Source organism: Caulobacter ginsengisoli (assembly GCF_030814835.1).
In the GTDB taxonomy this organism is placed as follows: domain Bacteria; phylum Pseudomonadota; class Alphaproteobacteria; order Caulobacterales; family Caulobacteraceae; genus Caulobacter; species Caulobacter ginsengisoli.
This window is the reverse complement of sequence record NZ_JAUSVS010000002.1, coordinates 457,351-510,513: the sequence shown is the minus strand read 5'-3', so window position 1 is coordinate 510,513 and position 53,163 is coordinate 457,351. Positions and strand designations below refer to the sequence as shown.

Sequence of the window (53,163 nt, the reverse complement as noted above, 5' to 3'; positions counted from 1 at the left end):
CGGCTTGCCGCCGGCGAAGGTCAGCACCACCGCCATCTGCAGGATCAGGCGGAAGGTGTCGCGGATGTTGTCCGCCTTGAATTCCTTGAAGCTTTCGGCGCAGTCGCCGCCCTGCAGCAGGAAGGCCTTGCCCGCCGCCACGTCGCCCAGCAGTTCGGTCAGCCGCCGGGCCTCGCCGGCAAACACCAGAGGCGGCAGAGCCTTCAGCTCACCTTCCACCCGCGCCAGGTCGGCCGCGTCCGGATAGTCGGACGGGATGTGCTTGGCGGGCTTCTCTCTCCAGGTCGTCGGGGTCCAGCGGTCAGTCATGGTCGTCACTTCACAAACGGGAGCGGTTGCTTACAGGAACCGGGGCTTTTAGGCAAAAAGATGCGCGCGGGTCGCGAAAATCCGCCGCGGCGCGCACGGCTGTTGCAGCGGGATCAACCGCCGGCGCTAAACAGCGCCCTGACGACGCCGGCCAGCGCCCCGAGCAGCAGCAGGGTGGTCGCCCCGCCCTGGATCATGAAGCCCAGGGCCCGACCCTTGGGATCCTTCACATAGCCGAACATGTAGAGCACCCGCCCCAGCAGCCAGACCGCGCCCAGTCCGGCGGCCGCCCATTGGCTCCAGTACTGGGCGAACAGCCACAGCGACGGCAGGAAGAGCGCCAGGCTCTCCAGCGTGTTCATGTGGACGCGGAAATGCCGCTCGAATTCCGGATGACCCACCGTCGCCGGCGCCAGGATGCCGAACCTGGCCCGGGCCAGCGACACCCGGATCAGCGCCCACATGCAAAGCGCCAGGGCCAGAACCGTTATCAGCGCCACCAGGTTCTGATCGGCCATCGTGTCAGGCCTTGCGCCGGACGCTGATGATCGGCACCGGCGGCTTGAGAATCTGGCCCTTCATCCATGGGATCTTGGGGTCGTCCCCGGTCGGCATGGCCAGGATTGCCCGGGCCACGTCCATGCCCTGCGCCACCTGGCCGAAGGCGGCGAAGCCGGCGTTGTCGCCGGGCTGGTCGGGATGGGCGTCGAGATAGGGGGCGTCGCCCACGCAGATGAAGACGCTGGAGGTCCCGCTGCCGACCGCGAAGCGGGCCAGGGACAGGGTGCCGTCCAGGTGCTTGAGGCCGGTCTTCAGAGTGCTTTCGTGGGCGACAGGTGGAATCTGCGGATTGGGGATCGGCTTGGCGTTGAACTGCACCAGCCCCGTGGTCGGGGCGCCCTCGGTCCGCACGGCCCGGAACACCTTGGCGCCGTCATAGCGGTGAGCGTCGACATATTTCAGGAAGTTGGCGACGGTGAGCGGGGCCTTGTCCCTGAACAGGTCCAGGATCAGCACGCCTGCCCCGGTCGTCATGGTCAGCCGGACGACGCCGGGGGCCGGCGGCGCCAGCGGCGGCGGGGCGGCGGGCGGCGGGGCGGGTTCGGCCGTCGTCTGGGCAAGGGCCGAGCCGGAGGTCAGGGCCAGGGCTCCGGCGGCGGTGATGAAATCTCGGCGTTGCATGGCGCGCTCCTGATATCCCCGCCACAGAATACCGCGATGGCGGCCTCAGGCCACCGCCCCCAGCTCGGGCGGGCTGTATTTCTCGCGCATGGTCACGAACTCCTCCGCCGCCGTCGGATGGACGGCGCAGGTGGAGTCCCACTGGGCCTTGGTGACGCCCATCTTCACGGCGATGGCGGCCATCTGGATGATCTCCGGGGCGTCGGGGCCGCACATATGGACGCCCACCACCTTCTGGTCGTCGGGCTTGACCAGGAGCTTCATCAGGCAGCGCTCCTCGCCACCGGTGAAGGTGTATTTCATCGGCCGGAACACGGCGCGGTAGACGTCGATCTGGCCGAATTCCTTGCGGGCCTCGGCCTCGGTCATGCCGACCGAACCGATCGGCGGCTGGCTGAAGACGGCGCTGGCCACCATGTCGTGGTCAAAGGCCGTGGGATTGTCCTTGAAGGCCGTCTCGGCGAAGGCGACGGCCTCGCGGATGGCCACCGGGGTCAGGTTGATGCGGTCGGTGACATCGCCGACGGCCCAGATGTTGTCGGCCGTGGTCTTGGAATACTTGTCGACCTTGATCGCCCCCTTGTCGTTCAGCTCGACCCCGGCGGCTTCCAGGCCCAGGCCCACGACGTGCGGGTTGCGCCCCGTGGCGAACATCACCTGCTCGGTGGTCAGCTCGATGTCGTTGCTCAGGGTGCTGACCAGCCCACCGGCGGTCTTGACGATCTTCTCATGCTGGCAGCCCAGCACCACCCGAACGCCCTTGCGTTCCAGTTCGGTGGTCAGGTGGAGCCGCAGGTCATCGTCAAAGCCGCGCAGGATGTTGGGGCCGCGATAGAGCAGGGTCACCTTCGAGCCCAGCCCCGCGAAGATGCCGGCGAACTCCACGGCGATATAGCCGCCCCCGACGATCAGGATGCTCTCGGGCAGCTTGTCGAGATGGAAGGCCTCTTCCGAGGTGATGCCGAACTCGGCGCCGGGCAACCCCTCGGGCCGCACCGGACGGCCGCCGGTGGCGACCAGGATCTTGTCGGCGGTCACCGTCATGTCCTTGCCGACGATTTCGACGGTGTGGGCGTCCTTCAGCACCGCCCGGGCATGGACCAGCTCGGCCCCGGCCTTCTGCAGGTTGGTCACATAGATGCCCGACAGGCGGGCGATCTCGATGTCCTTGGCGGTGATGAATTCCTTCCAGTCGAAACTGGGTTTGCCCACCGTCCAGCCGAAGCCCTCGGCGGTCTTGAAATGGCTGGAGAATTCGCTGGCGTAGACCATGAACTTCTTGGGGACGCAGCCGCGGATGACGCAGGTCCCGCCGACCCTGTGCTCCTCGGCGACGGCGACCCGCGCCCCGGTCATCGCCGCCAGTCTCGCCGCCCGCACCCCGCCCGATCCGGCGCCAATGACAAACAGGTCGTAGTCGTACTTGGCCATCAGGCGCTCCGGTCGCGGTCAGTCTGTTTAAGCTATGTAGGGGTTCAGGGCGTCAGCCGCACCACGCCGGCGTCCGTGCCGACCAGGGCCTCGTCGGCGAGGTCCAGGAAGAGGCCGTGGTCGACCACCCCGGTCACCGATTTCAGGGCCTCGGCCAAGGCCGCCGGGCTCTCGATGCGGCCGGGCGACATGTCGTAGATCAGGTTGCCGCCGTCGGTGATGGTCAGCCCGCGCTCCGAGCGGCGCGGGCGCGGCGGCAGCAGGTCGAACTCGGCGGCGATGTCGGCCAGCCGCTGGCCGGTATGGACATGGCCAAACCGCACCACCTCGATCGGCAGCGGGAACTTCCCCAGCGCCTCGACCCGCTTGGCCGCGTCGGCGATAACCACGCAGCGCCGGGAGGCCTCCCAGACCAGCTTCTCGCGCAGCAGCGCCGCCCCACCCCCCTTGATCAGCGACAGGGCCGGCCCGATCTCGTCGGCGCCATCGACGGTGAGGTCGACCCGTTTGACGTCGTCCAGCGCGACCAGGGCGATGCCCAGTTCCCGCGCCAGCTCGGCGGTGGCGTCCGAGGTCGGGACGCCCTGGATGTCGAGCTTCCGCGCCGCCAGGGCCCTCACGAAATGAGCGGCGGTCGAGCCGGTGCCCAGGCCGACGATCATGCCGGACTGCACGAGCTCGGCGGCGGCCTCGCCAGCGGCCTTTTTCTGGTCGTCGGCGGTCATTTAGCAGCTTCGAAGTGAACAAGGATGTAGCTGATCTTTCTCGGCTTCGTGTAGACGAGCATCAGATAGTACCCTTGACCGGCGAGCGCGCTCAAAGTCCCGGCTTGGTCCTTGGGGTCCAAATAGCTTTGCTTGCCGGCCTTGCTGGTGAAGGAATATCCAACCAAGCCGTCGCCCATCTGCGAGCCTTCGAAACCAACCCAGTTTTGAATGTCCCTGGTTCGGTGGCCATCGTCCGGGCCGCCGGCATTGCATTGATAGACTGTCTCAGCCGGCGCTACGCGAGTTGCCTTAACCGGGGTCGTCGAAAAGTTGATGGAAAGCTCATCACCGCCATCGTTTTTGATAAGCGTGAAGCCCCTCTCGGATCGCTTCGATACATCCTCCTGGTAGCCAGCGCCCCGCGCGGCAGAAACCTGGGCGTCAATCTTGCCGAGGTTGGCGAGGCAAATGGCGCGGAAGTCCGTCTCCGGGCTAGCCTCCGCGGCGGTCGCGGCGCCCAAGGTCAAGCCAACAACGGCGCAAAAGGCCGCTATGCTAGTCCGCGCAAATCGATCGCACTGGTTCATTTCGCGCCCTTCCGCGCCAGCTTCATCGCCCGGAACCGCGCCGCCCAGCCCGGCTTCTCGGTCTGCACCCCGCGTTCCAGCGCCAGCGCGTCCGGCGCCACATCCTTGGTGATCACCGAGCCTGAGCCGGTATAGGCCCCCGCCCCGACGGTGACCGGGGCGACCAGCGAGGAATTGGAGCCCACGAAGGCGCCCTCCCCCACATGGGTCTCGAACTTGTCGAAACCGTCGTAGTTGCAGAAGATCGTGCCGGCCCCGATGTTGGCCTTGGCCCCGATGCTGCCGTCGCCCAGATAGGCCAGGTGGTTGGCCTTGGCGCCCTTGCCGACCTTGACCTTCTTCACCTCCACGAAGTTGCCGATATGGGCCTCCTCGCCGATGTCGGCGCCAGGTCGCAGCCGGGCATAGGGGCCGACGATGGCGCCGGCGCGGACCACGCAGCCCTCCAGATGGGTGAAGGCGCGGATGGTGGCCCCGCCCTCGACCGTCACGCCGGGACCAAAGACGATGTTGGGCTCCAGCACAGCGCCGCCGGCGACCTGAGTGTCCCAGGACAGGAACACCGTCTGCGGCGCGACCATCGAGACGCCCTGCGCCATCAGCGCCGCGCGTCGATCTTGCTGGAAGACGGCCTCGGCGGCGGCGAGGTCCGTCTGGTTATCGGCGGGCATGACGGCGGTTTCGTCGGCGATGCGCACAGCGACGTTGGCGCCAGCCCGATTGGCCACGGCCACGACCTCGGTCAGGTAGTATTCGCCCTTGGAGTTGGCGTTGCCGACCTGGGCGAGCCAGGGGAACAGCTTGGTCGCCGGCGCGGCCATGATGCCGGCATAGCAGACCCGTTCGGCCTTCTCCTCGTCGGTGGCGTCACGCGCCTCGACGATGCGGTCCAGCCGTCCCGTCGAATCCCGGATCAATCGGCCGTAGAGGCCCGGTTCAGTCGCCTCGAAACCCAGAACCGTCAGGTCCGCGCCGGCCTCGAACAGCGAGACGATATCGTCCGGGCCCAGCAGCGGGCAATCAGCGTTGGAAACGAGCACATCGCCCTCGAAGTCCGCTAAGGCCTCCCGCGCCGCCAGCACCGCATGGGCGGTTCCGAGCGGCGGGTCCTGAATGGCCACGGCCGAATCCCCCAGGCGTTTGCGGACATGCTCGGCGACGGCGGGGCTATGCGTGCCGCAAACCACCACGACCCGTGAACAGCCGGCGGCCTGGGCCGCATCGATGGCGAGGTCCAGCATGGCCCGGCCGCCGACCCTGTGCAGCACCTTGGGCAGCGGCGACTTCATGCGCGTGCCCTGGCCGGCGGCCATGATCACGGCGGCGCGTTGCGTCATACGGGGCGACTCCATCGAAAGGCTCACCCGCGTTTAGACGAATATGGGCCGGGTTTCGACCGCTTGCGGCGTTGGGCTTTGCGGGTCTAGCCTGCCGACCTCTCTGGGGACTCCATCCATGCGCAAGCTCCTCCTCGGCCTGATGGCCGCCGCCGCCGTTCTGACCGTCGGCGCCACGACCACCGCCGCCCCGCCGCCGCTGGGCCAGGCCGAGTTGGAAAAGCGCTTCGACGCCCTGATCAACCCGGCCGACATGGACGGCTGGATGAAGCAGCTGGCCTATGAGCCCAACCATGTCGGCTCGCCGCACGACAAGGCCAACGCCGAGTTCACCCTGGGCCTGTTCAAGAAGTGGGGCTGGGACGCGCGCATCGACACCTATGAGGTGCTCTATCCCACCCCGATCAGCGAGACCCTGGAGATCGTCGGCGACAAGCCCTTCAAGGCCACCCTACAGGAGCCGCCCATACCCGGCGACAGCACCGAGCGGGGCCTGGACAAGGCCCTGCCGGCCTGGGTCGCCTTCGGGGCCGACGGCGATGTCACCGCCGACCTGGTCTACGTCAACTACGGCATGCCCGACGACTACAAGGCGCTGGAGCGCCTGAACATCGACGTCAAGGGCAAGATCGTCATCGCCCGCTACGGCGGCGGCTGGCGGGGGCTCAAGCCCCTGCTGGCCCAGATGCATGGCGCGGTCGGCTGCATCATCTATTCCGACCCCAAGGACGACGGCTATGGCCAGGACGACGCCTATCCCGACGGTCCCGCCCGGCCCGAGCGCAGCTTCCAGCGCGGCTCGGTCGCCGACATGCCGCTGTATCCGGGCGACCCGCTGACCCCCGGGATCGGCGCCACCAAGGACGCCAAGCGCATCGACCGCAAGGACGCGGCGACCATCCTGAAGATCCCCGTGCTGCCCATCTCCTGGGGCGACGCCCAGGTCTTCCTGGGCCGGCTGAAGGGCCCGCTGGCCCCCGCCAGCTTCCGGGGCGGCCTGGCGCTGACCTACCATGTCGGCGGGGAAGGCGCGAAGGTCCACCTGGCCACCAAGGCCGACTGGTCGCTGAAGACCGTCTACAACGTCATCGCCGTGATGAAGGGCGCCCAGTATCCCGACCAGTGGGTGCTGCGCGGCAACCATCGCGACGGCTGGGTCTTCGGGGCCAGCGATCCGCTGTCGGGCCATGTCGCCCTGATGGCCGAGGCCAAGGCCATCGGCGAGTTGGCCAAGTCCGGCTGGCGGCCCAAGCGCACCCTGGTCTATGCCAGCTGGGACGCCGAGGAGCCGATGCTGCTGGGCTCGACCGAGTGGGTCGAGGACCATGCCGCCGAGCTGAAGGCCAAGGGCGTCATCTATATCAACACCGACGGCAACGGCAGCGGCTTCCTCAATGTCGACGGCAGCCACGACTACCAGCATCTGGTCAACCAGGTGGCCGGCGACGTCAGCGATCCTGAGACCAACGTCAGCGTCGCCAAGCGGATGCGGGCCGGACTGATGGTCGACGCCACTGCGCCGGGGGCCAGCGACCGCGCCAAGGCCCTGGCCAAGGCCGCCGCCAGCGACGGCGACGTGCCGATCGACCCGATGGGGTCGGGCTCGGACTATTCGGCCTTCATCCAGCACCTGGGCCTGCCGGCCCTCAACCTGGGCTTCGGCGGCGAGGGCGGCGGCGGCGGGGTCTATCACTCGGCCTACGACACCTATGAGCATTACAGCCGCTGGGTCGATCCGGGCTTCCTCTACGCCAAGGCCCTGGCCCAGACCGCCGGCCGGCTGGTCCTGCGGGTCTCCGAGGCCGAGCTGCCGCCGCAGCGCTATAGCGACTTCGCCGTCACCGTGGCGGGCTATGTCGACGAGGTGAAGAAGCTGGCCGACAGCCGGCGCGAGGCGGCGACCGGCCTGGAGAAACTGTTGGCGGCCAATGCCTACAAGCTGGCCAGCGATCCCAGGAAGCCGCTGCTGCCGCCGGTCTATGAGGGCCCGGTGCCCTTTATCGGCTTCGCGCCGCTGGAGAACGCCTCCGACCGCCTCACCCGCAGCGCCAAGGCCTATGATGCGGCCCTGGCCGCCGCCGGCCCGCTGACCCCGGCCACGATCGCCAAGGTGATGCCGCTCCTGCGCGACATCGACCAGACCCTGACCACCGAGCCCGGCCTGCCGGGCGGGCGCGGCTGGTACCGCAACATGATCTATGCCCCCGGCCGCTTCACCGGCTACGGCGCCAAGACCCTGCCGGGGGTGCGCGAGGCCATCGAGGACCGCCGCTGGGCCGACGCCGACACCTATGTCGGGCTGACAGCCAAGGTGATCAACGCCTATGCCGACCGGCTGGACAAGGCCACCGCGATCCTGACGGCCAAATGAGGGCTCTCGAGGGTTGGACCATCGTCTTCGACCTGGACGGCACCCTGGTCGAGACCGCGTCGGACATCTGCGCGGTCCTGAACGACCTGCTTGAGGAGGAGGGAATTCCACCCCTCCCCTACGAGCAGGCGCGGCTGCTGGTCGGCCGGGGCGCGCGGGCGCTGGTGCAGCGGGGCTTCGTAGCCGCCGGCGCGACGGTGGCCGAGGCGCGGCTGGACGAGTTGGTCGACCGCTTCGTCGACCTGTATCGCCCCCGCCTCGCCGAGAAGAGCCGCCCCTTCCCGGGCTGCATCGAGGCGTTGACGGCCCTGCGCGAAGCCGGCGCCATCTTCTGCGTCTGCACCAACAAGCGCACCGAGCTTTCCGTCGCCCTGTTCGAGGCCCTGGGCATGAGCCACTGGTTCGCCGCCATCGTCGGCCCGGACGCGGTGGGCGCCCGCAAGCCCGACCCCAACCACCTGCTCGCCGCCATCGCCCAGGCCGGCGGCGACCCGGCCCGGGCCATCATGGTCGGCGACGGCGAGCCCGACGCCGGGGCGGCCAGGGCCGCGGGTGTGCCGCTGGTCATCGTCGACTTCGGCTACACCACCATCCCGGCGGCCGAGCTGGGCGGCGACATCCTGATCAGCCATTTCTCGGAACTGGCGGACGCCTGCCGGCGCCTGGCTACTTGCCCGGCCGTCCAAGCCTCGCTATAGACCCGGCCCTTCCCAGACGCGGAAGCGGATGCGTAGCTCAGCGGGAGAGCACCTCGTTCACACCGAGGGGGTCACAGGTTCAATCCCTGTCGCATCCACCATCCTTCGCCCTGCGGGCTTCGGATGGCGGGCCATCCAGTCTCAATCACTCAAAGTCAGAATCACCGGCCCGTTGCGGGTCGCCACCAGGGTGTGCTCGTACTGCACGGTCGGCTGGCCGCCGGGCGGGGTCAGGGTCCAGCCGTCGTCGCCCTCCTCCACCCAGTCGGCGCCCAGGGACAGGAAGGGCTCGATGGTGAAGACCAGGCCCTCATGGATGCGGCGGGTGTCGCGCGCTTCATACCAGGTCGGGATCTCGCGCGGCTCGTCATGCAGCGAGCGGCCGACCCCGTGGCTGGCCAGGTTGCGGACCAGCGAATAGCCGTTGCGGCCCGCGAAGGTCTCGATGGCCCGGCCGATCTCGTTCAGCCGTCCGCCCGGCTTGACCGCCCGGATGCCGCTCCACATCGCCCGCCGCCCGTCCCGGCAGAGGCGGGCGATCTTCGGCGCCGTCGGCGGCACGGCGAAGCTGGCCCCGGTGTCGCCGAAATAGCCGCCCAGCTCGGCCGAGACATCGATATTGATCAGGTCGCCGGCCGCCACTTGGCGATCGTCGGGTATGCCGTGCGCGCAGTCGGGCCCGACCGAGATGCAGGTCGCCCCCGGAAAGCCATAGGTGATCTCCGGCGCCGAACGGGCCCCTTCCCGCTCCAGCATGGCCCGGCCCAGCTGGTCCAGTTCGCGGGTGGTGATCCCCGGCTCCAGCGCCTTGCCCATGGCGGCCAGCGTGCGGGCCACCAGCCGGCCGGCGGCCTTCAGGCCCTGCAGGTCTTCGTCGTTTTCGATGGTCATGCCGCAGTTTAGCGCGGCGGCATCCGGATCGCACCATCCAGCCGCACCGTCTCGCCGTTGAAATAGCCGTTGCGCAGCATGGTCACCGCCAAGTCGGCGTACTCCTCCGGATGCCCCAACCGTCGAGGAAACGGCACCGACTTCGACAGGCTCTCAAAGATGGCCGGAGCCCGCGTCTTCACCCCGAGCATCGGCGGGGTGGCCATGATGCCCGGGAGGATGGTGTTGATGCGGATCCCCTCGTTCGACAGGTCCCGGGCGATGACCAGGGTCATGCCCTTGATGGCCGCCTTGGCCGCCGCGTAGGCGACCTGGCCGACCTGGCCGTCCTCGGCCGCCACCGAGCCGGTGTTGACGATGGCCCCGCGCGCGCCGTCCTCGTCGGGTTCCAGGGTCGCCATGCCCGCCGCGCTTTTGACGATGCAGCGGAAGGTGCCGACGGTGTTGAGGCCCAGCACCCATTCGAAGTCGGCGACATTGAACGGCTTGATCTCGCCGGTCTGCTTGTCCCGGGCGATGGTCTTGCCGCCGCGCCCGCCGCCGGCGCAGTTGACCAGGTAGCGCTCCTGGCCATGGGCGGCCCGGGCCTTGGCGAAGCCGGCGTCGACCGAGGCCTCGTCCATGACGTTGACATGGCAGAACAGGGCGCCGGTCTCGGCGGCCTTCTTCTCCCCGGTCTCGGCGTTCATGTCGAAGATGGCGACCTTGACGCCCAGGTCGCGCAGCGCCTTGACCGTCGCCGCGCCCAGGCCCGATGCGCCGCCGGTGACCACGGCCGCGGCGTTGCTGTCCATCTTCATCTGCGTTCCCTCCAAGGCTGTTTGCGGCACTTCAGCGCCGGCGCCCCAGGGTCATGCAATAGGCCTAGGTCGCCGGGCTCTGGATGCCCCGCACCATCTTCAGGATGGTGGCGCGCGGCATGAAGCGGGTCAGGAAGGCGGTGCGGGCGTTGCCCTTGCCGGTGATGACCACCGGGTTGTTCTTCTTGAAACCGTTATAGCCGGCCTCGGCCACCGGCATCGAGCCCATGACCTCGGCGGTCTGGCCCAGCCGCGTCGCGCCGGTGCCGGCCCGTTTGCGGAACTCGCTGGCCGTGGCGCCGGGGCAGAGGCAGCTGACATGCACCCCCGTTCCCCGCGCCTCCTCCCACAGCGCCTCGGAAAAGCGCAGCACGAAGGCCTTGGAGGCGTAGTAGATGGCCATCAGCGGGCCGGGCACGAAGGCGGCCATCGAGGCGACATTGAGGACGCCGCCCGAGCCCTTGGCCAGCATGCCGTGCCAGTAGATGTGGGTCAGCTCGACCAGGGCCCGGTCGTTGAGATCGATCATCCCCAGCTGGGTGTCGAGGTCCGAACCGTCGAACGCCCCGGCCTGGCCGTAGCCGGCGTTGTTGACCAGCACATCGACGGTGAGGCCGGCGGCGGCGATCGCCTCGGCCAGGCGCGAGCCGCCGCCATGGGCCATCAGGTCGACCGGGAAGACGGCGGCCTTGACCTTGTAGCTGTTCGACAGCCGGTCGGCGACGGCGCGCAAACCGGGCTCGCTGCGGGCCGCCAGGATCAGGTCGTAGCCGTCCCGGGCGAAGCACTCGGCCAGGTCGACGCCGATGCCGGTCGAGGCGCCGGTGACCAGCGCGGTGCGGCCTTCGCCGGGTTTCTTCTTGGCCATGGTTCACGCCCCGCGTTTGTGATCACTGTTCTTTTAGCAGCAGCGGCGGCGCTTGACCAACTCATAACCCCGGGGTTATTGCTTTGTCATGACCGTCTCTCCCGACGACCTGTTCCGGCTGCTGGGCGACCCGACCCGCCGGGCCCTCTTCGAGCGGCTGACCCGCGAGGGCGAGCTGACCGTCGGGGCCCTGACCAGCCAGGCCGGCGTCTCGCAGCCGGCGGTCTCCAAGCATCTGGCGGCCCTCAAGCAGGCCGGCCTGGTCCGCGACCGCCCGCAAGGCCGCCTGACCCACTACAGCGCCGCCCCCGAGGGCCTGGCGCCGCTGATGGACTGGATCGGTGACTACGGCTCCTTTTGGCGCGACCGGTTCGACGCCCTGGAAAACCTGCTGAACCGGATGGATCAGTAGGAATGCCTCAGGGGGCCTTGGCCGGAGGCGGAGCGGCCGGGGCGGCCGGAACGGGTTCGCCATCGACCCTGGGCAGCTTGAGATTGTGCGCCTGCAGGTTCACCGGCGCCTGCTGCTGGGCCAGCAGCGCCTTGGTCCACGGGTTCATGCCGACGCAATAGCCGGAGAGATTGCCGCATTGGCGCACCTCGCCGGTGTCGCTGTCGACCACGACAATGACCTGCTCGTCATCGGACAGCCGCGCGGCGTCCGCCGAGGCGTTGGCGGCCGGCGCGGCCGTGGTCATCCGCTGCCAGAGATCGCCCGGCTCATAGATGCCGATGCCGACATAGCGGCCATGATGGGCCGACGGACTTTCCACCGTCGGCCTGCCGCAGGCGGCCAGGCCCAGTCCGGCCAGGGCCAGGACACCCCACGTCACAGGCTTCATGCAGGCGCTCCTAAAATGTCCAGGGATTGAGCCGTCCGCCCTTATTGTCGAGCTGAGGCGGAGCGGGATCGACTTGGCAGTTGTCCTCGACCTCGACGCCGATGCGCCGGCCGTTGACGACCAGATCGCGCATCCGCGAGGGCGCCGTCGTCGCGCTGCCGCCGCGCAGGGTCTCCAGGTCCCCCGCGCACAGCATGGCCGTCGCCCCGCCCAGATGCAGCCACCCGGTTGCCTCGCGCCGATAGATTTCCATACGACCGACGATGCCCTTGGCGGTGACTATCTGCAGCAGGATTTCCTGCACCCCATCGCCGTCCAAGTCGATCATGAAGGCGTCGCAAGGCCCGCCATAGGCTGCCTCACAAGCTGGCGAGCCCAAGGCATTCGATCGCCATTTGGTCGCCAGGAAATCGGCCGGAAGCACCGCGCCTTTCGGATAGACGACATACTGCGGCGAGGCGAATTCGGGGGCGGGCGGCGCCTGGCTCGGCTTTTTCTGCAGCCTCGCCAGTTCGCCGATACGGTCCTTGCGCTGCGCCAAGCCCTTGAGCGCCGCCTGGCCATAGCGCTGGCCGCCCCTGGCCAGGAACTCGAAATCGAAGCGTTCCGGCGCGATCCGCTTGCCGTTCAGCCGCGCCATCTGGCTGTCGACCGACAGCCTTGCAGGGTCGGCCAGCGGCGAGAACAGGGCCAGGGCGACGGCTAGGGCCAGGACCAGGCCGGCCAGGTTGGCCGGCTCCAGCCGCTTCATCCAGGGCCCGGGCGACAGCGCGGCCACCGCATAGCCGAGCGCCACGAGACCGGCGACCAGGACGACGGCCACGGCGATGACCCGATCGGGGGTCAGGCCGTACTGGCCGATCCGCAGGGCCGTGGCGTAGGCGGCCAGGCCCACCAGGGGCACGGTCAGCAGGGCCGCCGCGCGGGCCGAAAACCGCAGGATCGAGGGCGGGGGCGGCTCGCGCCGGCCGTCCTGATAGGCGGCGTTGATCAGGGCGATCAGCATGATGGCCGCGGTCAGCAGGATCGGCGTCGCCGCCTTGGTCGCCCAGAGGGGCTGCAGGCCCACGAACGGCAGGCTGACCAGGAAGGCCAGAGTCAGGCCGGTCAGCAGCGGACCCAACCAGGACAGCAGGGCCAGGCCGAAGGTCTTCAGCCCCTCGATCAACTCCGCCCGCAGGTCGGAAAGCTGCACCGCCAGGGCGAAGACCAGGGTGGTGGCTGGGAAAGAGAACCAGGGCCTGGCGATGATCTCGCCGAAACCCTTGAGCCCGATCAGGCCGAACAGCGCCGCCCCCAGGTTCAGCACGCCCCAGAACAGCACGGTCAGCGCGACCGATAGGCCAAACTGCACCGCCTGGCGCGTGGCCTGGCCGAACAGCCTGTCGTAGGGCGGTATCCAGCGCCGCGCCTCGTCGGCCGCCGCCACCCACTGGTGCAGGGCGAAGAAGAACACCGCCGTCATCGGAATCAGCAGGCCCGACGGGAACGGTCGGCCGCCCCCGATGGCCTGCCGCGTCAGGTCGTGCAGCACCAGGCCGGCCGCCAACGGGGCGGCGACCACGGTCCAGATCTGCAGGGTGAGGCGGCGCATATGGCCCAGGCCCGCCAGCAGGACAAACGGCGCCGTCAGCAGCATCCACAGCAGGGTGAAATGGATCAGGCGCGGGCCCTGGTCGCCCGCCCGCTGCGGCGCGAAGGGGTCGAGTAGGGCCAGGGCGACGCCCCAGATCAGGCCCACCATCAGCCGCGCGATGGCGGGGTGCTCGAAATCCGGGCGTCCGTTCTTCATCCAGGCCATGAAACCGCTCTCCCCAAGCCTGGGCAGACTGCGCGCCCGTCCGGGGCGCCGCAACCCGGCACAACCCGCCGAAATCCGCCAAGCCAGGCACAGTTCCGCCGCCAGGCCTCGCCGAGCCTGGGAGGATCGGGCGGCGGGCATGGCCCCCTTTTCGGAGGCTTCGCTGTCGCCAGGAAGGCACAGACTGCGGCTGCCGGTTGCGGGCCCAGGTTCAGTGCTAGCTTTCGCGGGCGTTTGACCTAGACTCGATTCAGACTGGCCCGCAGCAACCGCTTCAATTCTCGCCCGTTCAGGGAATCCATGCCCCCCAACGCCGGTGACGCCTTTCCCTGGACCATCCAGCCGTGGCAGGCTCCCGCCGGATCCGAGGGGGGGTCACGCGGAATGACGCCGGCGCAGGCCGACTTCAAGCTGGAACAGACGACGTCTGGACCCACGGCCATGCTGGCCGGGGACTGGACAGCCGAGTCTCTCGACCGGGCGGGCGACCGGCTGGCCGAGCTGCTGATCCACACCAACGCCGTCACCCTGGACCTGACCAACATCGGCCGCTGCGACACCGCCGGGGCCCTGGCCATCGTCAGGGCAGCCGAAGGCTCCAAGGGCAGCGGCATGCTGCGGGCACGGCCGGACCTGGTCCGTCTGCTCGACCTGGTGCACGACGCCGTCCAGGCCGAGCCCGGCCCGCCCCTGCGTCGCCGGGGCATGATGGACCTGGTCGAGCGGATCGGGGCCGGGGTCATCCATCTGGGCGTCGACTTCTACGAGACTCTGATCTTCGTGGGCCACACCCTGACCGCCGCGGGCCGGGCCATCATCGATCCGCGCCGCATCCGCTGGGCCCCGCTGGTGGCCCTCTGTGAGCGGGCGGGTCTGGACGCCCTGCCCATCGTCGCCACGACGACCTTCTTCATCGGCTGCGTGCTGGGCTTCCTGGCAGTCAGCATCCTGGCCGAGTTCGGGGCCTCGGTGTTCGCCGTCGAGACCATCGCCTTTGGGGTGTTGCGCGAGTTTGGCGTGGTCATCACCGCCGTGCTGCTGGCCGGCCGCTCGGCCAGCGCCTTCGCCGCCGAGATCGGCTCGATGAAGATGAACCAGGAAATCGACGCCATGCAGGTTCTGGGGGTCGATCCATTCGAGGCCCTGGTGCTGCCCCGGTTCGCCGCCCTGCTGATCGTGCTGCCGCTGCTGGTCTTCGTCGCCGACCTGGCCGGCCTGGTCGGGGGTGCGGTGGTCAGCTGGAGCATGCTGGATCTGTCGCCGACCTTCTTCCTGCAGCGCCTGCTCGACAACGTCCACGCCACCCCGTTCTGGATCGGCCTCTCCAAGGCCCCGGTCATGGCCGCCGTCATCGCCGGGATCGGCTGCCGGCAGGGCATGGAGGTCGGCGGCGACGTCGAGAGCCTGGGCCAGCGCGTGACCGCCGCGGTGGTGCACGCCATCTTCTCGATCATTCTGATCGATGCGATTTTCGCGCTGATCTACAGGGAACTGAACCTGTGACGGACCGCGAAGACCCTCAGCCGCAAGGCTTCGTCGACCTGGACGGCGACGGCCTGGACGACAACGCCATTCCCATCGAGGTGAAGGGCCTGGTCTCGCGGTTCGGCGACAATGTGATTCACGAAAACCTCGACCTGACGGTCAAGCGGGGCGAGGTGCTGGGCGTGGTCGGCGGGTCGGGGGCCGGCAAGTCGGTGCTGCTCAACAGCATCATCGGCCTCAAGCAGCCCGAAGGCGGCTCGGTGAAGATTTTCGGCCAGGACATCAAATACGCCAAGCGGCGCATCTGGACCTCGATCGAGCGCAAATGGGGGGTGCTGTTCCAGCAGGGCGCCCTGTTCTCCTCGCTGACCGTGCGCGAGAACGTCGCCGCGCCGCTCTATGAGCATACCCGGCTGTCGCGCCGGGAGATCGAAAAGCTGGCGGACCTGAAGATCGCCATGTCGGGCCTGCCGACCCGGGCCGGAGCGCTCAAACCGGCCGAGCTGTCGGGCGGCATGCGCAAGCGGGCCGGCCTGGCCCGGGCCCTGGCCCTGGACCCCGAACTGCTGTTCCTGGACGAGCCGACCGCCGGCCTGGACCCCATCGGGGCGGCCGCCTTCGACGAGTTGATCAAGGACCTCTCCGACAGCCTGGATCTGACGGTGTTCATGATCACCCACGATCTGGACAGCCTCTATACGATCACCGACCGCGTGGCGGTGCTGGCCGACAAGCATGTCGTGGCCGTCGCGCCGGTGCGCGAGCTGGAACACTCCGATCATCCCTGGATCAAGGAATACTTCCTGGGTCCGCGTGGCCGCGCCGCCGTCAAGGCGCAGCGACACGTGAAGGCCTAGGGCGAGGACGAGAACACTATGGAAAGAAACGCCAACTACGCCCTGGTGGGCATGGTCACCCTGATCCTCTTCGTGGGGATGGTGATCTTCGCCTTCTGGCTGGCCCGCCTGCAGTTCAACCGCGACTACGACAACTACGACATCCTGTTCATCGGACCGGTGCGCGGGCTGTCCGAGGGCGGCGAGGTGCATTTCAACGGCATCAAGGTCGGCGAGGTGACCAAGATCTCGCTGGACAAGACCGACCCCAACCGGGTCATCGCCCGCATCCGGGTGACCAGCGACGTGCCGATCCGCACCGACAGCTACGCCACGCTGGAGCCGCAGGGGATCACCGGCATCAACTATGTGCAGATCACCGCCGGGGCCAACACCAAGCCGCTGCTCAAGGACGTCACCCCCGATGGCACCGTGCCGGTCATCAAGAGCCAGTCCAGCGCCCTGTCCGACCTGCTGGCGGGCGGCGGAACGGTGCTGACCCGAACGATCGAGGCCCTGGACCGGGTCAACAAGGTGCTCAGCGACGAGAACGTCAAGACCTTCAGCGCCGCCCTCAAGGACGTCCAGGCGGTCACCGCCGAGGCCCGCGAGCGCCGCCAGATCATCGCCGACGCCCAAAAGGCCCTGCAGGACATCGACAAGACCGCCAACGCCATCACCGCCCTGAGCCAGAGCACGCAGGGCCTGGTCGACAATGATGGCCGCAAGACCATGCAGCAGCTGGCCGACGCCGCCGCCGAACTGAAGGCGGCCTCCACCGACGCCCGCACCCTGATCAAGAAGCTGGACCAGCCGACCACCGACTTCTCGACCACCACCCTGCCCCAGCTCAACTCGGCCATCGACAGCCTGCAGACCACCGCCGAGTCCCTGCGCCGCCTGTCCGACGACGTCGAGCGCGACCCGCGCGGCATCATCAGCAAGCCGCCCGCCAAGACCGTGGATGTGAAGAAATGAGCGCTCAAAAGAACCTTGGCAAAGCCCTCGCCATCGCTGCGGCGGCGCTCAGCCTCACCGGCTGTGTGTCGCTGTTCCCCAAGGCCGATCCGGCCCAGCTCTACCGGTTCGAGGTCAGCTCTCCGGCCGCCGCGTCCAGCTCGGCCACGCGGTTCACCGTGCTCCGGGCGCCGATCACCTTCGCGCGGGCGGCGGCGGGCGATGGCATTCTGACCGTGACCAGCGGCGAGGCGGCCTATATCGGCGGGGCCCGCTGGGTCTCGCCGGCCAGCGTCCTCTTCGATGAGGCGGCGACGCGGGCCTTCCAGGACGCCGGCGGCCCGGCCCGGCTGATCGGCCGCGGCGAGATCGCCCGCTCCGACGCCTATCTGAAGCTGGACGTCCGCACCTTCGAGACCCGCTACGACCAGGGGGCCAAGGCCGCCCCCATCGTGGTCATCGAGGTCAACGCCACCCTGACCCGCAACAACCAGGCCCTGGTCGGGACCAAGACCTTCACCGCCAGCGCCCGCGCCGGCGACAACCGGGTCGGTCCCATCGTCCAGGCTTACGACAAGGCCGTCAGCGACGTGCTGGGCCAGTTGGTGGGGTGGGTGAACACCTCGGGGGTCACGCCCTGACGCCTGCCCTTCCCTTCCCTAAACGTCATGTAACTGGCCCCCTCGCCCGGCTGTGCTAAAGCCGGTTCGGGGACGAGCGTGACGTTTCACGCCGGTCGGTCGAGGGACGTGGCATGTCGCGGATGTGGTTGGGCCTGGTCGGGGCCGTTCTTCTGGCTGGGACCGCGGTGTCGGCGACGCCCGACTCGAGACCCTCGCTCTACGATCCCTCGCTGTCGCCCGACGGCTCGGAGATCGCTTTCGTTTCCGGCGGCGACATCTGGACCGTGCCCAGCCAGGGCGGCACGGCCCGTCTGCTGGTCACCGACCCGGCCACCGAGGCCCGGCCGCTCTATTCGCCCGACGGGACCCAGCTGGCCTTCCAGTCGACCCGCGAAGGGCCGTCCAGCATCTACATCCTGAGCCTGGCCACCGGCCAGATCCGCCGGCTGACCTATTCCGACGCCGGCGAGAGCCTCGATGGCTGGTCGCGCGACGGCAAGTGGATCTACTTCACCTCCGGCGCCAACGACGTGGCCCGCCAGAACGACATCTTCCGGGTTTCGGCCGCCGGCGGCACCCCGCTGGAGGTCAGCCGCGAGCGGTATCTCAACGAATTCGAATCCGCCCCCTCGCCCGACGGCCAGTCCATCGCGCTCGTCGCCAAGGGCATCAGCTCCACCCAGTGGTGGCGCAACGGCCATGCCCATATCGACGAGACCGAGCTGTGGCTGAAGCCCGTCGCCACCGGCGCGCCCTACCGCCGCCTGCTGGCCGCCGACGCCAAGCACGCCTGGCCGATGTGGTCGGCCGACGGTGGCGCGCTCTACTACATGAGCGACGAGAGCGGCGCCGAGAACGTCTGGAAACTGGCGACGGCCCCCGGCGCCTCACCGCAACAGGTCACCAAATTCACCGACGGCCGGCTACTCTGGCCCAGCATCGGTCTGAACGGCAGGTCCATCGTCTTCGAGCGCGGCTTCGCCATCTGGAAACTGGACACCGCCACCGGCCAGACCGCCCAGGTGCCCATCACCCTGCTCGGCGCCCCCGCCGCCGCCCGGCCCCAGCACCGGGTCGAGACCGACCTCGACAGCTTCGCCCTGGCCCCCGACGGCAAGAAGGTCACCTTCGCCGCGCGAGGCGAGATCTTCGCGGCGACCACCAAGGAGGGCGGCCCCGGCCAGCGGATCACCCGCACCGTTTCCGCCGAAGGTCAGGCCGCCTGGTCGCCGGACTCCAAGCGCGTCGTCTACGTCTCCGAGCAGGGCCTGGACGCCCGGCTGATGCTCTATAACTTCCAGACCAGCCAGGAGACGGTGCTGACCACCGCCACGGGGAACGACACCGCCCCGATCTGGTCGCCGGACGGCAAAAAGATCGCCTATGTCCACGCCAACCGGCAGCTGCGGGTCATCACCCTGGACGCCAAGGGCGTTCCGGCCAGCGATGTCGCCCTCTACGACAATCCCGCCCTGGTCAGCGACGAGGGCACGCCGCCCGTCTGGTCGCCCGACGGCCAGTGGCTGGCCTTCGTGGTCACCGACCGCAAGTCGTTCACCAACATCAATGTCGTGCCCGCCGCCGGTGGGACGCCGCGCCCGATCAGCTTCCTGGCCAACGGCCAGACCGGCGGGCTGATCGCCTGGTCGCCAGACGGCAAGTTCATCCTGTTCTCGACCAGCCAGCGCAGCGAGGAGTCCAGGATCGTCCGCATCGATCTGGTCCCGCACGTGCCGAAGTATCGCGAGGACAGCTTCCGCGACCTCTTCAAGCCGAGCGAGACCCCCGACAAGCCCGCCCCGGACACCAAGGATCCCAAGCGCCGCGGCCCGACCAAGCCCCCCGTCGACAAGGCCGGCGCGGACAAGCCCGCCGATGACGCCAAGGCCGAGGCCGACAAGCCCGCCGCCGCCGCCGACAAGCCCAAGAAGGTCGAGCCGGTGAAGATCGTCTTCGAGGGCCTGCGCGAGCGGGTCAGCGTGCTGCCGCTGGGTCTTTCCGCCGGCAATCCGGTGATCAGCCCCGACGGCAAGGTGGTGGTCTTCGTCGCCACCGTGGCCGGTCAGGACAACCTCTACAGCTACAGCCTCGACGAACTGGCCAAGGAGCCGGCCACCCCGGTCCAGATCACCTCCAACGCCAAGCCCAAGACTGCTTACGTCTTCACCGCCGACTCCAAGACGCTCTACTACCTGGAGGACGGCACGATCATGTCGACCGGGCTGGAGGGGCCCAAGCCCAAGGCCCTGGCGGTCAGCGCCGAGCTGGACGTCGATTTCGACGCCGAAAAGCAGGTGGTGTTCGACGAGGCCTGGGGAACCCTGAACCGCCGCTTCTACGACGCCAAGTTCCACGGCAAGGACTGGGCGGCGCTGCGGGCCAAATGGCAGCCCTACATCGCCGGGGCCCGGACCCCCGACGAGCTGCGCCGCGACATCAACCTGATGATCGGCGAACTGAACGCCTCGCACTCGGGCATCAACCGCGGCGGTCCCAACCTGCGCTCGCGGGTCGGGCTGCTGGGCCTGCGCTTTGACCGCGACGCCTTCGAGGCGGGCAAGGGGCTGGTGGTCCGCGAGGTCATCACCCTGGGTCCCGCCTTCATCGAGGGCAGCATCAAGCCTGGCGAGACGCTCGTTGCCGTCAACGGCCAGGCGGTCGGCCCCAACTCTAACCTCGACGCCCTGCTGCTCGACCAGATCGGCAAGCGCACTGTGCTGAAGGTCGCCGGGGCGGCCGGGACGCGTGAGGTGGTGGTCCGCCCGATCTCGCGCGGGGTCGAGGCCGGCCTCAACTACCGCCAGTGGGTCGGCGAGCGGCGGGCCTATGTCGAGAAGATCAGCGGCGGGCGCCTCGGCTATGTCCATATCGCCGACATGGGCGATGACAGCCTGGCCCAGCTCTACCTCGACCTCGACGCCCAGAACCAGGAAAAGCAGGGCGTCGTCATCGATATCCGCAACAACAACGGCGGCTACATCAACGGCTACGCCCTCGATGTCTTCACCCGCCGCAACTACCTGATGTTCACCCAGCGGGACCAGCCGTTCGCGGTGCCGACCCGCCAGGCGCTGGGCCAGCGGGCCCTGGGCGCGCCGACCGTGCTGCTGATCAACGAGTCCTCGCTCTCCGACGCCGAGGATTTCACCGAGGGTTATCGGGCGCTGGGCCTGGGCAAGGTGGTGGGCGTGCCGACCGCCGGCTGGATCATCTTCACCACGGGCCAGTCGCTGATCGACGGCTCGGTGGTGCGGGTGCCGATGTGGAAGGTCGAGGACCTGCGCGGCCAGAACATGGAGCTCAACCCCCGCCCGGTCGACGTCAAGGTCGAGCGGCCCCTGGGCGAGACCCTGACCGGCGACGACGCCCAGCTCAAGGCGGCGGTGGATACCCTGCTGGGTCAGATCGGGGCGAGATAGGAACTTAGTTCCCGATCAGGGTCAGCAGGAACCGGGTGTCGGACCATTTGGTCGCCGGGTCGCGCTCGCGCCCATCGATGAGGGGCCGGAAGCTGGCCTGCCGCACGATGGTCAGGCCCAGTGACGGAATGACATAGAGCCGCTGGTCGCCCGCCCCGGCCGCGACGATCAGATCCGGCGGCAGGCGGTCGGCATTGGCCCCCATGTCGGTCGAGGCGGTGACCACGTCGGCAACCTTGGCCGGACGCGGCAGCCACCAGCTGATCCCGTAGCCGGGATGGGCGCTGGAGCCGATGAACAGCTGACGGAAGGCCTGCGGGTCGACCAGCTGGCGGCCATTCCAGGCCCCGCCGGCCCGCACGAATTCGCCGAACTTCGCCCACTGGCGCGCGGTCAGCACCGCGCCCTGCGGCATCAGCGGATCGCCCGCCTGGGTGTGGCGCCAGTCGGTGGGAACCAGGCCGATAGGGTCAAGGATTCGGCGATGCAGATAGGCCAGCGGGTCGGAATCCTGGCCCGCCGCCGCCAGCTTGCGCTTCATCACCTCGCCGAACACCTGGAAGGGCGCGGGGCCGTACTGGAAGAGCGTCCCCGGCTCGGCGTTCAGCGCCATGGCCACCGCCTCGGCATAGCCCGGCGCCCGGCCGATGCGGCCGCCCGGCAGACCCGAGGTCAGGCTCAGAAGCTGGCGGAGGGTCACCCGCGCCTTCATCGGATCGGCCCGCCATTCGGCCAGGGTCTTCGACACCGGCTCGTCCAGGGTCAGCAGTCCATCCTGAACGGCCGCCGCCGCCATGATCCCGGTGAAGCTCTTGGTCCCCGACCAGATTTCCATGCCGTGGTCGGCCGCGCCCTCGCCGGCGTAGGACTCGCAGACCACCCGGCCCTGATAGAGCACCAGCACCGATGCCCCGCGCCGGGGCGTCGAATAGGCGACCGCCGCGTTGCAGGCCGCCTGGCTGGGCGGCGCGGCCAGGGCCGGCGAGGCGCCCAGCATCAGCAACAGTGCAATCAGACCCGCGCGAACCATCAGGGCGACCTTTCCAGTCTTCGTTCCCTACACGATCCGCGCGGCCCGATCCGTCGGCTAGCCGGCGGCGATGACGTCCTTCACCAGCCGCGACACCTCGTCGATCTCGTTCCAGCGGTCGAACGAGGGACCCATCCGCACGACCACCAGGTCGGCCGACGGCACGATCACTACGTGCTGGCCGAAGCTGCCCTTGGCCAAATAGGCGTCGGCGGGCATCCCCCAGCCGATCCGCCGGCTCGCCCCCTCACTGGCGCCGCGGTTGGTCCAGAAGCCGGCGCCGTAGCCGACCTGGCCACTACCCGGGGTCTGGCGCGTCGACCACTCCACCCAGCCCTCCGGCAGGATGCGCCGCCCGCCCACCATGCCGTCGTTCAGATAGAGCAGGCCCAGCCGCGCCCAGTCCCGGGCCGGGGCCCAGAAGTGGCTGCCGCCCAGCGGCGTGCCGGCCGCGTCGAACTCCAGGGTCACCCGGCTCATCCCTAGCGGCTCGAAGAGTTCGCGGCGGGCCATGGCCATCACTCCGGCCGCGTCGCCGCCGGACGCGTCCCGGACGATGCGCGAGACCAGGGCGTAGCTGATGTCGGTATAGGCGAACACCGACCCCGGCGGCGCCTTCAGCCGCCGGCGGGCGGCATAGGCGCCCATGTCGGGCTCGTCGAACAGCACCTGGGCGGCCGGGTCGAAGCCGTTGCCTAAGGACGCCCGCAACGACTGGCCGCCGTCCAGGCCGCTTTCCATGCGCAGCAGTTGCTCCAGGGTGATGGCGCCGCGCGGATCGCCCTTGCCAGCCCATTCGGAAATGGCCGCCGGCGCCGTCACCGACAGCCTTCCTTGCCGCACCAGCACCCCGACCATGGCGTTGGTCAGCGACTTGGACATCGACCAGCCGGTCAGCGGCGTTTCCGGCCCGATCCCATGCGCATAGCGCTCGGCGATGATCCGCCCATGCCTCACCACCACGACGGCCTGGGTGTTGTGGCGCGGCCCCCTGGCCGGTTCGGCGAAGGCGCGGTCCACCGCCGCCTGCAAGGCCGGGTTCTGCGGCTCAACCACCTCCGCTCCGGCGATCGCGGCCAGCAGCGGCGGGGTCATCGGTAGGGCTTCGGGCCGGGGCGTTCGCGCCGCCATGGCGCCCGCCCAGGCCGGGCCGTCGTCGGCCCGCACGCAGCCCAGCCCGCCGCGATAGACCGCCCGCTGCCGTCCCGCCCCCGCCAGACTGGCCTCGGCGGTCCCGGCCCGGCGGTCGATCCGCCAGCGCGTCAGGCCCGACATCGGCCCCAGTAGCGGCGCCAGGGCCTGGCTGTAGGCCGTCTCCGGATCGCGCCCGCCGATAAACACCTCCGAACAGAGCTGATGGCTGACCAGCCCCGTCCCCGTCGCCACGAACCGCGCCGGGCTCAGGGAGCCGCATCCCGCCAGCAGGATCGCCGCGCCGGTCATCAAAAGCTTCGTCCGCATGTCTCGCCTCCGTTGTTGCGTTGAAGCGGGGATGGCGGCGGTCCGGCCTCGCCGTCGCCGCGGATTTCGAAACCGGCGAGCCCTCTCGAAAATCGGCGAGGCTTTACAGCCAATGGCGAATTCTATCCTATGGGGGAGGATAGGATATCGATGATGCAGCACGCCTCCCACCCCGCCATCCTCAAGCGCCTCAAGCGCGTCGAGGGCCATGTCCGCTCGGTGATCGCCATGATGGACGCCGGCCGCCCCTGCCTGGACCTGGCCCAGCAGCTCCACGCCATCGAGGCCGCCGTGGCCAGCGCCAAGCGCGAACTGATCCACGACCATATCGAGCACTGCCTGGAGGGCGGCGAGGCGACCCGCCACGACCTGGCCGAGATCAAGCAACTCACCAAATACCTCTGAGGAGCTCAGAATGAGCGACCACCAGCATCCCCACCCTCCGCATCGCTCAGCCATGCACGGCGGCGCCCACGGCCATCTCTGGGTGGTTGGCGTGGTCGGCATAGCCGCCGGGGCGGCGATGATGATCTTCCTGCCGCAGCTGAAGATCGCCTCGACCTCACTCCTGCTGTTCGCCGGCTTTCATGTGGTCGGCGGCATCGTGCTGCTGGCCTCGGCCTGGGGGATCGGCCTGCGCGGCGTCGTGCGCCGCTGGCTGCGTCCCGGGCCGGCCGATCGCATCGAATTCGGCTGGGGTCCCGCCTGGATGAATGGCCTGGCCATCGCCGCCCTGGTCGCCCTGACCGTCGCGGTCGTGGTGCAGCTGCAGTTCCCGACCCACTGGCCGCTGGCCTTCCTGGCGGTGGCGCTGGCGGTGGTGCTGCTGGTCGGCAACCTGATCATGGGCGGCTTTCGGCGGCCGGATCAGGCCGTCCTGCCCATGGTCGAGCTGTTCCAGGGCGAGCGGCCGGTGATCCTGGACGCCGGCTGCGGGGCGGGCCGCACCACCCTGGCGGTGGGCAAGATCCTGCGCCAGGGCCACATCGTCGCCGTCGACCGCTTCGACGCCGGCTATATCGACGAGGGCGGCCGCGCCCAGTTGGAGCGCAATCTCAGGCTGGCCGGCCTGGAGGAGCGGGTTACCATCGAGGCCGCCGACCTTACCGCCCTGCCCTTCGCCGAGGGCGACTTCGACGCCGTGGTCAGCACCCATGTCTATGACCACCTGGGAACCGGCAAGCAGGCGGGGCTGGACGAAGCCTACCGCGTGCTCAAGCCCGGCGGCCGCTTCTTGATGGCGGTCTGGACGCCCGGCTGGTCGATGTTCGCGGTCGGCAACCTGCTCAGCTTCTTCCTGACCTCCAAGGCCGCCTGGCGGAGCATGGTCGAAAAGGCCGGCTTCAAGCGTCTGGACGAGGGCGCCTTCAACAACGCCTGGTACCTGCTGCTGGAGAAGCCCCAGCCGACCCCGGCCGCCTGAGCATGGTCGACATCGCCGCCCTCCTGCAGCAAGGGGCCACGAACCTGTGGCTGTTCGTGCCCAGCGCCCTGCTGCTGGGCGCCCTGCACGGCCTGGAGCCGGGTCACTCCAAGACCATGATGGCCGCCTTCATCGTCGCCATCCGCGGCACGGTGGGCCAGGCCATCCTGCTGGGCCTCGCCGCGACCGTCTCTCACACCGCCATCGTTTGGATCATCGCCCTGGCCGGCCTGTGGTTCGGCCGCAACCTGGACATGGCGACGGCCGAGCCCTGGTTCCAGCTGGCCTCGGCGGCGCTCATCCTCTGCGTGGCCGGCTGGATGGTCTGGCGCACCTGGCGCGAGCAGCGGGCGCACGCTCATCACCACGACCATCCCCACGACCACGATCACCACCACCACGGCCCCGACCTCGGCCTGACCGGCGCCGAGGGCGCCCACCAGCTGGCCCATGCCGAGGCCATCCGCCGCCGCTTCTCCGGCCGGTCGGTGACCACCGGCCAGATCGTCATCTTCGGCCTGACCGGCGGCCTGATCCCCTGCCCCGCCTCGATCACCGTTCTGCTGCTCTGCCTGCAGCTCAAGCAGGTGGCGCTCGGCGCCCTGCTGGTCCTCTGCTTCTCCGTGGGCCTGGCCGCCACCATGGTCGCCGTCGGCGTGGTGGCGGCGCTGGGCATGCGCCAGGCCGAGCGGCGCTGGTCGGGCGCCTTCGCGGCTATTGCCCAGCGCGCGCCCTACGCTTCGGCCGGCCTGATCTCCCTGGTCGCCCTGGTGTTGGCCTGGCAGGGCTGGCTCGGGCTCAGCCGTTGAGCCTGCTGACAGCAGGCTGTCAGCAGGAACCCTCTAACGTCCCGGCTCATTCCTGACGGAAAGGAGCCCGCCATGCTGAAGACCTACAAAGGCAGCTGCCACTGCGGAACGGTCACCTTCGAGGCCGACATCGACCTGGCGGCCGGGACCGGCCGCTGCAACTGTACGTTCTGCGCCAAGACCCGGTCCTGGGGCGTCAACGTCAAGCCCGACGCCTTCCGCCTGCTCAGCGGCGAGGACAATCTGGGCGACTACCTGTTCAATACCCGCCAGGGCCACCACAGCTTCTGCCGGACCTGCGGCGTGCGCGCCTTCGGTCATGGCCATGTCAAGGAGATCGGCGGCGACTATGTGTCGGTGCAGGTGATGAGCCTGGAGGCCACCCCCGAGGAGTTGGCCGCCGCGCCGATCCACTATGCCGACGGCCTGCACGACAACTGGTGGAACCCGCCGACCGACACGGAGAAACGCTACCTCTAGACGCGTCGCTAGGGCGCGTGGAGTCGCGCCGCAGCCAGCAGCATGTGACCGATCGAGCCGGCGGCGTCGGTGTTTTCAAAACAGGTGCTGCCCATCCAGACCGGGCCGGCCTCGCCAGGAACAGCGCCGATTTCGGCGTTGGCGTAGTCGGCGTCCAGGCAAACGGCCCCCACGACCGTCCCCTCATTCTCCGCGCCCGGCGCCGGAGGCTTTGATCTGGCCAGGGCCTGCTCCGCCTCGTCGGCCTTTTCCGCCTGGTAGAAGGCCAGGGCCCTGGCTTTCAAACGCCGATACTCCGGGAGGGAGATCGTGGCCGTCCGGTCATAGAGCCGGCGATCCCTTACGGCCCTCTGGGTCTGTATCTCGGTGCGTCCGCCCGGCAGCGCCCTCGCCTCGACGGTCCACCAGCCGCGGCTCAACTGCAGGACACGAAACCCGCCATAGGCCCGGACGACCTCGTCATTGGGCGCCAGCGGCTTCAGTCCGAAAACCTCGTACTCCGTCGGCCAGTTATCCGACTCGGATGGCGGGTCCTCCGACTGCGCCCTGGCCCGACCGAGAACCGCGAGGCTGAAACCCGCGACCAGCAAGGCCCGCCGCCCGATCATGCCGTATATGCCTTCGCCGCCAGCCGCATCCGGGCGCCGATGATCTCGGCCGCGCCGTCGAAGGTGATCGCCAGGGGCGGCTGGCCCGGTAGGCCGGCCACCTCAACCCCGTCGCCACACCAGTCGAGGCAGACATTCTCGCCCTGGAAGCCTGCCGGGGTCTTCAGCCAATCCTGCACCAGGGTGAAACAGGAATCGCGCAGAGCCTGGTAGTCGGCGACCTGCATCGGGACCGTGCGGTCAGTGAGGCGGAAGAACTCATAGTCGTTGTACGGTCCGCGCCCGATGGCGTGGGCCTGACGGAGTAAGGGCCCGCGGGCTCGATCGTAGCGCGCCTCGATCAGCCAGATCTCCCGCCCCCGCCCGCCATCCAGCCAGAACGCGCGGATCAGCTCCTCGCCGGCCTTAGGTTCGCGCAGCTTGAAGGCCCGGCGGGCCTCGCCCGTCGGCCAGGGGTTCTTTTCCGGCGTGATGGCCAGGGCCGGTCCGCCGGCGAACAGGGCCAGGCCCGAGACGATGGCGGCGCGGCGGGATGGCGTCATGGCCTTCAGAGCCCCAGCAGGCCTCGCATGTAAGGCGTCAGCATCCGCCCCCGCGGGTCCAGCTCGGCCCGCACTTTAAGGAAATCGTTCCAGTGCGGATAGAGGCCGGCCAGCTGCTCGCCGGCGAGGCTGTGCAGCTTGCCCCAGTGCGGGCGGCCGCCGTGGCTGATGAGGATCGGCTGGATCAGCTCGAACAGGAAGGCGTAGTCGTCCTTGTAATAGGCGTGGATGGCCACCGACCCGCGCGGCTCGCCCTGGAAGGGCGACAGCCAGGCGTCGTCGGGGGCGATGCGGCGGACCTCGATGGGGAAGAAGACGTCGGGGCGGTGCTTCTCGATCGCCTTCACCACCGCCGTCAGGGCCGCCAGCTGATTCTGGTGCGGGATGTGGAATTCCATCTCGTTGAACCGCACCGGCCGCTCGGTCGACAGCAGCTTCCAGCCCTCGTCGACCGCCGTCTCCGGCTTGGTCCCGCCCAGCAGCGCCTTGGCCGCCGCCTTGCGCAAGGATGTGGAGAAACCCAGCAGGTTGCGCAGGGTCTTCAGGGCGTCGAGGAAGGCGGTGTCGCTGTCGGGGCCCCGCGCCTCGGCCGGATCGTCGGTCTCGTCATGGGTGATGTTGGCGACCAGGCCCGTGAAGGGCACGGCGTAGAATTCGAAGTTGCGGTGCGCGTTCCAGCGCTGCTCGGCCTTGCTGAGCGCCTCCTCGTAGGGTTCCAGCCACACCCGCCGGCGCAGGCGCCGGTTGGCCGTGGTCTTCAGCTGGGCCTGGGTGACGATCCCCAGCGCCCCGACCGAGACCCGGGCGGCGTTGAACACCTCGGGCCGCTTGTCGGCGCTGCAGTCGATCAGCTTGCCGTCGGGGGTCAGCAGGGTGAGGGCGGTGACGTCGCCATGGATGGCCTTCAGCGTCTTGCCGGTGCCGTGGGTGCCGGTGCCCAGCGCCCCGCCCAGCGACTGCTTGTTGATGTCGGGCAGGTTGGCCATGGCCCGGCCCTTGGCGGCCAGGGCCGGTCCCAGCGCGCCCAGCCGCGTGCCGGCCCGCACGATGGCTTCGTCACCGTCCCAGCCGACGATCCCGCTCATCTGGTCCAGCGAGACCAGCGTGCCGTTGGTGGCGGCGAGCGCCGTGAAGCTGTGGCCGGCCCCCACCACGCGGATCGGGTCGGGGGCGGCCTTCAGCGCCGCCGCCAGCTCACCCTCGTCTTTGGGGGCCAGGCGCAGGGCCGGATAGGCGTGCTGGATGCCCGACCAGTTGCGCCACAAGAGGTGACCCTTGGCGTCGGTCGCCGGCGGCGATGGCGGTTCGGGCTTCTCATGCGTCGCGGCCAGGACCGCCCCGGTCCCCACCACCGCCACCCCGCCGGCCCCCGCCAGCAGCGCCGTCCGCCTGGAAATCATCGCCCCTACCCCGGTTTGGTCGCCGACTCTTCCTGGCCGGCCATGAAGACAATCAGGGCCTTGAAATCGTCCGGCGTGCAAGCGGCGCATTGGCCCCCGGCCGGCATGGCCCCCTTGCCCTGGATGGCGTGGTCGACCAGCACCGGCAGGCCCTGCTTCCAGCGCGGGTCCCAGGCGGCGCGGTCGCCGGCGAGCGGGGCCTTGGAATCGGCAATGGTGTGGCAGGCCTTGCAGCTATCGTCATAGAGGCCGGCCAGCCGGGCGTCGGCCGGTTCCAGCCTGGCCGACTGTTCGGGCGTCAGCGGCTTGGGTCCGCAGGCGGCGGCCAGCAGCGCGAGGCCGAGGATCAGGCTGAGGCGTTTCATTCGGCGATCCCGTTCAGGCGCAGGGCGGCGGTCAGGGTGTTCTGCAGCAGGCAGGCGACAGTCATCGGGCCTACGCCGCCCGGCACCGGGGTGATCCAGCCGGCGATTTCGGCGCACTCGGCGAAGGCGACATCGCCGACCACCCGGGTCTTACCCTGCGCGGCCTTGACCGGATCGCGGGACGGCAGGCGGTTCATGCCGACATCGATCACCGCCGCGCCGGGCCTGATCCAGTCGCCGCGCACCAGCTCGGGCACGCCGACGGCGGCGACCAGAATGTCGGCCTCGCGGCAGACGGCCGGCAGGTCGACGGTGCGGGAATGGGCGATGGTGACGGTGCAGTCGGCCTGCAGCAGCAGCTGGGCGATCGGCTTGCCGACCAGGTTGGAGCGGCCGACCACCACCGCCCGCTTGCCGCGCAGCTCGCCCAGAGCGTCGCGCAGCAGCAACATGCAGCCCACCGGCGTACAGGGCGACAGGGCCGGCAGGCCGCTGGCCAGACGCCCGGCGTTGGCCACGGTCAGGCCGTCGACGTCCTTGTCCGGCGACAGCACCTCCAGCACCGCCGACTGGCGGATGTGCGGCGGCACCGGGAACTGCACCAGGATGCCGTGGATGGCCGGATCGGCGTTCAGCGCCCGGACCAGGTCCAGCAGGTCGGCCTCGCTGGTCTCGGCCGGCAGGCGGTGGGTCACCGAATGCATGCCCGCTTCCAGCGTCTGCTCGCCCTTGCTGCGGACGTAGATCTGGCTGCCCGGATCGTCGCCGACCAGCACCACGGCCAGCCCCGGCTGCAGGCCGTGCTCGGCCTTGAGTTTGGCGACCCGTTCGGCGACCCGCGCCCGCAGGCCCGCCGCGAACGCCTTGCCGTCGATGACCTGCGCCTGACCCATCCGACTCTCCGCTGCCGCTTATGGCGTCCGCCTAGCGGCTAGGACGTCCCGGCGCAATCAGCTCATGGCTTTCGCCTGGGCCGCCCGGATGTAGCGCCGGCGGGCCTTGAGGAAGGCGACCGCGCCCAATGCCGCGAAGAACAGCCCCGAGACGCCGGCCAGCAGCACCAGCGCGACGGCCGCCGCGTCCGAGGCGGGTTCCCGGTGGGTGACCAGCTGCACGATGGTGGTGAGCAGGAAGCCGGCCCCGCCAGTCACCGTGGCGACGACCGCCAGGCCCAGGGCCGAGCGCCAGGGCAGGAAGATCCTGGCCAGGACGAACAGCAGCGCGGTGGCGAAAAAGGCCAGGCCCGGCAGGATAAGCAGCAGCAACATCAACCAATCCCCGCCCCCCGGGGCCGGCATCTTAGGCCGGTTTGGGAAATCGACAACTCAGGCGCCATAGAGCGGCGAGATAGGCTAAGACGGGCGCGTGACGGGGACCCCCACTTCCACAACGCGCGCCGATGTCGCCCTGGTCGGCGGCGGGCTGGCCAATGGGCTGATCACCCTGCGGCTCAGGGCGCTGCGGCCCGAGCTCAAGGTGGTGCTGGTCGAGCGCGACACCGTGATCGGCGGCCAGCACACCTGGTGCCATTTCGCCAGCGACGTCGAGCCGCAGATCGCCGCCACGCTGGAACCGCTGATCGTGCATCGCTGGGCCGGCTATGAGGTCCGCTTCCCGGCCCATCGCCGCGATCTGACCACGCCCTACCTCGCCATCACCTCCGAGCGCCTGCACGAGATGGTGTCGGCCGCGCTGGGCGATGACGCCTGGCTGGGCGTCAGCGTCGAGGCGGTGACGCCCAGCCAGGTCATCCTGGCCGACGGCCGGATCCTCGAAGCCCCCTGCGTGATCGACGGCCGCGGCGCCCGCTCCAGCCCTCGCCTGGCGCTGGGCTGGCAGAAGTTCCTGGGCCAGGAGGTCGAGCTGGCCGCCCCGCACGGCCTGACCCGCCCCATCGTCATGGACGCCACGGTCTCGCAGCTCGACGGCTACCGCTTCCTGTATGTCCTGCCCTTCTCGCCGACGCGCCTGCTGATCGAGGACACCCGCTACGCCGACGGCCCCGCGCTGGACCGCGAGGCCCTGCGCGCCGACATCGCCGCCTACGCCGCTGCGCAGGGCTGGACGATCGCCGAGGTCGCCCGCGAGGAGGACGGCATCCTTCCCATCGCGCTCGCCGGCGATATAGACGCCTTCTGGGCCGAGGCCCCCGCCGGCCTGCCCCAGGTCGGCCTGCGCGCCGCCCTCTTCCAGCCGACCACCGGCTACTCCCTGCCCGACGCCGCCCGCCTCGCCGCCGCCATCGCCGCCCTGCCGGAGCTGACCAGCGCCAGCGTCCTGGCCTGCGCCCGCCAGGCTTCGACCACCGCCTGGCGATCGCGAGGCTTCTATCGCCTCCTGAACCGCATGCTGTTCCGCGCCTGCGCACCGGAGCGCCGCTATCGGGTGCTGGAGCGGTTCTACCGCCTGCGCCGGCCGCTCATTCAGCGCTTCTATGCCGGCCGGGCAAGCTGGGCAGACCGCCTGCGCGTATTAAGCGGCAAACCGCCGGTTCCGGTCACCGCCGCCCTGGCGGTGCTGACGGAATCATCCGCCTTCAAGGACCTTGATGACTGAACCCTCCCCGACCCGCCCCACCGCCGCCGTCATCGGCTCCGGCTTCGGGGGTCTGGCCCTGGCCATCCGCCTGCAGTCGGCCGGTTTCCAGACCACCGTCTTCGAGGGCCGCGACAAGCCAGGCGGCCGGGCCTATGTCTGGCATGATCAGGGCTTCACCTTCGACGCCGGCCCGACCGTGGTCACCGACCCGGCCTGCCTGGAGGAGCTGTTCGCCCTCTCCGGCCGCAAGGTGTCCGACTATGTCGAGCTGATGAGCGTGGCGCCCTTCTACCGGCTCTGCTGGGAGGACGGCGACGTCTTCGACTACGTCAACGACCAGGCGCTGCTCGACGCCCAGATCGCCAGGAAAAACCCAGCCGATGTCGAGGGTTACAAGCGTTTCCTGAACTTCTCCGAACAGGTCTTCCAGGAGGGCTATGTCAAGCTGGGCCATGTGCCCTTCCTCGACTTCCGCTCGATGATCGCCGCCGCGCCGCAGCTGGTGAAACTGGAGGCCTGGCGCAGCGTCTACGCCAAGGTCAGCGGCTTCGTGCAGGACGAGCACCTGCGCCAAGCCCTCTCCTTCCACACCCTGCTGGTCGGCGGCAGCCCGTTCGCCGCCTCGTCCATCTACGCCCTGATCCATGCCCTGGAGCGGCGCGGCGGGGTGTGGTTCCCGCGCGGCGGCACCCATGCCCTGGTCCGGGCCATGGTGAGGCTGTTCGAGGACCTGGGCGGCCAGATCCGGCTCAACGCGCCCGTGCAAGCCATTGAAACGGAAGGCAAGACCGTGCGCGGCGTCGCCTCCGCCGCCGGCTTCGAGGCCTTCGACACGGTCGCCTCCAACGCCGACATCGTCCACACCTACGACAAGCTGCTGAAGGGTCACCGCCGGGGCCGCTCGGAAGGCGCCCGTCTCAAGCGCGCCCGCTTCAGCCCCTCGCTGTTCGTGGTGCATTTCGGGCTGAAGGCGCTGCACCCGGACATCCGCCACCACACCATCTGTTTCGGCGAGCGCTACAAGGGCCTGATCGACGAAATCTACGGAAAGCCCAGCTTGGCCAGGGACTTCTCGCTCTATCTTCACGCGCCGTGTGCGAGCGACCCGTCCATGGCCCCCGAAGGTTGCTCCAGCTACTACGCCCTCTCGCCGGTGCCGCACCTGGGCACGGCCCCGATCGACTGGGCGGTCGAGGGGCCGAAGTATCGCGACCGCATCCTGGGCTATCTGGAGGAGCGCTACATTCCCAACCTCAGGCGCGACCTGGTGACTAGCCGCATCTTCACCCCCGCTGACTTCCAGGGCGAGCTGAACGCCTGGCAGGGCTCGGCCTTCTCGCTGGAGCCGGTGCTGACCCAGTCGGCCTGGTTCCGCACCCACAATCGCGACGACGTCATCGGCAACCTCTATTTCGTCGGGGCGGGCACCCATCCGGGGGCCGGCATTCCCGGCGTCGTGGGATCGGCCAAGGCCACGGCCGGGCTGATGATCGAGGACTTCGCGGGAGCCCTGGCGTGACCGACCTTGCCGCCACCAGCCGCGAGACCATCCAGAAGGGCTCGCAGAGCTTCGCCGCCGCCGCCGCCCTGTTCGATCCGAAGACCCGGGCCGATGCGGAGATGCTCTACGCCTGGTGCCGCCACTGCGACGACGTCATCGACGGCCAGGAGCTGGGCCATGACCGGGTAACGCTGTCGCCCGCCGAGGTGCAGGCGCGGCTGGCCGAGCTTTACGCCAAGACCCGCTCGGCCCTGGCCGGGGAGCCGCAGACCGACCCGGCCTTCGCCGCCTTCCAGGCCGTGGCCCTGCGCCGACGCATTCCCGAGGCCTACGCCATCGACCTGATCGACGGCTTCGCCATGGACGTCGCCGGCCGCCGCTACGAGACGCTGGAGGATACCCTCGACTACTGCTGGCACGTGGCCGGCGTCGTCGGGGTGATGATGGCCATCGTCATGGGGGTCAGCCCCAACAGCCTCGGTGTCCTGCGCCGCGCCCAGGACCTGGGCCTGGCCTTCCAGCTGACCAATATCGCGCGCGACATCGTCGAGGACGCCCAGAACGGCCGGGTCTACCTGCCCGCCCAGTGGCTGGAGCGGGCCGGCATCCCGGAAGACAAGGTCGCCGACCCGAAATACCGCCCGGCGCTGGCGGGCCTGGCCTGGCGGCTGGTCGAGGCTGCCGAGCCCTACTACGCCTCGGCCCGCTGGGGGCTGGCGGCCCTGCCCTTCCGCTCGGCCTGGGCCGTGGCGGCGGCGCGGGGCGTCTATCGCCAGATCGGCATCGAGGTCGTCAAGCGTAGCGCGCAGGCCTGGGACCAGCGGGTGTCGACCAGCGGCCGCCAGAAGGCGCTGCTGGCGGCCCAGGGCGGGCTGCTGGCCCTGCGGGGCGCGGTGCTGGACCGCCGCCGCAACAAGCCGCCCCGGGGCGACATGTGGTCGAAGATCTAGCGCTCGTCCCGCCGGGGCAGCAGCAGCGGGGTCAGAAGCATCAGGGCGCCGGCCAGGCCGATGGCGATCCTTGGGCTGGTCGCCGCGGCCAGCAGACCCCAGAGCGCGGTCAGCGCCGCGATGGTCAGGTTGCTGGTGATGTTCCAGGCCGACAGCACGCGGGCCGCCTTGCCCTCGGGGGAATGGTTGAGCCGCCAGGCGGCGAACACCGGATTGAACACCCCCATGCAGCCGATCAGGCCGAACTCGACAAGGATCACCAGCGCCAGGCCGGCGGTTCCGGGGCCGACGAACACCAGGCCCACCGACCAGCAGGCCCGCAGGACGCCGAACACCTGTAGAACCCAGAACTCTCCAAAGCGCGCCGCCAGCGGCCGGGCCAGGCGCGAGCCGATCACCCCGCCCAGGCAGGGCAGCCCCAGCACCAGCCCATACTGCCAGGGCTTGAACCCCAGCGGTCCCAGCATCAGCACCGCCAGAAGCGGCGCGGTCGCCATGATCAGGCCGGCGACCAGAACGCTGTTGAAGAACAGCGGCGCCAGCGCGGGGCTGGCCAGGATGGCGCGCCAGCCCTCGGCCAGATCGGCGAGCCGGAAAGCCTCGGCCTTGACGGGTGGCGGCGCCTCCCGCCCGCCGATGGCGGCGATCCCGGCCGCCGAGAGCAGATAGCTGACCGCGTCGGCGATGGTCGTCACCACCGGCCCAAACAGGCCGATCGCCACCCCGCCCAGCGGTGGTCCGACCAGCAGGGACATCCATGTCACGGACTCCAGCCGGCCGTTGGCGACCACCAGCCCGGCCGGCGGCACGATAGCCTTCAGATAGGCGCCACTGGCCGCCCGGTAGACGATCCGTCCGGCCCCGACGATCACCGCCACCACCAGCAGCTGCACATAGCCCAGGCGGCCGAGCGCGAAGGCGGCTGGAATGCTGGCCACGGCGGCGAAGCGGATCAGGTCCATGGCGATCATGGCCGGTCGCTTGCGATGGAACTCGACCCAGGGCCCCATGGGAATCGCCACAAGCGCGCCGACCGCCAGGCCCACCGCCGCCAGGGCCGACACCGCCGCCGGTCCCGCATGCAGCGCCAGGATGGCGATCAGCGGCAGGGCGTCGAAGGCGATTGACGAGCCGAAGGTGCTGACCGCGAAGGCCGCCCATAGCCAGTTGAAGTCCCGCCCGAGCACGGGTTGATTCTCGCTCATGGTCCCAGCTTTCGTTGGAGACACGGATTTAGCCATCTTGCATTTCTGACCAATCCGTCCAATAATGACTGAATGGTCAGATCAGAATCCGCCGTGGACCGCCGCCGCGTCCGCACCCGCACCGCTCTGCTGCAGGCTGGGCAGAGCCTGTTCGCCGCCCGCTCGGTCGATGCGGTCAGCGTCGACGACATCGTCGGGACCGCCGAAGTCGCCAAGGGCAGCTTTTACAATCACTTCACCGACAAAGATGATCTGGCGCGCGAGATCGCCGCCGTCATCCGCGCCGAGGTCGAGGCCCTGGTCGACGCCACCAATCGCGACATCGCCGACCCGGCCATCCGCATGGCCCGGGCCTTCGCCGTCTATGTCCGCTACGCCCATGAGCAGCCACAGCGGGCCAAGGCCATGCTGCGCCTGCTGGCCGGCGCCACCCTGCCCGACCTGCCGCTGAACCGCGGCGTCCGCTCCGACCTGGAAGCCGGCCTGGCCGCCGGCCGCTTCTCCGGCCTGCCGCTGCAGTCGGCCCTGCTGCTGGTCATGGGCGTGGTCCAGGTCGGGCTGATCCACGTGCTGGAACACCCGACCGACGAGGCCTGGATCGCTATCGTGCCGCTGCTGGCCGGCCAGCTGCGCGGGCTGGGCGTGCCGTTCGACGAAGCCCAGGCCCTGGCCCGCGCCGCCATCCACGACGTTTGAGAAAGCCCCCCATGAGCATCATCAGAATCGAGGACGTCGCCCACGTCCGCTTCCGCGCCCCGGACCTGGCCGCGATGCGGACCTTCCTGACCGAGTTTGGCCTGACGCCCTTCGACGGCGAGGACGGCGTCCTCTACGCCGCCGGGAGCGGCCCGGCGCCCTTCGTCCACGCGACCGAAATCGGCGAGCCCGGTTTCGCGGCTCTGGGTCTGCGCGCCGAAAGCCTGGCCGACCTCGAGACCCTGGCCAGGGCCGAGGGCGCGGCGGTCGAGCCCTTCGCGGCGCCGGGCGGCGGCTTCGTCGTCCGCCTGAAGGACCCCGACGGCTTCAGCATCGAGGTGGTCGCCGGCCAGTCGCCCCGCGCGGCCGTCGCGCCGGCCGACCCCGCGCCCTGGAACCGCGCCAATGAAAAGGCCCGCCTGCGCGCCACACGGCGTGTCGAGGCCGGCCCGTCCCAGGTGGTCCGGCTGGGCCACGCGGTCCTGAACGTCTCCAACTTCCGCGCCTCCGAGGCCTGGTACAAGGACCGCTTCGGCTTCATCACCTCCGACGAGATCGCGCTCAGCCCCGACTTCTCGGTCGGCGCTTTCCTGCGCTGCGACCGGGGCGAGACCCCCACCGACCACCACACCCTGTTCCTGGTCCAGAGTCCCAAGGGCCCGGGCTTCAACCATGCCGCCTTCGAGGTGGCGGACCTCGACGACCTGATGCGCGGCCATGCCCGCCTCAAGGCCGCCGGGGCGCATCAGGAGTGGGGGGTGGGCCGCCATATCCTGGGCAGCCAGGTCTTCGACTACTGGCGCGACCCCTGGGGCCACACCCTGGAACACTGGACCGACGGCGACCTGTTCACCGCCGCCGACGGCTCGAACGTCACCGGGATGGCCGAGCTGCTCGGCGTGCAATGGGGCCCGATGGCCCCGCCCACCATGGCCTGATCGGACATCCCATGAAGCTCGCAACCTTCTCGACCGGCGGCGCGCCGCGCCTGGGCGCCGTCGTCGGCGACACGGTGGTCCCGCTCGATGGCCTGGCCGCCGACATGATGGACCTCATCAAGCGCTGGGATGACCTCAAGCCCAGGGCTGAGCAGATGGCCAGGGGCGAGGGCCTGCTGCTCGCCGAGGTCCGCCTGCACGCCCCCATCGCCAGGCCCGGCAAGATCCTGGCCATCGGCCTCAACTATGCCGACCACATCGCCGAAAGCGGCGTCGAGACTCCGGCCAACCAGGTCTGGTTCTGCAAGCACACGACGGCGGTCAACGGCCCTTTCGACCCCATCGAGGTCCCGACGGCCTTCTGCGACTACGAGGTCGAGCTGGTCGCCGTCATCGGCGCCGGTGGCCGGCATATCGGCAAGGACGACGCCCCCGCCGCCGTGTTCGGCTGGTGCGTCGGCAACGACATGACCGAGCGGATGTGGCAGCACCGCACCCCGCAGTGGATGCTGGGCAAGTCCTTCGACACCCACGCCCCCTTCGGCCCCTGGATCGTCACCGCCGACGAGGTGGCCGACCCGCACGCGCTGGAGCTGACCTGCGACGTCAACGGCGAGCGCCGGCAGGCCTCCAACACCCGCCATCTGGTCTTCAATGTGTGGGAGCAGATCGAGCATCTCTCCTTCGCCATGACCCTGGAGCCCGGGGACCTGATCTTCACCGGCACGCCCGGTGGGGTCGGGGCGGCGATGAACCCGCGCCAGTTCCTCAAGGCCGGCGATGTCGTCCGCTGCGAGATCGAGGGCCTGGGCGCCATCGAAGCAACCTGCCAGGCCTGATATGCGAACCGAAACCTGCGACGTCCTCATCGTCGGCGGCGGCCCTGTCGGCGTGACCCTGGCCAACCTGCTGGCCCGCGACGGTGTGAGCGTCATCGTCGTGGAGCGGGACATCGAGGTCTATCCCCTGCCCCGCGCCGCCCATTTCGACCACGAGATCATGCGGCTCTGGCAGGAACTGGGGCTGGCCGACGCCGCCCAGAAGGCCGCCCGGCCAGCCGGCGCCTACGAGTTTCGCAACGCCGCCGGCCAGGTGCTGCTGCGCTACGACATGCCGGCAAACGCCCCCGGCGGCTGGGCGGCCAGCTGGATGTTCAACCAGCCCGACCTGGAGCGGGCCCTGCGCGAGCGGCTGGCCCGCGAGCCGACGGCCCGGCTGCTGATCGGAACCAGCTTCGAAGGCTTTGAATCCGAGACCGTCGCCCTCTACTGTCAGGCTGACGAGCCCTTCCGCGTCGAGGCCCGCTGCATCGTCGGCTGCGACGGCGCCTCCAGCCCGGTGCGCAAGGCGCTGGGGATTGAACTGGAGGACTTCGGTTTCGACGAGCCCTGGCTGGTCATCGACGCCATCGAGCGCGACGCCTCGGGCCTGCCCGACATCAACCTGCAGATCTGCGACCCCGCCCGCCCCACCACCTGCGTGCTGATGGGCCCCGGCCGCCGCCGCTGGGAATTCATGATCCGCCCGGGCGAGGACCCCGCCGACTTCCTCACCGACAGCCGCATCGCCGAGCTGCTGAAGCCCTGGGTTCCCGAAGGCGCCGTCGAGATCGACCGCCGCGCCGTCTATCGCTTCCACGGCCTGTTGGCCTATCAGTGGCGCAAAGGTCGGGTGCTGCTGGCCGGCGACTCGGCTCACCAGATGCCGCCCTTCCTGGGCCAGGGCATGTGCTCAGGCCTGCACGACGCCGCCAACCTGGCCTGGAAGCTCAAGCTGGTGCTGGACGGCCAGGCCTCCGAGGCCCTGCTCGATACCTATCAGACCGAACGCGAACCCCACGTCCGCGCCATGATCCAGACTGCCATCGCCATGGGCCAGGTCGTCTGCGCCACCGACCCGGTCATGGTCGCCGCCCGCGACGCCGGCATGCTGGCCCAGCGCGCCGCCGGCAAGAACCCAGTGCCGCAGCCGACGCCTGCGCAGGGACCGGGCCTGTTCCGCCCGGACGACGCTATGGCCAGACGGATGTTCCCGCAGTTCGGCCGCTTCGACGACACGGCCGGGCCCGGTCCCTGGCTGATCCGCCGTGGCGATCACCCGAACCTGGACGCTCTGCTCTGCGGACATGAGGCGGTGCTGGTGCGGCCCGACCGCTATGTGTTCGGCGCCGGCGAAGCGGCCGGTCTAACCGCCGCCTATGAGGCCGCGCTCACATCGACACCCTTCGCCTGCAGCTTGGCCTTCAGCTCGCGCACCGGCGGCGCGTAGAGGAAGCCGAACGAGACACAGCCTTCCTTGGTCGCCACGGCGTGGTGGAAGCGGTGCGCCTGCACCAGCCGCTTCCAGTAGGCCGAGCGGGCCTTGGGGAAGGGATAGCGGCGGTGGACCAGGCCGTCGTGGAAGGTGAAGTAGACCGCGCCATAGGCTGTGATCCCCAGGCCGATGGGCAGCAGCCAGGGAATGCCATGCACCCCGAAATAGATGGCCACGATGGCCGGGGCGGCGAAGACCACGGCGAAGAGGTCGTTGAGCTCGAACAAGCCGGTGCGCGGCTCGTGGTGGCTTTTGTGCCAGACCCAGCCGAAGCCGTGCATCACATAGCGATGCGTGACCCAGGCAAAGCCTTCCATGAAGGCGAAGGCGGCCAGGAAGAGCGCCAGGTCGAGGAGCAGGGTCAGCATGAGCCCAGTCTAGCCCTCAGAGCGGGCCAGGTGAATTGATCGCGGACAAATCAGGCTCGCACCCGCCGGGCGACGAACAGCGCCGCCCCCAGTCCGGCCAGGCCGATGGCGGTGAGTACGATCCAGGGCCGGTAGAGCAACCCGATCCCGGCGTCGCGCCACAGGATCCCCTGATAGGCCTCGATGGCCCAGGCGTGCGGGGTGAACCAGCCGACGGTCTGCAGCCAGGGCGGCATCAGGAAGCGGGGCACCATAGAGCCGCCGATGGCCGCCAGGATCAGGATGATGAAGGTCGACAGCATCTGGGCTTGGTCGCGGGTCTTGCAGAACGACACCACCCCCAGCGCCAGGCCGCCGGCGCAGACAGCGGCGGCCAGGGTGGTGACCAGCCAGGGGAACAGGTGCTCGAGAACCGGCACGTCGTAGACCAACTGGGCGGTGGCGAAGATGGCGATGGCCTGGATCACCGTCTGGCCCATCAGGAACAGGAACTTGCCCCTGACCACCGGCCCCAGCCCGGCCGGTCCGGCCAGGATGCGGTCGGCGATGCCGCTGCGCCGTTCCTCGATCAGCGACAGGGCCCCGTTCATGGCCGAGAACAGTGCGAACAGGATGGTCACCGCCCCGGCATAGTAGGCGATGGTGCCGCCGCCCTTCTTGGCCCCGGCGATGTCCTCGCGATCGAACAGGCCCCTGCCCTTGAAGGCGTCCTTGTCGCCGGCCTGGGCCGCGACGGTGGAGAGCGCTTCTTCCGAATAGTCCTTTTGGCCCTTGGTCAGGCCGCCGATGGCTTCGGTGGTCTCGTCGATCTGGCGGCTGAGCAGCACTTCAGGCATGGCCCGGGCCATGGCCGCCTGCACCCGCGCCTGGGTCAGCGGGGCGGCCACCGCCCGGCTGGGATCGGCCACGACCAGCAGGGCCGGGCCGGCGGCCTTGGGATCGGCGGTGATGATCAGGCCGGAATCGGCGTGACCGGCCTTGACCCGCTTGCGGACCGCCTCGCCGGTGTCGGGCCGCGCGGGTTCGGCCCGCAGGTCCGGATCGGCCATCAGCGCCTTCACCAGGCGGATGGAGTCGGGGCTGTGGACCTGGTCGGCCACGGAGAGCTTGAGCTTGATGTCCTCGCCGGTGGTGCCGGCGAACACCGTGGAGAAGATCAGGAAGACCAGCGGCGGCAGCAGGAAGGTCATCACCAAGGCGCCGCGATCGCGCCAGAGCTCCAGCGCCATCACCCGGAACATGGCCAGGGTCATGCCGCCCGCCGCCAGTCGGCCACCAGGGTGAAGAGGTTGTGCAGCGAGGGTTCGCGGACCCGGATTTCGTTGGGGATCAGGCCGGCCTTACGCAGTTTTTTGTCGATCTGGCCGGCGGCCGTGTAGCCGCCCTTGTCCAGCTTGGCCCAGATGTGGCTGGAACCGCGCTCCTCCAGGCCTTCGCCGACCAGCAGGGTCCGCTGCTCGGGGCTGGCCTCGATCGGCAGGTGGACCAGGATTTCCATCTCCTCGCCGAAGGCCTGGCGGACCAGCTCGCGCGGCGCGCCTTCCAGGACCTTGCGGCCCTCCTTGAGGAAGCCGACGCGGTCGGCCAGGGCGCCGGCCTGCTCCAGGTCGTGGGTGACCAGCAGCACGGCCACGCCGCTGTCGCGCAGGTCGCGGATGACGCCGTCCAGCGCCTCGCGGGCGTCGACATCGACCCCCACGGTCGGCTCGTCGAGGATCAGCAGCCGGGGCTCGTGCAGGATGGCGGCGGCAATATTGACCCGCCGGCGATAGCCGCCCGACAGGTGCTTAACCGGCACATGCTCGCGTTCGACGGTGCGGGTCAGGTTCATGGCCCGGGTGACGGCGTCCTGGATCCGCTTGCCCGGCACCTGGCTGAGGCGGCCGAACACCTCCAGGTTCTCGCGGATGGTCAGGTGATCGTAGAGGGCGATCTCCTGCGGCGCCAGGCCCAGCGCCGCGCGGGCAGCGGGGGTGTTCCAGGGGTCGGCTCCTTCCAGCGCCACCTCGCCGGCGGTCAGCTTCAGCCGGCCGCAGATCACCCCGATCAGGGTCGACTTGCCCGCGCCGTTGGGCCCCAGCAGGCCGTAGATCTCGCCGCGCCTGATGACCAGGTCGACCCCGCGCAGCGCCTTGCGCGAGCGATAGGCGAACTCGGCGTTCCAGACATTGAGGACGGGGGTGCTCACGCCGCGGCGGCCCGGGCGAAGAACAGGCCGCGCACATACTGGCTCATCAGCCCGTCCAGGCAGCCGGCGTCGGCCAGGGCGGCGTCGGCGATGTCGAGATGCTCGCGCATGGCGGCCCGCGCGCCTTCCGGGCCCAGGGCCGAGACCAGGGTGGTCATGGCCGCGTCCTTGCCGGCGTCCTTGCCCGCCTCGCCGCCCTCGGCGTCCAGCAGGTCGTCGCGGATCTGGAAGGCCAGGCCGACCCGGCGGGCGAATTCGGCCACGCCCTTGAGGCGGCTGGCGGGGGCGCCGGCGATCAGGGCGCCGGACTGGGCGGCGGCCATGATCAGCACGCCCGTCTTCTGGTGGTTGAGCAGATCGATGGCGTCGACAGCGCGGACCTGTTCGCGGTGGGCGATGTCGCGGGCCTGGCCGGCGACCAAGCCTTCGAAGCCGACAGTGGCCGAGAGGCCCACCGCCAGGTCGGCCCGCACCGAGGCCGGCAGCCGCGACTCGGCGGCGATCACCCCGAAGGCGCGGTTGAGCAGCCCGACCGCTGCCAGGATGGCCACCGCCTCGCCATAGACCTTGTGGGTGGTCGGCCGGCCCCGTCGCAGCGAGGCGTCATCCATGGATGGCAGGTCGTCGAGAATCAGCGAGGCGGCATGGACCATCTCCAGCGCGCAGCCGACGTCCATGGCCGCCCCCTCGGGCGCCCCGAAGTCGCGGGCGGCCAGCAGGGTCAGCATGGGGCGGAAGCGCTTGCCCGGCGCCAGCAGGGCGTAGCGGGCGGCGGCGCTCAGGGCCTGAGGCTCGGCCCCGTCGGCGGGCGACAGCTCAGCCAGCCGCCGCTCCACGCCGAGGCGCAGAGGTTCGATGGTCTGCAAATGGACGCCTGTGTCGTCCATGCCCCTCTGTTTCGGATGCCCCCAGCGGGCGCATTCATTTGAAGCCCAGCCCAGCGGGCGTCAACCCGATCCGTTAACGGACGGGCCCGAAGAGTCAGGCCGGGCGCGCCTCGCCCCACTCGGCCCAGCCCATGATGCGGGGCGTGCCGGGCAAGTACATCCGGTCTGTCTCGCCCAGGGCAAAGCCGGCCTCGGCGATGCTGGCGATGACCGGCCGGGTCAGATGGCAGCCGCCGGCCAGGGCCTTCCAGACCGGATTGACCCGGTCCTGCCATTTGGCGACCCCCGCATCGGGCGAGCGGCCATGTTCGCTGAACAGGAACCGGCCCCCGGGCTTGAGCACCCGTTTGGCCTCGGCCAGGGCCTTCTGCGGCGAATGCACCGAGCAGAGGGTAAAGGTGCAGACGACAGAATCGAACTCCCCGTCCTCGAACGGCATGGCTTCGGCCACGCCTTCGCGAATCTCCACCTTCAGACCCTCGGGGCGCGGCGCGGCCATGGCCCGGTCGCGCAGTTCCAGCGAAGGATCGACGCCGATGACGCTGTCGACCCTGGCCGGGTCGTAGAAGGCCAGGTTCAGGCCGCCGCCGATGCCCAGTTCCAGCACCTTGCCGCTGGCCCTGGGCACGACCTTGGCTCGTTGCTTCATGACCGGCTTGCTGGCGCAGGCGCAGCCGATCAGCCGGGGCATGATGTGGCGGTCGTAGAAGCTGGTCATCGGCGGCTGGCCGCCAGGCGCTGCGACATCTTCTCGAGCAGCCGGGCCGGCGAGTCGGCCAACCCGCCCGGCAGGCCGGCGTCCGCGCCCAGTGCGCGGGAAATTCCGGAGAGGGCGGACCTGGGCCCGCGCCCGGGCCTGTAGTTCCAGACCAACATCTTCGGCCCGCGTGGGGGCTTGAAGAGTTTGAAGGCCTCCACATCATCCCAGGCGACGACCATCTGGCGATTGAAGACGCCGACATAGGTGAAGCCGCGCGCATCCAGCGTCAGCGAGGCGGGGTGGAACAGCTGGTAGACCGCAAGCGGCACGCCAAGCCCGAAGAACAGGATGATCACCCACTTCCACACCACTGTCTCGGTCTGGCCGTCGTAGGGCAGCCAGACGCCCAGGGCGACGAACGCCAGGCAGCCGATCAGCAGCAGGACCGATTTCCAGCGCGCACCCTTGATCGTCTCAGTCATCGCCTCTCCCCGTCCGACGCAGCCAGCTTGCCACCGCCCAGGCGTGGCTGTCATGCCGCAATCGCTTCACGGCTTCCGTGGGGTCGATCCAGACCAGTTGGTGATCCGCCTCGATCTTGAGCGCTGGGTCTTCGCCCGTCACCTCGACCGCATAGACGCCGCCCTGGTTGTTGACCGGCTCGTTGTCCGCCTTGCGGAAGTAGATGGCGACACGGACGAGCTCTTTCCCGGGCCGCACCACCAGCCCGGCCTCCTCGCCGAACTCTCGCACCAGAGCGTCCAGCTCGTCCTCGCCGGGATCGACGGCGCCGCCGGGCAGGTCCAGCCAGTCACCGCCGCCCTCGGGGCGAACCCGCACCACGGCGATCTTCCCCTCCCGCTCGGCGATGCCGAAGGCGGCCGGCCGGGCGGCATAGACGACCCCCGGTTCCGGCTCGCCGAACTGCAGCATCAGTCGTCGCCGATCATCGACAGCCAGGGATCGGCGGTCCCGGCCTCGACATCGGCCACCTTGACCGCCGGCCAGCCGACGCTGGTCTCGGCGCTGGCCCGCCAGGCCAGGACGATCAGGTCGCGCAGCTCGGCCGCCCCGGCCCCGACACGGGAAGCGGCGAAGGCGGCGGCGCGCGGATCGCCGCTGGCGAACTGGCCCTCGCCCCACATCTGGTAGAGCGGCTCGGTGAAGCTCCCCGTCTTGGCGAGATAGGTGGCGACCCGCTGATAGACCGGACAGCCGCAGTCACTGAAGGCCGGCATGGCGGCCCGGGCCGCGTCCCAGGTGACGTATTTGGCCACGAACGGCCCTTCGAATGGGCCGTGGATCTTGTCGTTGGTGTAGCCCTTGGGATTGGGGCCGTCGCCCCAGCCGTTGAAATGGATGGTGACGTGCAGCGGCTGGCTGCCGTCGCCGACATAGTGGGCGAAGGTCCCGATATCGCGCAGGATCAGCGCCTCGCGGCGGCGGGCGTCGGCCCTGTACCAGGCCTTGTGCGGGCCCTTGCGCCTGGCTGAGGCGGTCACCACCCGCCAGTAACCGAAGTCCTTCACCAGCTGCTGGTAGCCATCGACGATCGAGTAAGGCAGGTAGCCGGCCTTCCAGCTGTCGGCCCCAACCGCGCGCAGGGCCGTCTCGTATTCGGCCCGGGTCGGCGGCAGAGCCGACAGCTTCGGTCCGCCGAACACCGTGCCGTCGTCGGCCAGGTCCAGGTAGTGGGCCGGATCGCGGTCGCTGTCGTGGGTCTTGCCGCTGCCCTTCCAGCGGTCGGGCTCGCGGGCCAGTTCGCCCATGTCGGCCGCCGCCTGCTTGCTGCGCAGGAAGGCCGGGACCTCGGCCGGCAGGGCCTGCATGGCCAGAGTCCCGACCATGCGGTGGCCGGTGTTGCCCCAGGCGAAGGCCGGGCCGGACGGTGTGAAGGCGATGGCTGCCGCTGCGGCGAGGGCGGGAAGAGTGGCGAGCAGACGCATTCAACGCTCCGAAGTTAGGGCGCGGGATCGATCCCCAGCGCCGCCTCGACACGCGCAACCCAGGCCTTCACGGCGGGATAATCGGCCAGATCGAAGCCGCCCTCGTGCGCCACCCGGGTGTAGGCCACCAGGGCGATATCCGCCAGGGTCAGCCGCGTCCCGACCAGGAAATCGCCCCCGTCCAGCCCGTCCTCCAGCCGCTGCAACGCCGCCTTGCCGCGCTCGACCAGGCGCGGCTCGAGCTCCGAGGCCGGCTTGCCCAGATAGGCCATCTGGAAGCGGGCCACGGCGACATAGGGCTCGTGGCTGTACTGCTCCCAGAACAGCCACTCATACATCTTGGCCCGCTCATAGCTGTCGGCCGGGATCAGGTCCGAGCCCTCGGCCAGATGGGCCATGATGGCGTTGGACTGGGCGAGCGTGCGGCCGTCCCCGAGGATCGCCAACGGCACCTGGCCGGCCGGGTTGAGGGCCAGGAAATCGGGCGTGCGGGTCTGCGCCTTCAGCACGTCGGTCTCGACCCAGCGATACGGAATCGCCAGCCGCTCCGCGACCCACTTGACCTTCAGACAGTTGCCGGAAATCGAGTCGCCATAGACGGTGAGAGTCATTTTTTACGCCCCTCTGGTTCCCTGTGGAACCTGCTAGAGAAAACCTTGAATAACAGCCGGTTGCACGGGCTCTAGACTGTGAAGCAACGCCCCGGCTGTGCTGAAACTCAACTGATGCGACACTGCCAAGGGTTGCCACACTCGCCCCACGAGGTTATCCCCCCGACCGCAATCGACGAGAAACAACAGGGGGGCGCCCATGAAGCGTATCCTGGCATGCCTCGCCACGGTGGCCCTTGCGGTGTGCGCGCCGCAGGTTCAAGCCCGGCAAAACGACCCGAGCGCCGATGCGCTTGGCGCCTTGATCGACCGGCTCATGCCCTCCAGCAAAAGCCCGGACTCCGAGCCCAAAAAGGCCGACTGGAATCTCAAGGCCACCCTCTATCATTCCGGCGCGCCCGGCGTGGGGACCCGCGATTCCCTGGGCTGCCAGACCGTGGCGATGCGCACCGCCGCCACCGACCCCCGCGTCGTGCGCCGCCGCACCATCATGTTCATTCCCGAGACGGTCGGCATGAAGATGCCCGACGGCTCCTCGCACGACGGCTACTGGTACGCCTCCGACACCGGCGGCGCGGTGAAGGGCGCGCGGATCGACCTCTACACCGGCTCCAACCGCGCCTCGATGGGCCCGATCATGAAGCTCAACATGAAGACCGTCTCGGTCGTCAATGTCGGCACCTTCGAAGGCTGCCCCAAGGCGGGCATGCAGGTCGCGAGCCGCTAGACTAGATATCGCCGCCGACATTGGGCGGCAGGCCCGGCGCGCGGGCGACGTGGATGCCACACTCGGTCTTGTCAGACCCGGCCCAGCGGCCGGCGCGCACGTCCTGGCCCTCTTCGACGGGGCTGGTGCAGGGCCAGCAGCCGATCGAGGGAAAACCCTGGGCGACCAGCGGATGGGCGGGCAGATCGTGTTCGGCGACATAGGCGTCCAGCTCGGCCTTGCCCCAGTTGGCCAGGGGATTGAACTTCAGCTTGCCGTCGGCCTCCTCGACCACGGAGAGCCGCAGGCGGTCGCCGCCGTGGAAGCGTTTGCGGCCGGTCAGCCAGCCGTCGAAGCCCGACAGGGCGCGGTCCAGCGGCAGCACCTTGCGGATATGGCAGCAGGCGTCGGTGTCGCGCCGCCAGAGGTCGGCATGGGGGTCTCCGGTGGCGAGGTCCGCGAACTGCGGGCGCAGGTCGCGCACGTCGGTCAGGCCGAGCTTCGCCGCCAGCGCCTTGCGGTAGTCCAGGGTCTGGCCAAACAGCATGCCGGTGTCGAGGAACAGCACCGGGATGGCCGGGCTGACCTGGGCAGCCAGGTGCAGCAGCACCGCCGACTCGGCTCCGAACGAGGAGACCAGGGCCAGCCTGTCGCCCAGGTGCTGCAGGGCCGCCTCGATGATGGTGCGCGGGTGGGCGTCGCGCAGTTCGGCGTTGAGGGTGCGGGCCAGCAGCTGGGCCGGGGTGAGCGGCTCGGCCTTGCTGACGTGAGTCCTGTCCAGTTGATCGAAGGCCATCACAGACGCTCCGCGAAGGCCGGCGTCCGGCCGTCCTGAGCCGGCTGGTAGACGTGGCGATAGCGCTCGGCGGTGGCGGCCCATTCGGCCGGCGTGGAGCCGTCGGTGGGGACGAAGCTGTCGAAGCCGCAGCGCATCATGAACAGGGCCCGCTCACGCAGCACATCGCCCACGGCGCGAACCTCGCCGGCATAGTGCAGCCGCTGGCGCAGCAGGCTGGCGGAGCTGAAGGCCCGCCCGTCGGTGTTCTTGGGGAAGACCAGTGCCACCAGCGCCAGCCGCGGCAGGTCATAGGCCAGGTCCTCGACCGACTCGCCGGCCTCGATACGCACGCCGACCGCCTGGCCGGCGCCGATCAGGGCGTCGCCCTCGGCCTGGAAACGCGTCAGGGAGAGGATGACCGGACCGGCCGGAATGGCGTCCTCGTCGGCGACGTCGGCGAAGAGATCCTGCGCCTCGAACGCCTCGCCGTCCTTGAGCCTAATGAGCTTCGGCATAGACGGCCTCCTTGAACGGCGCCATGCCCACCCGGCGGAAGGTGTCGAGGAAGCGCTCCTCGCCCTGTCGCAGGGCCAGGTATCGCTCGACAATCTGGTCCACCGCCTCGGGCACCCGGTTCGCCGGCAGGGCCGGGCCCAGGATCGAGGCCAGGCTGGCGTCCTCGGCGCCCGAGCCGCCCAGCGAGAGCTGGTAGAACTCCTCGCCCTTCTTATCGACGCCCAGGATGCCGATGTGGCCGACATGGTGGTGGCCGCAGGCGTTGATGCAGCCGCTGATCTTGATCTTCAGCTCGCCGATCAGCTCGGCGCGGTCCTGGTCGGCGAAGTGCTGGGCGATCGACTGGGCGATCGGGATGGCGCGGGCATTGGCCAGGGCGCAGTAGTCCAGGCCCGGGCAGGCGATGATGTCGCTGATCAGGCCGATATTGGCCGACGCCAGGCCCGCCGCTTCCAGCGCCGCATAGAGGGCCGGCACATCGTCCAGCTTCACATGCGGCAGGACGACGTTCTGCTCGTGGGTCACCCGGATGTCGTCCAGGCTGTAGCGTTCGCCCAGGTCCGCGACGGCGTCCATCTGCTCGGCGCTGATGTCGCCGGGCGTGGCGCCAATGGCCTTCAGCGAGATCTCGACCACGGCATAGCCGGCCTGCTTGTGGACCTTGACGTTGTTGCGCACGAAGCGGGCGAAGGCGCGATCACCAGCCTTGGCCGCGTCGAAGGCGGCCGAGCGCGGCGGCAGGGTCTCGAAGTTCATCGGGGTGAAGGCGCCCCGGATGCGGGCCAGTTCGATGGCCGGCAGGTCGGCGTCGGGCTGCTCGGCGACGATCCTGGCCCATTCGGCCTCGACCTGGCGGGCGAACTCCTCGGCGCCCAGGGCCGCGACCAGGATCTTGATGCGGGCCTTGAACTTGTTGTCGCGTCGGCCGTGGCGGTTGTAGACGCGCAGGATGGCCTGGGAATAGCTGAGCAGGCTGCCGGCCGGCAGGTGCTGGCGGATGGTCGGGGCCAGATACGGCGTGCGCCCCTGCCCGCCGCCCACGGCGACTTCGAAGCCCAGTTCGCCCTCGTCGTTGCGATGCAGGATCAGGCCGATGTCGTGAACGCGGATGGCGGCGCGGTCATGCTCGGCGGCCGTGACCGCGAACTTGAACTTGCGCGGCAGGAAGCTGAACTCGGGATGCAGGGTCGACCACTGGCGCAGCACTTCCGACCAGACGCGCGGATCGTCGACCTCTTCCGCCGTCGCCCCGGCATAGGGGTCGGCGGTGACATTGCGGATGCAGTTGCCGCTGGTCTGGATGGCGTGAAGGTCCACCTCGGCCAGGCTGTCCAGGATGTCCGGCGCCTGGGCCAGCTTGATCCAGTGGAACTGCATGTTCTGGCGGGTGGTGAAGTGGCCATAGCCCTTGTCGAAGGTGCGGGCGATATGGGCCAGACGGCGCAGCTGGCGGCTGTTCAGCGAGCCGTACGGGATGGCGACCCGCAGCATGTAGGCGTGCAGCTGCAGATAGAGGCCGTTCATCAGCCGCATCTGCTTGAACTGGTCCTCGGTGATTTCGCCGGTGAGACGGCGCGAGACCTGACCCCGGAATTCCTGGGCGCGGTCCTCGACGATGGCCTTGTCGATGCTGTCGTAGCGATACATGGCGGCTACTTCCTGCGGATCAGGTCGACGCGGCCCGTGGAGCGGGCGGCGCCGGTGGCGGCCAGCAGGGCTTCGATGGCCGCGCCACCTTCGGCCTGCTTGCCGTGTTCGGGTTCGTTGGTCGGGCCAAGCGCCCGGATGCGTTCGCGGTAGCTGACCGGAGCCACTCCGGCCGGACCCTCGGCGATGTCGATCAGGTAGGGCTCGACGACCACCGTAGGCTGGCCCAGGGCGACGGCTTCGGCCCCCTGCCCGGCCGGATCGTCGGCGGCGAAAATCTCGGCGTCGGCGAAGCGCTCGACCCAGTGGCCGCCGCGCCAGAACACGACCTCGCCGTCGGTGAGGCGATTGGCGGTGAGGACCTTCATTGGCGGACCTCCCGCACGGGGGCCAGGATCTCGTCCAGGCTGGAGGCCTGGGCCAGCGCCATGGCCTCGCCCACGATCAGCAGGGCCGGGCCCGACAGGCCTTCGGCGGCGGCGGCCAGATGGCCCAGCGTCGTGGGAATGCGTTGCTCGTCGGCCCGGCTGGCGTTGACGACGATCAGGGCCGGGGTGGCGGCGTCGCGGCCGGCCGCGGCCAGACGCTCGGCGATCAGGCCGGCGGTGGTCAGGCCCATGTAGATCACCACCGTCTGGTTGGGACGCGCCAGCGAGGCCCAGTCCAGGTCCGGGTCGCCGTGCGCGGCGTGGCCGGTGACGAAGGTCACCGCCTGGGCGCTGCCGCGATGGGTCAGCGGCGCGCCGGCCGAGGCGGCGGCGGCGATGGCGGCGGTGACGCCCGGGACCACATGGCAGGTGACGCCGGCGGCGCGGCATTCTTCCAGCTCCTCGCCGCCACGGCCGAAGATGAAGGGGTCGCCACCCTTCAGCCGCACGACGGTCAGCCCTTCACGGGCGAAAGCGACCAGCAGGCGATTGATCTCGTCCTGCGGCAGGGTGTGGCGGTTCTTGCGCTTGGCGACCGAGATCAGCCGCGCCGAGGCGGGCGCCAGGCGGAGGACTTCATCGGAGACCAGGCCGTCATGAACGATGACATCGGCGGCGGCGATGACCCGCGCGGCCTTGATCGTCAGCAGGTCCGGATCGCCGGGGCCGGCGCCCACCAGCCACACTTCACCGGGCCGGGCCGGCGCGCCGCCGCCCAGGACCACGAAACGATTGTTGCTGGGAGACTTCGAAGACCGGGACATGACTCGTTAGCTTCTCTATAAGTCCGACGGGGCCTTGAAAGGGGCCCCGGGGAGAGACGGACGGGACGGACCATGCGATCCGCCCCGCCACACACCCGCCGACGAAAAGGGCCGATACGTCAGCGGACAACTTGCAAGCTGGGGTTCAAGGGCCCATTTCGCAAACGAGGACTTCTGCCGGGGCTGTCAGCAATTCTTATGGAACGATCCGCCGACCAACGCCGCCGGCTGCCGCCGCTGAACGCCCTCAAGGCGTTCGAGGCCGCCGCCCGGCATCTGAACTTCAGCCGCGCCGCCGACGAGCTATCGGTGACGCCCGGCGCCGTCTCCCAGCAGATTCAGAACCTCGAGGACTATGTCGGCGCCGCCCTCTTCAAGCGCACGCCCAAGGGCCTGCTGCTCACCGACGCCGCCCAGACCGCCCTCCCCGCCCTGCGCGAGGCCTTCGACCGCCTGGCCGAAGCCGCCAGCCTGCTGACCGCCGCCGTCGATGGCCGCCGCCTGACCCTGACCGCCGCCCCCAGTTTCGCCGCCAAGTGGCTCGTCCCGCGCCTCGGCAAATTCGAGCTGGCCCATCCCCAGGTCGATGTCTGGCTGTCGGCCGGCATGGATGTCGTCGACTTCGCCAGCGGCGAGGTGGACCTGGCCATCCGCTATGGCGGCGGCCGCTATCCGGGCCTGGAGGTCACGCGCCTGCTTAGCGAGACGGTGATTCCCGTCGCCAGCCCCGGGCTGCTGGCCGCCAACCCGCTGGAAGACCCCACGGGCCTGACCCACCACATCCTGCTGCATGACGGCAGCCCCGACGCCGACGATTCCTGCCCTGACTGGGCCATGTGGCTGGCGGCCCGGGGCATCAAGAATGTCGATGGCGCGAGGGGCCCGCGCTTCAACCAGTCCAGCCTGGTGATCGAGGCCGCCGTCAACGGCCGGGGCATAGCCCTGGCCAAGCGGACCCTGGCGCAGGCAGACCTCGACGCGGGCCGGCTGGTGACGCCGTTTGAGATCGCCACGGCGGTGGACTTCGCCTATTACGTCGTCCATCCCAAGACCAAGGGGCGGCTGCCGCAGGTGAAGGCGTTCGTCTCCTGGCTTATCCAGGAAGCCGCCGCGCACGAGGCGGCGCTCCGCACCATGGACAACGGCGCCGGTATCTAGAGTTCACATGCCCACAGATGTTCTGACCGCGCCAAAAGGCGACTCCGCCGAGCGCCTGTCGCCCGCCGACTGCACGACCATGGCTGAGGTCCGTCAGGGGGTCGACGCCATCGACCGGGCCCTGGTCGCCCTGATCGCCGAGCGCCAGGGCTACATGGACGCCGCCGCCCGCATCAAGACCAACCGCCATGTGGTGCTCGACAAGGCCCGGATCGAGGACGTGGTCGCCAAGGTCAAGGCCGCCGCCACCGAAGCCGGCCTCAGCCACGCCATCGCCGAGCCGGTGTGGCGGACCATGATCGACCGCTGCATCGCCTATGAGTTCGGGGTCTGGGACAAGATTCGCTCCTAGGCCGAGCGGGCCGCCGGACGTTGCCCGCCGCTCATCGTTGCGGCAGGCTCTCCCGACTCCTCGGATGATATCCTCGCCATGCCTGATGATGTGCGGAAGGGGCGCTGCCTCTGTAACGCGGTCCAGTTCGAGGCTGCCGGCGCGGCCAAATGGACGGCCTATTGCCATTGTCAGAGCTGCCGGCGCCACACCGGAGCGCCAGTGTCCGCCTTCGCCGGGTTCGAACGCACTCAGGTCCGGTTTTCAGGCCTGCCGATGACGCGCTTTTCGTCGTCCGAGGGTGTCCAGCGCGGTTTCTGCCCCCGCTGCGGATCAACCCTGACCTATGAGGGCGAGCGCTGGCCAAGCGAAATCCACCTGCATGTCGGGGCGTTCGTCCACCCCGAGGACTTCGCCCCCACGGGTCATGCGTGCGCCGAGGAGCGGATCGCCTGGCTCCACATCGCCGAACCGCCGACCGCCTAGCGCTTCGATCTACCGCCCGCGAATCCGCTGCAGTTCCAGTTCGTGGGCGTAGGCCGCCACGTCGAACAGCGCCGCGTCCAGGGCCGTCCGCACACTGCCCAGGCCCGAGGCGCCCTGCAGCTCGGTCCGCTCGCAGACATCGCCCAGGGTGAAGGCCCCGATTCCCCGCGCCGCGCCCTTGATGGTGTGCACCGCGTCGCGCCAGCCGTCGCCGTCCGGATCGAGCATCGGCGACCACATCGAGGC

59 protein-coding genes and 1 tRNA gene (2 of these 60 cut by a window edge) are annotated in these 53,163 nt (G+C 69.5%); 24 read left to right on the top strand and 36 right to left on the bottom strand.

The genetic code is table 11. The features are described from left to right. The 7 genes from QO010_RS07790 to glmU all read right to left on the bottom strand — a co-directional run. Positions 1 to 309 carry the 5' end (the start) of a class II 3-deoxy-7-phosphoheptulonate synthase gene (locus tag QO010_RS07790; protein ID WP_307347963.1) on the bottom strand. 1,068 nt of this gene lie to the left of the window's left edge, so only the first 309 of its 1,377 coding nucleotides appear in the window; the start codon lies at positions 307 to 309; its stop codon lies beyond the left edge, outside the window. 113 nt (positions 310 to 422) lie between these two features. After that, entirely contained in the window at positions 423 to 827 is a 405-nt protein-coding gene (locus QO010_RS07785; RefSeq protein ID WP_307347961.1) for an MAPEG family protein, read from the bottom strand. Positions 828 to 831: 4 nt separating this feature from the next. Continuing rightward, positions 832 to 1,491: a peptidylprolyl isomerase gene (locus QO010_RS07780; RefSeq protein WP_307347959.1), complete on the bottom strand. Its 660-nt coding sequence runs from the start codon at positions 1,489 to 1,491 to the stop codon at positions 832 to 834. A 45-nt stretch (positions 1,492 to 1,536) separates the two neighbouring features. Continuing rightward, entirely contained in the window at positions 1,537 to 2,922 is a 1,386-nt protein-coding gene (gor, locus tag QO010_RS07775) for a glutathione-disulfide reductase (protein WP_307347957.1), read from the bottom strand. A 44-nt stretch (positions 2,923 to 2,966) separates the two neighbouring features. After that, positions 2,967 to 3,647 (bottom strand): ribose-5-phosphate isomerase RpiA, encoded by a 681-nt coding sequence (gene rpiA, locus QO010_RS07770; protein WP_307347955.1) that lies wholly within the window; start codon positions 3,645 to 3,647, stop codon positions 2,967 to 2,969. Next, positions 3,644 to 4,216 (bottom strand): hypothetical protein, encoded by a 573-nt coding sequence (locus tag QO010_RS07765; RefSeq protein ID WP_307347953.1) that lies wholly within the window; start codon positions 4,214 to 4,216, stop codon positions 3,644 to 3,646. Before QO010_RS07765 ends, rpiA begins: the two co-directional genes overlap by 4 nt. After that, on the bottom strand, positions 4,213 to 5,580 hold the full coding sequence (glmU, locus tag QO010_RS07760) for a bifunctional UDP-N-acetylglucosamine diphosphorylase/glucosamine-1-phosphate N-acetyltransferase GlmU (protein WP_307347951.1): 1,368 nt from the start codon (positions 5,578 to 5,580) through the stop codon (positions 4,213 to 4,215). Before glmU ends, QO010_RS07765 begins: the two co-directional genes overlap by 4 nt. A 91-nt stretch (positions 5,581 to 5,671) precedes the next feature. On the opposite strand from glmU, the gene QO010_RS07755 reads away from it, so the two are divergent. The 3 genes from QO010_RS07755 to QO010_RS07745 all read left to right on the top strand — a co-directional run bounded on the left by QO010_RS07755 (position 5,672) and on the right by QO010_RS07745 (position 8,723). Next, positions 5,672 to 7,924, top strand: a complete 2,253-nt coding sequence (locus tag QO010_RS07755; protein ID WP_307347949.1) for a transferrin receptor-like dimerization domain-containing protein — start codon at positions 5,672 to 5,674, stop codon at positions 7,922 to 7,924. Then, positions 7,921 to 8,622 carry an HAD-IA family hydrolase gene (locus tag QO010_RS07750; protein WP_307347947.1) on the top strand — a complete coding sequence of 234 codons (702 nt, stop codon included), beginning with the start codon at positions 7,921 to 7,923 and terminating at the stop codon, positions 8,620 to 8,622. The genes QO010_RS07755 and QO010_RS07750 overlap by 4 nt, the downstream gene beginning before the upstream one ends. A gap of 26 nt (positions 8,623 to 8,648) precedes the next feature. Beyond that, positions 8,649 to 8,723, top strand: a tRNA-Val gene (locus QO010_RS07745). 40 nt (positions 8,724 to 8,763) lie between these two features. On the opposite strand, the gene map is transcribed toward QO010_RS07745, so the two are convergent. From map to QO010_RS07730, 3 genes are all read right to left on the bottom strand, one after another. Continuing rightward, complete coding sequence (gene map / locus QO010_RS07740) at positions 8,764 to 9,513, bottom strand: type I methionyl aminopeptidase (RefSeq protein WP_307347944.1); 750 nt, start codon at positions 9,511 to 9,513, stop codon at positions 8,764 to 8,766. Between the two features lie 8 nt (positions 9,514 to 9,521). After that, on the bottom strand, positions 9,522 to 10,313 hold the full coding sequence (locus QO010_RS07735; protein ID WP_307347942.1) for an SDR family NAD(P)-dependent oxidoreductase: 792 nt from the start codon (positions 10,311 to 10,313) through the stop codon (positions 9,522 to 9,524). A 64-nt stretch (positions 10,314 to 10,377) separates the two neighbouring features. After that, positions 10,378 to 11,181 (bottom strand): SDR family NAD(P)-dependent oxidoreductase, encoded by an 804-nt coding sequence (locus QO010_RS07730; protein ID WP_307347940.1) that lies wholly within the window; start codon positions 11,179 to 11,181, stop codon positions 10,378 to 10,380. An 88-nt stretch (positions 11,182 to 11,269) separates the two neighbouring features. On the opposite strand from QO010_RS07730, the gene QO010_RS07725 reads away from it, so the two are divergent. Continuing rightward, positions 11,270 to 11,593, top strand: a complete 324-nt coding sequence (locus QO010_RS07725) for an ArsR/SmtB family transcription factor (RefSeq protein ID WP_307347938.1) — start codon at positions 11,270 to 11,272, stop codon at positions 11,591 to 11,593. A 7-nt stretch (positions 11,594 to 11,600) separates the two neighbouring features. Here the strand turns inward: QO010_RS07725 and QO010_RS07720 are convergent, their stop codons facing one another. Both QO010_RS07720 and QO010_RS07715 read right to left on the bottom strand, forming a co-directional pair. Next, positions 11,601 to 12,023 carry a hypothetical protein gene (locus QO010_RS07720; protein WP_307347936.1) on the bottom strand — a complete coding sequence of 141 codons (423 nt, stop codon included), beginning with the start codon at positions 12,021 to 12,023 and terminating at the stop codon, positions 11,601 to 11,603. A gap of 10 nt (positions 12,024 to 12,033) precedes the next feature. Further along, positions 12,034 to 13,824, bottom strand: coding sequence for a DUF4153 domain-containing protein (locus tag QO010_RS07715; protein WP_307347934.1), 1,791 nt, complete (start codon positions 13,822 to 13,824; stop codon positions 12,034 to 12,036). Positions 13,825 to 14,208: 384 nt separating this feature from the next. On the opposite strand from QO010_RS07715, the gene QO010_RS07710 reads away from it, so the two are divergent. From QO010_RS07710 to QO010_RS07690, 5 genes are all read left to right on the top strand, one after another. Further along, entirely contained in the window at positions 14,209 to 15,327 is a 1,119-nt protein-coding gene (locus QO010_RS07710; RefSeq protein WP_307347933.1) for an ABC transporter permease, read from the top strand. A gap of 38 nt (positions 15,328 to 15,365) precedes the next feature. Then, a complete protein-coding gene (locus QO010_RS07705) occupies positions 15,366 to 16,166 on the top strand; it encodes an ABC transporter ATP-binding protein (protein ID WP_370873736.1) in 801 nt (266 codons plus the stop codon). Positions 16,167 to 16,184: 18 nt separating this feature from the next. Then, positions 16,185 to 17,123, top strand: coding sequence for an MlaD family protein (locus QO010_RS07700; protein WP_307347931.1), 939 nt, complete (start codon positions 16,185 to 16,187; stop codon positions 17,121 to 17,123). Then, positions 17,120 to 17,743, top strand: a complete 624-nt coding sequence (locus tag QO010_RS07695) for an ABC-type transport auxiliary lipoprotein family protein (RefSeq protein ID WP_307347929.1) — start codon at positions 17,120 to 17,122, stop codon at positions 17,741 to 17,743. Before QO010_RS07700 ends, QO010_RS07695 begins: the two co-directional genes overlap by 4 nt. Positions 17,744 to 17,856: 113 nt before the next feature. Further along, positions 17,857 to 21,144, top strand: a complete 3,288-nt coding sequence (locus tag QO010_RS07690) for a S41 family peptidase (RefSeq protein ID WP_307347928.1) — start codon at positions 17,857 to 17,859, stop codon at positions 21,142 to 21,144. Between the two features lie 4 nt (positions 21,145 to 21,148). Here QO010_RS07690 and QO010_RS07685 read toward each other — a convergent pair whose 3' ends face one another. Together QO010_RS07685 and QO010_RS07680 are read right to left on the bottom strand one after the other, a co-directional pair. After that, a complete protein-coding gene (locus QO010_RS07685) occupies positions 21,149 to 22,174 on the bottom strand; it encodes a serine hydrolase domain-containing protein (RefSeq protein ID WP_307347927.1) in 1,026 nt (341 codons plus the stop codon). A gap of 57 nt (positions 22,175 to 22,231) precedes the next feature. Continuing rightward, positions 22,232 to 23,635: a serine hydrolase domain-containing protein gene (locus tag QO010_RS07680; protein ID WP_307347925.1), complete on the bottom strand. Its 1,404-nt coding sequence runs from the start codon at positions 23,633 to 23,635 to the stop codon at positions 22,232 to 22,234. A gap of 150 nt (positions 23,636 to 23,785) precedes the next feature. Between QO010_RS07680 and QO010_RS07675 the strand changes: the two genes are divergently transcribed. The 4 genes from QO010_RS07675 (at position 23,786) to QO010_RS07660 (ending at position 26,347) form a co-directional block, all read left to right on the top strand. Further along, positions 23,786 to 24,040 (top strand): metal-sensing transcriptional repressor, encoded by a 255-nt coding sequence (locus QO010_RS07675; RefSeq protein WP_307347923.1) that lies wholly within the window; start codon positions 23,786 to 23,788, stop codon positions 24,038 to 24,040. Between the two features lie 10 nt (positions 24,041 to 24,050). Next, on the top strand, positions 24,051 to 25,058 hold the full coding sequence (locus QO010_RS07670; RefSeq protein ID WP_307347922.1) for a class I SAM-dependent methyltransferase: 1,008 nt from the start codon (positions 24,051 to 24,053) through the stop codon (positions 25,056 to 25,058). A gap of 2 nt (positions 25,059 to 25,060) precedes the next feature. Beyond that, positions 25,061 to 25,867: a nickel/cobalt efflux transporter gene (locus QO010_RS07665; RefSeq protein WP_307347920.1), complete on the top strand. Its 807-nt coding sequence runs from the start codon at positions 25,061 to 25,063 to the stop codon at positions 25,865 to 25,867. Between the two features lie 72 nt (positions 25,868 to 25,939). Further along, entirely contained in the window at positions 25,940 to 26,347 is a 408-nt protein-coding gene (locus QO010_RS07660; RefSeq protein WP_307347918.1) for a GFA family protein, read from the top strand. Positions 26,348 to 26,355: 8 nt separating this feature from the next. On the opposite strand, the gene QO010_RS07655 is transcribed toward QO010_RS07660, so the two are convergent. From QO010_RS07655 to QO010_RS07630, 6 genes are read right to left on the bottom strand one after another with little or no spacing between them, the layout of a single operon-like run. After that, positions 26,356 to 26,955, bottom strand: a complete 600-nt coding sequence (locus QO010_RS07655; protein ID WP_307347917.1) for a hypothetical protein — start codon at positions 26,953 to 26,955, stop codon at positions 26,356 to 26,358. Beyond that, positions 26,952 to 27,497 (bottom strand): hypothetical protein, encoded by a 546-nt coding sequence (locus QO010_RS07650; protein ID WP_307347916.1) that lies wholly within the window; start codon positions 27,495 to 27,497, stop codon positions 26,952 to 26,954. Before QO010_RS07650 ends, QO010_RS07655 begins: the two co-directional genes overlap by 4 nt. Before the next feature lie 5 nt (positions 27,498 to 27,502). Then, positions 27,503 to 28,897, bottom strand: coding sequence for a D-arabinono-1,4-lactone oxidase (locus QO010_RS07645; protein ID WP_307347914.1), 1,395 nt, complete (start codon positions 28,895 to 28,897; stop codon positions 27,503 to 27,505). 5 nt (positions 28,898 to 28,902) lie between these two features. Further along, entirely contained in the window at positions 28,903 to 29,262 is a 360-nt protein-coding gene (locus QO010_RS07640) for a c-type cytochrome (RefSeq protein ID WP_307347912.1), read from the bottom strand. Next, positions 29,259 to 30,155 carry a bifunctional methylenetetrahydrofolate dehydrogenase/methenyltetrahydrofolate cyclohydrolase FolD gene (gene folD / locus QO010_RS07635; RefSeq protein ID WP_307347910.1) on the bottom strand — a complete coding sequence of 299 codons (897 nt, stop codon included), beginning with the start codon at positions 30,153 to 30,155 and terminating at the stop codon, positions 29,259 to 29,261. The genes QO010_RS07640 and folD overlap by 4 nt, the downstream gene beginning before the upstream one ends. A gap of 57 nt (positions 30,156 to 30,212) precedes the next feature. Continuing rightward, a complete protein-coding gene (locus QO010_RS07630; protein WP_307347909.1) occupies positions 30,213 to 30,530 on the bottom strand; it encodes a hypothetical protein in 318 nt (105 codons plus the stop codon). A 97-nt stretch (positions 30,531 to 30,627) separates the two neighbouring features. Between QO010_RS07630 and crtY the strand changes: the two genes are divergently transcribed. Genes crtY through QO010_RS07615 form a run of 3 tightly spaced genes read left to right on the top strand, consistent with a single transcriptional unit; the run spans position 30,628 to position 34,251 of the window. Continuing rightward, entirely contained in the window at positions 30,628 to 31,818 is a 1,191-nt protein-coding gene (gene crtY, locus QO010_RS07625) for a lycopene beta-cyclase CrtY (RefSeq protein ID WP_307347907.1), read from the top strand. After that, the gene (locus QO010_RS07620) at positions 31,811 to 33,319 is read left to right on the top strand and encodes a phytoene desaturase (RefSeq protein WP_307347905.1); all 1,509 of its coding nucleotides are present in this window, start codon (positions 31,811 to 31,813) and stop codon (positions 33,317 to 33,319) included. Before crtY ends, QO010_RS07620 begins: the two co-directional genes overlap by 8 nt. Then, positions 33,316 to 34,251, top strand: coding sequence for a phytoene/squalene synthase family protein (locus QO010_RS07615; protein WP_307347904.1), 936 nt, complete (start codon positions 33,316 to 33,318; stop codon positions 34,249 to 34,251). Before QO010_RS07620 ends, QO010_RS07615 begins: the two co-directional genes overlap by 4 nt. Here QO010_RS07615 and QO010_RS07610 read toward each other — a convergent pair. Beyond that, entirely contained in the window at positions 34,248 to 35,456 is a 1,209-nt protein-coding gene (locus QO010_RS07610; RefSeq protein WP_307347902.1) for an MFS transporter, read from the bottom strand. The genes QO010_RS07615 and QO010_RS07610 overlap by 4 nt on opposite strands. A 72-nt stretch (positions 35,457 to 35,528) precedes the next feature. Between QO010_RS07610 and QO010_RS07605 the strand changes: the two genes are divergently transcribed. Genes QO010_RS07605 through mhpA form a run of 4 tightly spaced genes read left to right on the top strand, consistent with a single transcriptional unit; the run spans position 35,529 to position 39,358 of the window. Further along, the gene (locus tag QO010_RS07605; protein ID WP_307347900.1) at positions 35,529 to 36,152 is read left to right on the top strand and encodes a TetR/AcrR family transcriptional regulator; all 624 of its coding nucleotides are present in this window, start codon (positions 35,529 to 35,531) and stop codon (positions 36,150 to 36,152) included. A gap of 11 nt (positions 36,153 to 36,163) precedes the next feature. Then, positions 36,164 to 37,090: a VOC family protein gene (locus QO010_RS07600; protein WP_307347898.1), complete on the top strand. Its 927-nt coding sequence runs from the start codon at positions 36,164 to 36,166 to the stop codon at positions 37,088 to 37,090. 11 nt (positions 37,091 to 37,101) lie between these two features. After that, positions 37,102 to 37,929: a fumarylacetoacetate hydrolase family protein gene (locus tag QO010_RS07595; protein ID WP_307347896.1), complete on the top strand. Its 828-nt coding sequence runs from the start codon at positions 37,102 to 37,104 to the stop codon at positions 37,927 to 37,929. 1 nt (position 37,930) lies between these two features. Further along, positions 37,931 to 39,358 carry a bifunctional 3-(3-hydroxy-phenyl)propionate/3-hydroxycinnamic acid hydroxylase MhpA gene (mhpA, locus tag QO010_RS07590; protein WP_307347894.1) on the top strand — a complete coding sequence of 476 codons (1,428 nt, stop codon included), beginning with the start codon at positions 37,931 to 37,933 and terminating at the stop codon, positions 39,356 to 39,358. Here the strand turns inward: mhpA and QO010_RS07585 are convergent. The 9 genes from QO010_RS07585 to QO010_RS07545 form a co-directional block, all read right to left on the bottom strand. Further along, entirely contained in the window at positions 39,286 to 39,771 is a 486-nt protein-coding gene (locus QO010_RS07585) for a sterol desaturase family protein (RefSeq protein ID WP_307347892.1), read from the bottom strand. The two genes, mhpA and QO010_RS07585, sit on opposite strands and share 73 nt — an antisense overlap. A gap of 50 nt (positions 39,772 to 39,821) precedes the next feature. Further along, positions 39,822 to 41,024, bottom strand: coding sequence for an ABC transporter permease (locus QO010_RS07580; protein WP_307347890.1), 1,203 nt, complete (start codon positions 41,022 to 41,024; stop codon positions 39,822 to 39,824). Next, positions 41,021 to 41,959, bottom strand: a complete 939-nt coding sequence (locus tag QO010_RS07575; protein ID WP_307347888.1) for an ABC transporter ATP-binding protein — start codon at positions 41,957 to 41,959, stop codon at positions 41,021 to 41,023. Before QO010_RS07575 ends, QO010_RS07580 begins: the two co-directional genes overlap by 4 nt. Then, the gene (locus QO010_RS07570) at positions 41,956 to 42,846 is read right to left on the bottom strand and encodes a polyprenyl synthetase family protein (RefSeq protein ID WP_307347887.1); all 891 of its coding nucleotides are present in this window, start codon (positions 42,844 to 42,846) and stop codon (positions 41,956 to 41,958) included. Before QO010_RS07570 ends, QO010_RS07575 begins: the two co-directional genes overlap by 4 nt. Positions 42,847 to 42,940: 94 nt before the next feature. Continuing rightward, positions 42,941 to 43,564: a class I SAM-dependent methyltransferase gene (locus tag QO010_RS07565; RefSeq protein ID WP_307347886.1), complete on the bottom strand. Its 624-nt coding sequence runs from the start codon at positions 43,562 to 43,564 to the stop codon at positions 42,941 to 42,943. Further along, positions 43,561 to 44,028, bottom strand: a complete 468-nt coding sequence (locus tag QO010_RS07560) for an STM3941 family protein (RefSeq protein WP_307347885.1) — start codon at positions 44,026 to 44,028, stop codon at positions 43,561 to 43,563. Before QO010_RS07560 ends, QO010_RS07565 begins: the two co-directional genes overlap by 4 nt. Next, positions 44,021 to 44,479, bottom strand: coding sequence for an NUDIX domain-containing protein (locus tag QO010_RS07555; RefSeq protein WP_307347883.1), 459 nt, complete (start codon positions 44,477 to 44,479; stop codon positions 44,021 to 44,023). Before QO010_RS07555 ends, QO010_RS07560 begins: the two co-directional genes overlap by 8 nt. After that, positions 44,479 to 45,492 (bottom strand): phospholipase C/P1 nuclease family protein, encoded by a 1,014-nt coding sequence (locus QO010_RS07550; protein ID WP_307347881.1) that lies wholly within the window; start codon positions 45,490 to 45,492, stop codon positions 44,479 to 44,481. Before QO010_RS07550 ends, QO010_RS07555 begins: the two co-directional genes overlap by 1 nt. Positions 45,493 to 45,506: 14 nt before the next feature. Then, positions 45,507 to 46,103 carry a glutathione S-transferase family protein gene (locus QO010_RS07545; RefSeq protein ID WP_307347879.1) on the bottom strand — a complete coding sequence of 199 codons (597 nt, stop codon included), beginning with the start codon at positions 46,101 to 46,103 and terminating at the stop codon, positions 45,507 to 45,509. Between the two features lie 199 nt (positions 46,104 to 46,302). Here QO010_RS07545 and QO010_RS07540 point away from each other — a divergent pair, with 199 nt between their 5' ends. Next, positions 46,303 to 46,830 (top strand): 3D domain-containing protein, encoded by a 528-nt coding sequence (locus QO010_RS07540; RefSeq protein ID WP_307347878.1) that lies wholly within the window; start codon positions 46,303 to 46,305, stop codon positions 46,828 to 46,830. Between the two features lies 1 nt (position 46,831). On the opposite strand, the gene QO010_RS07535 is transcribed toward QO010_RS07540, so the two are convergent. Genes QO010_RS07535 through cobA form a run of 5 tightly spaced genes read right to left on the bottom strand, consistent with a single transcriptional unit; the run spans position 46,832 to position 50,942 of the window. Next, the gene (locus tag QO010_RS07535; RefSeq protein ID WP_307347876.1) at positions 46,832 to 47,605 is read right to left on the bottom strand and encodes a phosphoadenylyl-sulfate reductase; all 774 of its coding nucleotides are present in this window, start codon (positions 47,603 to 47,605) and stop codon (positions 46,832 to 46,834) included. Next, positions 47,605 to 48,102 carry a DUF934 domain-containing protein gene (locus tag QO010_RS07530; RefSeq protein ID WP_307347875.1) on the bottom strand — a complete coding sequence of 166 codons (498 nt, stop codon included), beginning with the start codon at positions 48,100 to 48,102 and terminating at the stop codon, positions 47,605 to 47,607. The genes QO010_RS07535 and QO010_RS07530 overlap by 1 nt, the downstream gene beginning before the upstream one ends. After that, positions 48,086 to 49,750 (bottom strand): nitrite/sulfite reductase, encoded by a 1,665-nt coding sequence (locus tag QO010_RS07525; protein WP_307347873.1) that lies wholly within the window; start codon positions 49,748 to 49,750, stop codon positions 48,086 to 48,088. Before QO010_RS07525 ends, QO010_RS07530 begins: the two co-directional genes overlap by 17 nt. Before the next feature lie 5 nt (positions 49,751 to 49,755). Beyond that, the gene (locus QO010_RS07520) at positions 49,756 to 50,118 is read right to left on the bottom strand and encodes a DUF2849 domain-containing protein (RefSeq protein WP_307347871.1); all 363 of its coding nucleotides are present in this window, start codon (positions 50,116 to 50,118) and stop codon (positions 49,756 to 49,758) included. After that, positions 50,115 to 50,942 (bottom strand): uroporphyrinogen-III C-methyltransferase, encoded by an 828-nt coding sequence (gene cobA, locus QO010_RS07515; protein ID WP_307347870.1) that lies wholly within the window; start codon positions 50,940 to 50,942, stop codon positions 50,115 to 50,117. The genes QO010_RS07520 and cobA overlap by 4 nt, the downstream gene beginning before the upstream one ends. Positions 50,943 to 51,140: 198 nt before the next feature. Here cobA and gcvA point away from each other — a divergent pair, with 198 nt between their 5' ends. The 3 genes from gcvA to QO010_RS07500 all read left to right on the top strand — a co-directional run bounded on the left by gcvA (position 51,141) and on the right by QO010_RS07500 (position 52,917). Next, entirely contained in the window at positions 51,141 to 52,100 is a 960-nt protein-coding gene (gene gcvA / locus QO010_RS07510; protein WP_307347868.1) for a transcriptional regulator GcvA, read from the top strand. 7 nt (positions 52,101 to 52,107) lie between these two features. Then, the gene (locus tag QO010_RS07505; protein ID WP_307347867.1) at positions 52,108 to 52,452 is read left to right on the top strand and encodes a chorismate mutase; all 345 of its coding nucleotides are present in this window, start codon (positions 52,108 to 52,110) and stop codon (positions 52,450 to 52,452) included. 78 nt (positions 52,453 to 52,530) lie between these two features. Next, positions 52,531 to 52,917 (top strand): GFA family protein, encoded by a 387-nt coding sequence (locus tag QO010_RS07500; RefSeq protein WP_307347866.1) that lies wholly within the window; start codon positions 52,531 to 52,533, stop codon positions 52,915 to 52,917. Between the two features lie 9 nt (positions 52,918 to 52,926). Here QO010_RS07500 and QO010_RS07495 read toward each other — a convergent pair whose 3' ends face one another. Next, positions 52,927 to 53,163: the 3' portion of an Hpt domain-containing protein gene (locus QO010_RS07495; protein WP_307347865.1), read on the bottom strand. Its footprint extends 108 nt past the window's final position; only the last 237 of its 345 coding nucleotides appear in the window; its start codon lies off the right edge, out of view; its stop codon occupies positions 52,927 to 52,929.

What these genes read in the sequence shown, in the direction of transcription:
- QO010_RS07785 (WP_307347961.1), bottom strand. Translation starts at nt 827, where the DNA reads ATGGCCGATCAGAACCTGGTGGCGCTGATAACGGTTCTGGCCCTGGCG.
- QO010_RS07780 (WP_307347959.1), bottom strand. Translation starts at nt 1,491, where the DNA reads ATGCAACGCCGAGATTTCATCACCGCCGCCGGAGCCCTGGCCCTGACC.
- gor (WP_307347957.1), bottom strand. Translation starts at nt 2,922, where the DNA reads ATGGCCAAGTACGACTACGACCTGTTTGTCATTGGCGCCGGATCGGGC.
- rpiA (WP_307347955.1), bottom strand. Translation starts at nt 3,647, where the DNA reads ATGACCGCCGACGACCAGAAAAAGGCCGCTGGCGAGGCCGCCGCCGAG.
- QO010_RS07765 (WP_307347953.1), bottom strand. Translation starts at nt 4,216, where the DNA reads ATGAACCAGTGCGATCGATTTGCGCGGACTAGCATAGCGGCCTTTTGC.
- QO010_RS07755 (WP_307347949.1), top strand. Translation starts at nt 5,672, where the DNA reads ATGCGCAAGCTCCTCCTCGGCCTGATGGCCGCCGCCGCCGTTCTGACC.
- QO010_RS07750 (WP_307347947.1), top strand. Translation starts at nt 7,921, where the DNA reads ATGAGGGCTCTCGAGGGTTGGACCATCGTCTTCGACCTGGACGGCACC.
- map (WP_307347944.1), bottom strand. Translation starts at nt 9,513, where the DNA reads ATGACCATCGAAAACGACGAAGACCTGCAGGGCCTGAAGGCCGCCGGC.
- QO010_RS07735 (WP_307347942.1), bottom strand. Translation starts at nt 10,313, where the DNA reads ATGAAGATGGACAGCAACGCCGCGGCCGTGGTCACCGGCGGCGCATCG.
- QO010_RS07730 (WP_307347940.1), bottom strand. Translation starts at nt 11,181, where the DNA reads ATGGCCAAGAAGAAACCCGGCGAAGGCCGCACCGCGCTGGTCACCGGC.
- QO010_RS07725 (WP_307347938.1), top strand. Translation starts at nt 11,270, where the DNA reads ATGACCGTCTCTCCCGACGACCTGTTCCGGCTGCTGGGCGACCCGACC.
- QO010_RS07720 (WP_307347936.1), bottom strand. Translation starts at nt 12,023, where the DNA reads ATGAAGCCTGTGACGTGGGGTGTCCTGGCCCTGGCCGGACTGGGCCTG.
- QO010_RS07715 (WP_307347934.1), bottom strand. Translation starts at nt 13,824, where the DNA reads ATGGCCTGGATGAAGAACGGACGCCCGGATTTCGAGCACCCCGCCATC.
- QO010_RS07710 (WP_307347933.1), top strand. Translation starts at nt 14,209, where the DNA reads ATGACGCCGGCGCAGGCCGACTTCAAGCTGGAACAGACGACGTCTGGA.
- QO010_RS07700 (WP_307347931.1), top strand. Translation starts at nt 16,185, where the DNA reads ATGGAAAGAAACGCCAACTACGCCCTGGTGGGCATGGTCACCCTGATC.
- QO010_RS07695 (WP_307347929.1), top strand. Translation starts at nt 17,120, where the DNA reads ATGAGCGCTCAAAAGAACCTTGGCAAAGCCCTCGCCATCGCTGCGGCG.
- QO010_RS07690 (WP_307347928.1), top strand. Translation starts at nt 17,857, where the DNA reads ATGTCGCGGATGTGGTTGGGCCTGGTCGGGGCCGTTCTTCTGGCTGGG.
- QO010_RS07685 (WP_307347927.1), bottom strand. Translation starts at nt 22,174, where the DNA reads ATGGTTCGCGCGGGTCTGATTGCACTGTTGCTGATGCTGGGCGCCTCG.
- QO010_RS07680 (WP_307347925.1), bottom strand. Translation starts at nt 23,635, where the DNA reads ATGCGGACGAAGCTTTTGATGACCGGCGCGGCGATCCTGCTGGCGGGA.
- QO010_RS07675 (WP_307347923.1), top strand. Translation starts at nt 23,786, where the DNA reads ATGATGCAGCACGCCTCCCACCCCGCCATCCTCAAGCGCCTCAAGCGC.
- QO010_RS07670 (WP_307347922.1), top strand. Translation starts at nt 24,051, where the DNA reads ATGAGCGACCACCAGCATCCCCACCCTCCGCATCGCTCAGCCATGCAC.
- QO010_RS07665 (WP_307347920.1), top strand. Translation starts at nt 25,061, where the DNA reads ATGGTCGACATCGCCGCCCTCCTGCAGCAAGGGGCCACGAACCTGTGG.
- QO010_RS07660 (WP_307347918.1), top strand. Translation starts at nt 25,940, where the DNA reads ATGCTGAAGACCTACAAAGGCAGCTGCCACTGCGGAACGGTCACCTTC.
- QO010_RS07655 (WP_307347917.1), bottom strand. Translation starts at nt 26,955, where the DNA reads ATGATCGGGCGGCGGGCCTTGCTGGTCGCGGGTTTCAGCCTCGCGGTT.
- QO010_RS07650 (WP_307347916.1), bottom strand. Translation starts at nt 27,497, where the DNA reads ATGACGCCATCCCGCCGCGCCGCCATCGTCTCGGGCCTGGCCCTGTTC.
- QO010_RS07645 (WP_307347914.1), bottom strand. Translation starts at nt 28,897, where the DNA reads ATGATTTCCAGGCGGACGGCGCTGCTGGCGGGGGCCGGCGGGGTGGCG.
- QO010_RS07640 (WP_307347912.1), bottom strand. Translation starts at nt 29,262, where the DNA reads ATGAAACGCCTCAGCCTGATCCTCGGCCTCGCGCTGCTGGCCGCCGCC.
- folD (WP_307347910.1), bottom strand. Translation starts at nt 30,155, where the DNA reads ATGGGTCAGGCGCAGGTCATCGACGGCAAGGCGTTCGCGGCGGGCCTG.
- QO010_RS07630 (WP_307347909.1), bottom strand. Translation starts at nt 30,530, where the DNA reads ATGTTGCTGCTGCTTATCCTGCCGGGCCTGGCCTTTTTCGCCACCGCG.
- QO010_RS07620 (WP_307347905.1), top strand. Translation starts at nt 31,811, where the DNA reads ATGACTGAACCCTCCCCGACCCGCCCCACCGCCGCCGTCATCGGCTCC.
- QO010_RS07610 (WP_307347902.1), bottom strand. Translation starts at nt 35,456, where the DNA reads ATGAGCGAGAATCAACCCGTGCTCGGGCGGGACTTCAACTGGCTATGG.
- QO010_RS07605 (WP_307347900.1), top strand. Translation starts at nt 35,529, where the DNA reads ATGGTCAGATCAGAATCCGCCGTGGACCGCCGCCGCGTCCGCACCCGC.
- QO010_RS07600 (WP_307347898.1), top strand. Translation starts at nt 36,164, where the DNA reads ATGAGCATCATCAGAATCGAGGACGTCGCCCACGTCCGCTTCCGCGCC.
- QO010_RS07595 (WP_307347896.1), top strand. Translation starts at nt 37,102, where the DNA reads ATGAAGCTCGCAACCTTCTCGACCGGCGGCGCGCCGCGCCTGGGCGCC.
- mhpA (WP_307347894.1), top strand. Translation starts at nt 37,931, where the DNA reads ATGCGAACCGAAACCTGCGACGTCCTCATCGTCGGCGGCGGCCCTGTC.
- QO010_RS07585 (WP_307347892.1), bottom strand. Translation starts at nt 39,771, where the DNA reads ATGCTGACCCTGCTCCTCGACCTGGCGCTCTTCCTGGCCGCCTTCGCC.
- QO010_RS07580 (WP_307347890.1), bottom strand. Translation starts at nt 41,024, where the DNA reads ATGACCCTGGCCATGTTCCGGGTGATGGCGCTGGAGCTCTGGCGCGAT.
- QO010_RS07570 (WP_307347887.1), bottom strand. Translation starts at nt 42,846, where the DNA reads ATGGACGACACAGGCGTCCATTTGCAGACCATCGAACCTCTGCGCCTC.
- QO010_RS07565 (WP_307347886.1), bottom strand. Translation starts at nt 43,564, where the DNA reads ATGACCAGCTTCTACGACCGCCACATCATGCCCCGGCTGATCGGCTGC.
- QO010_RS07560 (WP_307347885.1), bottom strand. Translation starts at nt 44,028, where the DNA reads ATGACTGAGACGATCAAGGGTGCGCGCTGGAAATCGGTCCTGCTGCTG.
- QO010_RS07555 (WP_307347883.1), bottom strand. Translation starts at nt 44,479, where the DNA reads ATGCTGCAGTTCGGCGAGCCGGAACCGGGGGTCGTCTATGCCGCCCGG.
- QO010_RS07550 (WP_307347881.1), bottom strand. Translation starts at nt 45,492, where the DNA reads ATGCGTCTGCTCGCCACTCTTCCCGCCCTCGCCGCAGCGGCAGCCATC.
- QO010_RS07545 (WP_307347879.1), bottom strand. Translation starts at nt 46,103, where the DNA reads ATGACTCTCACCGTCTATGGCGACTCGATTTCCGGCAACTGTCTGAAG.
- QO010_RS07540 (WP_307347878.1), top strand. Translation starts at nt 46,303, where the DNA reads ATGAAGCGTATCCTGGCATGCCTCGCCACGGTGGCCCTTGCGGTGTGC.
- QO010_RS07535 (WP_307347876.1), bottom strand. Translation starts at nt 47,605, where the DNA reads ATGGCCTTCGATCAACTGGACAGGACTCACGTCAGCAAGGCCGAGCCG.
- QO010_RS07530 (WP_307347875.1), bottom strand. Translation starts at nt 48,102, where the DNA reads ATGCCGAAGCTCATTAGGCTCAAGGACGGCGAGGCGTTCGAGGCGCAG.
- QO010_RS07525 (WP_307347873.1), bottom strand. Translation starts at nt 49,750, where the DNA reads ATGTATCGCTACGACAGCATCGACAAGGCCATCGTCGAGGACCGCGCC.
- QO010_RS07520 (WP_307347871.1), bottom strand. Translation starts at nt 50,118, where the DNA reads ATGAAGGTCCTCACCGCCAATCGCCTCACCGACGGCGAGGTCGTGTTC.
- cobA (WP_307347870.1), bottom strand. Translation starts at nt 50,942, where the DNA reads ATGTCCCGGTCTTCGAAGTCTCCCAGCAACAATCGTTTCGTGGTCCTG.
- gcvA (WP_307347868.1), top strand. Translation starts at nt 51,141, where the DNA reads ATGGAACGATCCGCCGACCAACGCCGCCGGCTGCCGCCGCTGAACGCC.
- QO010_RS07505 (WP_307347867.1), top strand. Translation starts at nt 52,108, where the DNA reads ATGCCCACAGATGTTCTGACCGCGCCAAAAGGCGACTCCGCCGAGCGC.
- QO010_RS07500 (WP_307347866.1), top strand. Translation starts at nt 52,531, where the DNA reads ATGCCTGATGATGTGCGGAAGGGGCGCTGCCTCTGTAACGCGGTCCAG.